55 protein-coding genes are annotated in these 48,268 nt (G+C 29.6%); 3 read left to right on the top strand and 52 right to left on the bottom strand.

Features of this window, described 5'->3' with window-relative positions; all coding sequences use genetic code 11:
• A partial coding sequence (locus BUA77_RS13750; protein WP_330390017.1) for a hypothetical protein occupies nt 1–199 on the top strand: 199 nt, incomplete at its 5' end.
• 379 nt (nt 200–578) lie between these two features.
• On the opposite strand, the gene BUA77_RS05060 is transcribed toward BUA77_RS13750, so the two are convergent.
• The 18 genes from BUA77_RS05060 to BUA77_RS04975 all read right to left on the bottom strand — a co-directional run bounded on the left by BUA77_RS05060 (nt 579) and on the right by BUA77_RS04975 (nt 17,089).
• Complete coding sequence (locus BUA77_RS05060) at nt 579–1,469, bottom strand: ABC transporter permease (protein ID WP_143151302.1); 891 nt, start codon at nt 1,467–1,469, stop codon at nt 579–581.
• A 1-nt stretch (nt 1,470) separates the two neighbouring features.
• Complete coding sequence (locus BUA77_RS05055) at nt 1,471–2,439, bottom strand: ABC transporter permease (protein WP_072887956.1); 969 nt, start codon at nt 2,437–2,439, stop codon at nt 1,471–1,473.
• Nucleotides 2,439–4,004: an ABC transporter substrate-binding protein gene (locus tag BUA77_RS05050; RefSeq protein ID WP_072887954.1), complete on the bottom strand. Its 1,566-nt coding sequence runs from the start codon at nt 4,002–4,004 to the stop codon at nt 2,439–2,441. Before BUA77_RS05050 ends, BUA77_RS05055 begins: the two co-directional genes overlap by 1 nt.
• A gap of 221 nt (nt 4,005–4,225) precedes the next feature.
• Nucleotides 4,226–5,161 (bottom strand): transketolase family protein, encoded by a 936-nt coding sequence (locus tag BUA77_RS05045; protein ID WP_072887952.1) that lies wholly within the window; start codon nt 5,159–5,161, stop codon nt 4,226–4,228.
• The gene (locus BUA77_RS05040) at nt 5,161–5,982 is read right to left on the bottom strand and encodes a transketolase (RefSeq protein ID WP_072887950.1); all 822 of its coding nucleotides are present in this window, start codon (nt 5,980–5,982) and stop codon (nt 5,161–5,163) included. Before BUA77_RS05040 ends, BUA77_RS05045 begins: the two co-directional genes overlap by 1 nt.
• Before the next feature lie 55 nt (nt 5,983–6,037).
• Nucleotides 6,038–6,904, bottom strand: a complete 867-nt coding sequence (locus tag BUA77_RS05035; RefSeq protein ID WP_072887947.1) for a YitT family protein — start codon at nt 6,902–6,904, stop codon at nt 6,038–6,040.
• Nucleotides 6,905–6,920: 16 nt separating this feature from the next.
• Nucleotides 6,921–7,670, bottom strand: a complete 750-nt coding sequence (locus BUA77_RS05030; RefSeq protein WP_072887945.1) for a WecB/TagA/CpsF family glycosyltransferase — start codon at nt 7,668–7,670, stop codon at nt 6,921–6,923.
• Between the two features lie 10 nt (nt 7,671–7,680).
• A complete protein-coding gene (gene csaB / locus BUA77_RS05025; protein ID WP_072887966.1) occupies nt 7,681–8,781 on the bottom strand; it encodes a polysaccharide pyruvyl transferase CsaB in 1,101 nt (366 codons plus the stop codon).
• Nucleotides 8,774–10,834, bottom strand: coding sequence for a DUF5693 family protein (locus tag BUA77_RS05020; protein ID WP_072887943.1), 2,061 nt, complete (start codon nt 10,832–10,834; stop codon nt 8,774–8,776). Before BUA77_RS05020 ends, csaB begins: the two co-directional genes overlap by 8 nt.
• Nucleotides 10,835–10,907: 73 nt before the next feature.
• Nucleotides 10,908–11,414: a hypothetical protein gene (locus BUA77_RS05015; RefSeq protein WP_072887941.1), complete on the bottom strand. Its 507-nt coding sequence runs from the start codon at nt 11,412–11,414 to the stop codon at nt 10,908–10,910.
• 30 nt (nt 11,415–11,444) lie between these two features.
• Nucleotides 11,445–12,968 carry a glycoside hydrolase family 26 protein gene (locus BUA77_RS05010; protein WP_072887939.1) on the bottom strand — a complete coding sequence of 508 codons (1,524 nt, stop codon included), beginning with the start codon at nt 12,966–12,968 and terminating at the stop codon, nt 11,445–11,447.
• 95 nt (nt 12,969–13,063) lie between these two features.
• Nucleotides 13,064–13,426, bottom strand: a complete 363-nt coding sequence (locus tag BUA77_RS05005) for a type II toxin-antitoxin system PemK/MazF family toxin (RefSeq protein ID WP_072887937.1) — start codon at nt 13,424–13,426, stop codon at nt 13,064–13,066.
• Nucleotides 13,419–13,703, bottom strand: a complete 285-nt coding sequence (locus BUA77_RS05000) for a CopG family ribbon-helix-helix protein (RefSeq protein ID WP_242939082.1) — start codon at nt 13,701–13,703, stop codon at nt 13,419–13,421. The genes BUA77_RS05005 and BUA77_RS05000 overlap by 8 nt, the downstream gene beginning before the upstream one ends.
• Before the next feature lie 29 nt (nt 13,704–13,732).
• Nucleotides 13,733–14,893 (bottom strand): alanine racemase, encoded by a 1,161-nt coding sequence (gene alr / locus BUA77_RS04995; protein ID WP_072887935.1) that lies wholly within the window; start codon nt 14,891–14,893, stop codon nt 13,733–13,735.
• A 16-nt stretch (nt 14,894–14,909) separates the two neighbouring features.
• Nucleotides 14,910–15,494 (bottom strand): germination lipoprotein GerS, encoded by a 585-nt coding sequence (gene gerS / locus BUA77_RS04990; RefSeq protein WP_072887932.1) that lies wholly within the window; start codon nt 15,492–15,494, stop codon nt 14,910–14,912.
• A 37-nt stretch (nt 15,495–15,531) separates the two neighbouring features.
• Nucleotides 15,532–15,984, bottom strand: coding sequence for a CBS domain-containing protein (locus tag BUA77_RS04985; RefSeq protein WP_330390016.1), 453 nt, complete (start codon nt 15,982–15,984; stop codon nt 15,532–15,534).
• Nucleotides 15,974–16,369 (bottom strand): holo-ACP synthase, encoded by a 396-nt coding sequence (gene acpS / locus BUA77_RS04980; RefSeq protein ID WP_072887928.1) that lies wholly within the window; start codon nt 16,367–16,369, stop codon nt 15,974–15,976. Before acpS ends, BUA77_RS04985 begins: the two co-directional genes overlap by 11 nt.
• 105 nt (nt 16,370–16,474) lie before the next feature.
• Nucleotides 16,475–17,089, bottom strand: a complete 615-nt coding sequence (locus BUA77_RS04975) for a coiled-coil domain-containing protein (RefSeq protein ID WP_072887926.1) — start codon at nt 17,087–17,089, stop codon at nt 16,475–16,477.
• A 173-nt stretch (nt 17,090–17,262) separates the two neighbouring features.
• Between BUA77_RS04975 and BUA77_RS04970 the strand changes: the two genes are divergently transcribed.
• Nucleotides 17,263–18,192: a hypothetical protein gene (locus tag BUA77_RS04970; protein ID WP_072887924.1), complete on the top strand. Its 930-nt coding sequence runs from the start codon at nt 17,263–17,265 to the stop codon at nt 18,190–18,192.
• 23 nt (nt 18,193–18,215) lie between these two features.
• On the opposite strand, the gene BUA77_RS04965 is transcribed toward BUA77_RS04970, so the two are convergent.
• The 28 genes from BUA77_RS04965 to pdxS form a co-directional block, all read right to left on the bottom strand.
• A complete protein-coding gene (locus BUA77_RS04965; protein ID WP_072887922.1) occupies nt 18,216–18,620 on the bottom strand; it encodes a F0F1 ATP synthase subunit epsilon in 405 nt (134 codons plus the stop codon).
• Between the two features lie 6 nt (nt 18,621–18,626).
• Nucleotides 18,627–20,024: a F0F1 ATP synthase subunit beta gene (gene atpD, locus BUA77_RS04960; protein WP_072887920.1), complete on the bottom strand. Its 1,398-nt coding sequence runs from the start codon at nt 20,022–20,024 to the stop codon at nt 18,627–18,629.
• 12 nt (nt 20,025–20,036) lie between these two features.
• Nucleotides 20,037–20,888, bottom strand: coding sequence for an ATP synthase F1 subunit gamma (gene atpG / locus BUA77_RS04955; protein WP_072887918.1), 852 nt, complete (start codon nt 20,886–20,888; stop codon nt 20,037–20,039).
• A 24-nt stretch (nt 20,889–20,912) separates the two neighbouring features.
• Nucleotides 20,913–22,415, bottom strand: a complete 1,503-nt coding sequence (gene atpA, locus BUA77_RS04950; protein WP_072887916.1) for a F0F1 ATP synthase subunit alpha — start codon at nt 22,413–22,415, stop codon at nt 20,913–20,915.
• 17 nt (nt 22,416–22,432) lie between these two features.
• On the bottom strand, nt 22,433–22,975 hold the full coding sequence (locus BUA77_RS04945) for a F0F1 ATP synthase subunit delta (RefSeq protein WP_072887915.1): 543 nt from the start codon (nt 22,973–22,975) through the stop codon (nt 22,433–22,435).
• The gene (gene atpF / locus BUA77_RS04940) at nt 22,963–23,472 is read right to left on the bottom strand and encodes a F0F1 ATP synthase subunit B (protein WP_072887914.1); all 510 of its coding nucleotides are present in this window, start codon (nt 23,470–23,472) and stop codon (nt 22,963–22,965) included. Before atpF ends, BUA77_RS04945 begins: the two co-directional genes overlap by 13 nt.
• Before the next feature lie 57 nt (nt 23,473–23,529).
• The gene (gene atpE / locus BUA77_RS04935) at nt 23,530–23,787 is read right to left on the bottom strand and encodes an ATP synthase F0 subunit C (RefSeq protein ID WP_072887913.1); all 258 of its coding nucleotides are present in this window, start codon (nt 23,785–23,787) and stop codon (nt 23,530–23,532) included.
• Between the two features lie 44 nt (nt 23,788–23,831).
• Entirely contained in the window at nt 23,832–24,527 is a 696-nt protein-coding gene (atpB, locus tag BUA77_RS04930) for a F0F1 ATP synthase subunit A (RefSeq protein ID WP_072887912.1), read from the bottom strand.
• 1 nt (nt 24,528) lies between these two features.
• Nucleotides 24,529–24,921: an ATP synthase subunit I gene (locus tag BUA77_RS04925; protein WP_072887911.1), complete on the bottom strand. Its 393-nt coding sequence runs from the start codon at nt 24,919–24,921 to the stop codon at nt 24,529–24,531.
• Nucleotides 24,922–24,925: 4 nt separating this feature from the next.
• Nucleotides 24,926–25,156, bottom strand: coding sequence for an AtpZ/AtpI family protein (locus tag BUA77_RS04920; protein WP_072887910.1), 231 nt, complete (start codon nt 25,154–25,156; stop codon nt 24,926–24,928).
• Between the two features lie 310 nt (nt 25,157–25,466).
• Nucleotides 25,467–26,606, bottom strand: coding sequence for a non-hydrolyzing UDP-N-acetylglucosamine 2-epimerase (gene wecB, locus BUA77_RS04915; RefSeq protein WP_072887909.1), 1,140 nt, complete (start codon nt 26,604–26,606; stop codon nt 25,467–25,469).
• Nucleotides 26,607–26,617: 11 nt separating this feature from the next.
• Complete coding sequence (locus tag BUA77_RS04910) at nt 26,618–27,649, bottom strand: glycosyltransferase family 4 protein (RefSeq protein ID WP_072887908.1); 1,032 nt, start codon at nt 27,647–27,649, stop codon at nt 26,618–26,620.
• A gap of 77 nt (nt 27,650–27,726) precedes the next feature.
• Entirely contained in the window at nt 27,727–28,215 is a 489-nt protein-coding gene (locus tag BUA77_RS04905) for a deoxycytidylate deaminase (protein WP_072887907.1), read from the bottom strand.
• Nucleotides 28,216–28,341: 126 nt separating this feature from the next.
• The gene (upp, locus tag BUA77_RS04900) at nt 28,342–28,971 is read right to left on the bottom strand and encodes a uracil phosphoribosyltransferase (protein ID WP_072887906.1); all 630 of its coding nucleotides are present in this window, start codon (nt 28,969–28,971) and stop codon (nt 28,342–28,344) included.
• Between the two features lie 16 nt (nt 28,972–28,987).
• A complete protein-coding gene (gene rpiB, locus BUA77_RS04895) occupies nt 28,988–29,437 on the bottom strand; it encodes a ribose 5-phosphate isomerase B (protein WP_072887905.1) in 450 nt (149 codons plus the stop codon).
• Nucleotides 29,438–29,630: 193 nt separating this feature from the next.
• The gene (locus BUA77_RS04890) at nt 29,631–30,107 is read right to left on the bottom strand and encodes a low molecular weight protein arginine phosphatase (RefSeq protein WP_072887903.1); all 477 of its coding nucleotides are present in this window, start codon (nt 30,105–30,107) and stop codon (nt 29,631–29,633) included.
• A gap of 11 nt (nt 30,108–30,118) precedes the next feature.
• A complete protein-coding gene (locus BUA77_RS04885) occupies nt 30,119–31,162 on the bottom strand; it encodes an L-threonylcarbamoyladenylate synthase (RefSeq protein ID WP_072887901.1) in 1,044 nt (347 codons plus the stop codon).
• Nucleotides 31,163–31,191: 29 nt separating this feature from the next.
• Nucleotides 31,192–31,869, bottom strand: coding sequence for a ZIP family metal transporter (locus BUA77_RS04880; RefSeq protein ID WP_072887899.1), 678 nt, complete (start codon nt 31,867–31,869; stop codon nt 31,192–31,194).
• Nucleotides 31,870–32,000: 131 nt separating this feature from the next.
• Nucleotides 32,001–33,068 carry a peptide chain release factor 1 gene (gene prfA, locus BUA77_RS04875; RefSeq protein ID WP_072887897.1) on the bottom strand — a complete coding sequence of 356 codons (1,068 nt, stop codon included), beginning with the start codon at nt 33,066–33,068 and terminating at the stop codon, nt 32,001–32,003.
• A gap of 45 nt (nt 33,069–33,113) precedes the next feature.
• Nucleotides 33,114–33,953: a peptide chain release factor N(5)-glutamine methyltransferase gene (gene prmC, locus BUA77_RS04870; RefSeq protein WP_072887895.1), complete on the bottom strand. Its 840-nt coding sequence runs from the start codon at nt 33,951–33,953 to the stop codon at nt 33,114–33,116.
• A complete protein-coding gene (locus BUA77_RS04865) occupies nt 33,907–34,863 on the bottom strand; it encodes a DUF1385 domain-containing protein (protein ID WP_072887893.1) in 957 nt (318 codons plus the stop codon). The genes prmC and BUA77_RS04865 overlap by 47 nt, the downstream gene beginning before the upstream one ends.
• An 81-nt stretch (nt 34,864–34,944) precedes the next feature.
• A complete protein-coding gene (locus tag BUA77_RS04860; RefSeq protein ID WP_072887891.1) occupies nt 34,945–35,529 on the bottom strand; it encodes a thymidine kinase in 585 nt (194 codons plus the stop codon).
• A gap of 53 nt (nt 35,530–35,582) precedes the next feature.
• Entirely contained in the window at nt 35,583–35,783 is a 201-nt protein-coding gene (gene rpmE / locus BUA77_RS04855) for a 50S ribosomal protein L31 (protein ID WP_072887889.1), read from the bottom strand.
• A gap of 97 nt (nt 35,784–35,880) precedes the next feature.
• Nucleotides 35,881–37,227, bottom strand: a complete 1,347-nt coding sequence (gene rho, locus BUA77_RS04850; RefSeq protein ID WP_330390009.1) for a transcription termination factor Rho — start codon at nt 37,225–37,227, stop codon at nt 35,881–35,883.
• A 173-nt stretch (nt 37,228–37,400) separates the two neighbouring features.
• Nucleotides 37,401–38,369 carry a class II fructose-bisphosphatase gene (gene glpX / locus BUA77_RS04845; RefSeq protein ID WP_072887887.1) on the bottom strand — a complete coding sequence of 323 codons (969 nt, stop codon included), beginning with the start codon at nt 38,367–38,369 and terminating at the stop codon, nt 37,401–37,403.
• A gap of 242 nt (nt 38,370–38,611) precedes the next feature.
• Nucleotides 38,612–39,613 (bottom strand): class II fructose-bisphosphatase, encoded by a 1,002-nt coding sequence (gene glpX, locus BUA77_RS04840; protein WP_072887884.1) that lies wholly within the window; start codon nt 39,611–39,613, stop codon nt 38,612–38,614.
• 285 nt (nt 39,614–39,898) lie between these two features.
• The gene (gene pdxT / locus BUA77_RS04835) at nt 39,899–40,474 is read right to left on the bottom strand and encodes a pyridoxal 5'-phosphate synthase glutaminase subunit PdxT (protein WP_072887881.1); all 576 of its coding nucleotides are present in this window, start codon (nt 40,472–40,474) and stop codon (nt 39,899–39,901) included.
• A gap of 1 nt (nt 40,475) precedes the next feature.
• Nucleotides 40,476–41,351 carry a pyridoxal 5'-phosphate synthase lyase subunit PdxS gene (pdxS, locus tag BUA77_RS04830; protein ID WP_072887879.1) on the bottom strand — a complete coding sequence of 292 codons (876 nt, stop codon included), beginning with the start codon at nt 41,349–41,351 and terminating at the stop codon, nt 40,476–40,478.
• A 207-nt stretch (nt 41,352–41,558) separates the two neighbouring features.
• Here pdxS and BUA77_RS04825 point away from each other — a divergent pair, with 207 nt between their 5' ends.
• A complete protein-coding gene (locus BUA77_RS04825; protein ID WP_072887877.1) occupies nt 41,559–41,912 on the top strand; it encodes a LysM peptidoglycan-binding domain-containing protein in 354 nt (117 codons plus the stop codon).
• 13 nt (nt 41,913–41,925) lie between these two features.
• Here the strand turns inward: BUA77_RS04825 and fsa are convergent, their stop codons facing one another.
• The 6 genes from fsa to BUA77_RS04795 form a co-directional block, all read right to left on the bottom strand.
• Entirely contained in the window at nt 41,926–42,573 is a 648-nt protein-coding gene (gene fsa, locus BUA77_RS04820; protein WP_072887875.1) for a fructose-6-phosphate aldolase, read from the bottom strand.
• Nucleotides 42,574–42,676: 103 nt separating this feature from the next.
• Nucleotides 42,677–44,203, bottom strand: coding sequence for a TolC family protein (locus BUA77_RS04815; RefSeq protein ID WP_072887873.1), 1,527 nt, complete (start codon nt 44,201–44,203; stop codon nt 42,677–42,679).
• 2 nt (nt 44,204–44,205) lie between these two features.
• Nucleotides 44,206–44,697 carry a MarR family winged helix-turn-helix transcriptional regulator gene (locus BUA77_RS04810; RefSeq protein ID WP_159428951.1) on the bottom strand — a complete coding sequence of 164 codons (492 nt, stop codon included), beginning with the start codon at nt 44,695–44,697 and terminating at the stop codon, nt 44,206–44,208.
• Nucleotides 44,690–45,799, bottom strand: a complete 1,110-nt coding sequence (locus BUA77_RS04805) for an ABC transporter permease (RefSeq protein ID WP_072887870.1) — start codon at nt 45,797–45,799, stop codon at nt 44,690–44,692. The genes BUA77_RS04810 and BUA77_RS04805 overlap by 8 nt, the downstream gene beginning before the upstream one ends.
• On the bottom strand, nt 45,786–46,913 hold the full coding sequence (locus tag BUA77_RS04800; RefSeq protein WP_072887868.1) for an ABC transporter permease: 1,128 nt from the start codon (nt 46,911–46,913) through the stop codon (nt 45,786–45,788). Before BUA77_RS04800 ends, BUA77_RS04805 begins: the two co-directional genes overlap by 14 nt.
• Nucleotides 46,914–46,922: 9 nt before the next feature.
• Nucleotides 46,923–47,942 (bottom strand): HlyD family secretion protein, encoded by a 1,020-nt coding sequence (locus BUA77_RS04795; RefSeq protein WP_072887866.1) that lies wholly within the window; start codon nt 47,940–47,942, stop codon nt 46,923–46,925.
• Between the last annotated feature and the right edge of the window lie 326 nt (nt 47,943–48,268).

The raw sequence follows: 48,268 nt of genomic DNA, 5'->3' as shown, positions 1-48,268 counted from the left end.
AACGGAGATATATAGCTCAAAAAAAACTCAAAAAGATATGCAATATAGATTAGCCGAACTTAATAAACAGTTTCAAAGTCTATCTCAAATCCAAGAAGTCGATATATTTTTTAAATCATCAAAAGAATTTAATGATATGATGTTTAAAGTATTTAAAGAAATAAATGATTCAGTAGACTCAAAATTAAATTCTAAATAACTAAAAAAATTCGCTTCATGCTATCGCATGGCTCATGTCGCCAACGAGTCCTAACGGACTCCGTTGCTCAAAATAGTTGATACTTTTATTCAGTTACCAAAGTTACAGTTTAAAAAATTTATAATTTCCTATAGAGTAAAAAAAATAAGCCCTTATACAGGGCAATTGAGAATTTTGAGTTTATTTAAACCTACATTTTAAGAGGTATCATAAATTGCTGATAAGGGGTTGTCAGCAAAAAAATAAGCCATAAGGTTTGAGAATTCAGTTCTCTAAAAACCTTCATGGCCTTATTTTCTTAATTTTGTTTTCTAGCTTTGTTAATATAATATCATATCTATTTGGGACAATCAAGTTCTTTTGGAAAAATTTTTATTTTTTATATATTATTAAATTTTTTATTATTTTTATATCTTATATATTCTCCTATATTAGTTATACAAAATATTGTAGATATCATAAACACTCCAGGAAATAACGCTACCCACCATTTATTTAATAAAATACTCTTTTGTGCATCCATTAACATACTTCCCCAAGAAGGTATTTCTATAGGAAGCCCTAGTCCTAAAAAGCTCAAAGTAGTTTCTGCCATAATAGCATTTGCAGAGTTTACAACTGACATATAAATAATAGCAGGCATAAAATTAGGTATAAGATGTTTTTTTATTATATGTACAAAATTTCCTCCCATAATTTTAGATGCAAGTACAAATTCTCTTTGTTTTAGTTCAAGAACTTCACTCCTTACAATTTTTGCTATATTCATCCAACTGGTTATTGCAATTACAAATACAATGCTGCTTACTTTATTACTTTGAAGTATAGATTGAATTAAAGTCATAATAAGTAAAGATGGTATGCTAATCATTATATCTATAAATCTCATCATATAATTGTCTATTATTCCTCCAAAATATCCACTTATACTTCCATAAGTTGCTCCAATAAATGTAGATATAAGCATAGACAATATCCCTATAGTAATAGATATTCTTCCTCCATATAAAACTCTTGCAAATACATCTCTTCCTAAATGATCTGTTCCAAATATATTGGATCTACAAGGATATGCAAATATATTTGATAACTCCATATACGTTGGATCAATGCTTGTGATTAAAGGTGCTAATATGCATAAAAGTGTTATTATAAATAAAATAAGTGGAGAGAGAAATATATTTTGTTTTAAATTTAGATTTTTAAAAGACCATCTTTTTTTATCTTCTTTTTTATTTTCTCTTAAAACACCTACAGGAGTAAAATCCATTTTAATCCATACCTTCCTCTCTTAACCTTGGATCTATTAAACTACTAAGTATATCTGATATTAAACTTCCAAGAACTACTATAACTCCAGTTAAAATTACTCCACCCATAAGAAGTGGATAATCATGATATTTTGCAGATTCAAATACTAGTTTCCCAACTCCAGGATATGAAAATATATACTCTACTACAAACCCTCCTGCAATCAAATGGCTAAGTGATAGTGACATTAATATAATAATTGAGGGCATTATTTTTTTTAATGGGTGTTTTGATATTATTTCAAATTTAGAAAGTCCTTTAGCTCTAGCAAGTATTATATAGTCTTCTTTTAATTCCTCTAGAATTTTATTTCTTACAAAATTTGAATAATATCCTAAATGTCCTATTATCATAACTGTTAAAGGAAGTATTAAATGATATATCCTGTTTAAAATATCATTTTCTCTTCCTATATCGTATACTCCTGAAGATGGAAGTATCTTCAAATTAGTACAAAATACTAATATTAAAATTAAACTAATCCAAAAACCAGGTATACAGTAAAGTAGAGTGCTAAATCTAGTTATAATTCTATCTAACAGCTTTCCTTCATTTAATGCACTAATTAACCCCAAGCTTATAGATAATATTAATGTTAAAAAAATTGAAAGTCCCATTAAATAAAATGTATTTGGAAAATGAATTTGTATCACGTCTTTAACAGGCATTTTATATTTATATGAATATCCTAAATCTCCTTTTACTGCATTTTTTATCCAAATAGCATATTGATATATTAATGGTTTATCAAGACGCAAATCTTTAACAGCTTTTATTCTGGCCTCATTAGAAAGCCTTTCAGCTGCATCTCCATATACAGAAACAAGAGGATCCCCTGGAGCTAAATGGGAAACCATAAATGCTCCAAGGGATAGTATAAATATTGTTATTACAGTTTGTTTAATTCTTTTTATAATAAATTTAAGCATTACTTAATATCCCATTCTTCTATATTCCATAAAAATCCTACGCCATGGTGTCCAAGTACAGTATCTTTAATTCCTACTATATTTTCTTTAGCTCCATATACAGCATCTATATATGCTAAGAATGTAAATGTAGGGTCAAGTGCAAGCTCTTTTTGGAACTCCATATAATAGGATTTCCTATCTTCAGATTTAAGTGTAGTTCTTGCTTTGTATAAAAGTTCATCTACTTTTGGATTTGAATATGCATTTAAGTTCATTCCAGTTTCTATTTGAGAACTGTGGAATACTTTATATGTATGATCATCTGGATCAAATGGACTTCCCCATCCTATTAAAAATGCTTCTAAATTCGACCAATCAATTTCAGCTTGTATATCTACTTTAGCATCTACTCCTATTTGCTTAAGCTGCTGACTTACTACATTAGCCATATTAATTCTTACTGGATCTCCTTCAAAGCATGTTAATTTGAAAGATAATTTTTTACCATTTTTTTCAAATATATTATCTGACCCTAGCTTCCAACCATCCTCAATTAATATTTCTTTTGCTTTTTCTGGATTAAATTTATATTTTTCAACGTTTTCATTATTATAAGTTCCCATTTGTAACGGTCCATAAGCAATTTTACCCATTCCATCAAGTACACTATCAACTATTTCTTGTCTATTAACTCCATAACTTAAAGCTTTTATAAGAGCTTTATCTTTGAATAAATCATTTCTAAAATTATACATTATCCCTCTATAATCTGCTGTTTTTTCTTTATATAATTTTATTCCCTCTACATCATCAAATGCTTCTACATCTTTTGGCTCAAGTTGAGCTAAATCTATTTCTCCAGATTTTAACTGCATAGCTCTTACTTTTTCATCTAATAATATTTTAAATACTACATTATCTATTTTTGGTTTTCCATTATAATAATCTTCATTTGCTTTAAGTGAAATATATTGTCCCATTTCCCATTTATCTAATTTATAAGGTCCTGTTCCTATTGGATTTTGATTAAAAGAATTATTATTTAAATCTTTTCCTTCTAATAAATGCTTTGGAAGCATTCCAACACTTAAGTAATCAAGTATAGGTACACATGGTTCAGTTAAATGAAGTTTTACAGTGTAGTTGTCTACTACTTCTACATCTTTTATTTCTTCATAGTTTGTAGCAATTTCTGATCTATTTTTAGGATTTTTTATAGCTTCTATAGTAAATTTTACATCTTCTGCTGTAAATTCTTTTCCATCATGCCATTTTACGCCTTTTTTTAGTTTAAAAGTATATGTATTACTACTTTCATTATAATTCCAACTTTCAGCTAAGTCTGGCACTACTTCACTTTTTTCATTATGCTTAGTAAGACCTGTAAATATTAATTTGTGTATCTCTGCATGTTCATCAAGAGCTGGATTTATCCTTGTATAATCCGCTGAGCTTCCGTAAGTTAATGTTTTTTCTTTAGTTTCTTCTTTTTCTTCAGCTTTATCATTAGTGCTGCTGCACCCTACAGTTAATCCAAGAATCATTACAATCGAAAGAACTAAAGCTAAAAATCTTTTTTTCATAAGTATTTCTCCCTTCCCCTTAATATAATATAAAAAGCCATGAAAACAAAATCCTATACTGGATATGCCTTCATGGCTAATACTCAATAAGATATAAACCTTCATGGTTAATATCTTGTTATTTTTTTCTCAACTAAATATTACCATATATTATTATACATGTAAACCTTTTTTGTCATAATCAATTTAATGTTATATTTTTTCAAATTGTTTATATTAATTTATTTTTTATTTATTACTTCTTTAACAGCTTTTACTATCTCATCTGCTGTTAATCCGTATTTTTCTAAAAGTTCGTTTGGTGTTCCTGATTCTCCAAATGTATCTTTTACACCTACTCTTTTTACTGGTACTGGGTAGTTTTCTGCTAATACTTCAGAAACAGCAGATCCAAGTCCACCTATTACATTGTGCTCTTCTGCTGTAATTATAGCACCAGTTTCTTTAGCAGCTTTTACAATTATATCAGTATCTATAGGCTTAATTGTAGGCATATTTATAACTCTTAAAGATATACCTTCTTCTTTTAATATTTCATAAGCTTTTATTGCTTCATTTACCATAATTCCACAAGCAATTACAGTAGCATCATTTCCTTCTTTTATTTCTATTCCTTTTCCTATTTCAAATTCATAGCTTTCATCAAATATAGTAGGAACTGCTGATCTTCCAAGTCTTACATATACAGGTCCATTATACTCAGCTACTTTAAATATTACTTTTTCAGCTTCAACTCCATCAGCTGGAACTATTACTGTCATATTAGGAATAGATCTCATAGCTGCTACATCTTCTACAGATTGATGAGATGCTCCATCTTCTCCAACAGTAATTCCTGCATGAGTTGCACATATTTTTACATTTAATTTTGGATAACATACAGAATTTCTTATTATTTCAAATGCTCTTCCTGCTGCAAACATTGCAAATGTACTTGCAAAAGGTATTTTCCCTGCAGTAGAAAGTCCAGCAGCAGCTCCAATTAAGTTTTGCTCTGCTATACCCATATTAAAGAATCTATTTGGGAATTCTTTTTTAAATCCTGCTGTTTTAGTAGATTTTGAAAGGTCTGCATCAAGCACTACTACATTTTCATTTTCTTTTCCAAGTTTTACAAGGGCGTTACCATATGCTTCTCTTGTTGCTATTTTTTTCATTACATTTCACCTCCTAATTCTTTTAAAGCATTAGCTAAATCTTCATCACTAGGAGCTGTTCCATGCCATCCAGCTTCATTTTCCATGAAAGATACCCCTTTACCTTTAACAGTTTTAGCTATTACCATTGTAGGTTGTCCTACAGTTTCTTTTGCAGAATCAAGAGCTGCAAATATTTGATCAAAGTCATGTCCATCTATTTCTATTACATTCCATCCAAAAGCTTTAAATTTATCAACTATAGGATTTATATTCATTACATCTTCATTTTTTCCATCTATTTGAAGTCCATTATAATCTAAAAATGCTACTAAATTATCAAGCTTATAATGAGCAGCACTCATTGCAGCTTCCCAAATTAATCCTTCTTGAACTTCTCCATCTCCAAGTAGTGCATATACTCTCCATGGCGCATTGTCCATTTTAGATGCCATTGCCATTCCACAAGCTGCAGAGAATCCTTGTCCTAGAGATCCTGTTGACATTTCAACTCCAGGAGTTCCTTTCATATCAGGATGTCCTTGAAGCATAGCACCTGTTTTTCTTAATTTAAATAACTCTTCTTTTGAGAAGTATCCTTTTTCAGCTAGTGCTGCATAAAGAACAGGAGCTGCATGTCCTTTTGATAGAACAAATCTATCTCTATCTTCTTTCTTAGGATTTTGAGGATCTACATTCATTTCATCAAAATATAGCGCTGTAAGTATTTCAACAGCAGATAAAGATCCTCCTGGATGTCCAGATTTTGAATCATGAATCATTTGAACTATATTTTTTCTCATGCTGTTAGCAATTTTTTTTAATTCATTATGATCTCTCATTTGTTACCCTCCTTCTTATATTTTAACTCGTTGAATTCAAATTCAACAAAGTAATTTACGATTTAATGGGTTTAAACCCTTCTCCTAAAACTTCATGAACATTTGCAACCATAATAAATGCATTTTCATCTACATCTTCAACTATATTTTTAAGTTTTACTTCTTGTGATCTATCTATAACTATAAATAAAACTTCTTTATCTTTACCAGTATACATCCCTTTTCCTTTTAGGGCAGTAACTCCTCTTCCTAGATTTTGTATTATTTCACTACTTATTTTATTAGATTTATTTGAAATAATAAAGAATGCTTTTGAATATCCCATTCCTTCAATTATAAAATCTGCTACTTTTACTATTATGTACAAAGCAATTAAAGAATATAAAGTTATTTCTACATTTCTATTTATAATACCAGCAGATGTTGCAATTGTAAGATCAAGAAACATCATAAGCTTTGGTATGCTAAGTGTTGGAAAGTACTTATTAAGTATTGCACCAACTAAATCAGTACCTCCTGTTGTACCTCCTGTCCTAAATACAAACCCTATACCTACACCTAGTAAAACTCCACCATAAATAGCTGATAAAAGTAAATCATTTGTTGGAATAAAATGATTAAATAATTTGTTAAAAATTCCTATAAAAAAAGATAATACTCCTACAGCATAAGCTGTTTTAGCTCCAAATGCTTTTCCAAGAATTACAACACCAGCTATAAATAATGGTATATTTATAGCAAGTATTGTAACAGATACTGATATACCTGTTAATTTTTTTATAACTACAGCAAGTCCAGAAACCCCTCCTGGCGCTATTGTATGAGGCGCTAAAAACAAATCTATAGATACCGCCATAAGAGCACATCCTATTGTTATCATAATATACTCTAGCAGATAATTATACCAATGTTTTTTTCTCATCTTTATTATCCCCTTATCACTTCTTTACACTTTTTAAAACTTCTATAACAAACTTAGGAAGTGCCATCATTCTTTTATATCTCCATGGCTCTTTTATAAGTCTATATAACCACTCAAGTCCTAGCTTTTGATAAACTACAGGAGCTCTCTTTACTTCACCTGCATATACATCAACACTTCCACCTACACCCATAAAAATATTTGAATTTATTTCATTCTTATATCTTTGAATCCAAAGCTCCTGCTTTGGAGCACCAAATGCAACAAACAATACATCAGGCTTTAAATTATTAATAAGATTAATTACACTTTTTTCTTCATCGTGTCCTTCTTGACCTATATGATGCCCTTTAAAATATCCATGATAGCTTCCTAAAGCTTTTATGTTTGGATATTTTTTACTTATATTTTTTAAAGCCTTATCAGCAACTCCAGGTTTTCCACCTAATATAAATATAGACTTTTTAGATTTATTACAGTAATCTAGAATATTTTCCATAAGATCTATTCCAGTAACTCTTTCTTCAAGAGGCTTTTTTAAAATCTTAGAAGCAAGTACTAACCCTATTCCATCTGGAATAATTAAATCAGCTTCTTTAATAGCATTTAAAAGATTTTTATCATCTTTAGCCATCATTATAATTTCACTATTTGGAGTGAATATTACCCTTTTTTCATTACTTTTTAAAAACTCTATAGATTTATGTAAAGCTTCACTCATATTTATTTTATGTATAGGAACTCCTAAAACATTAATTTTTTCCAATATATCACCCCTAGTTTTTCAAAATATCTATTAATACTTTATTATGAATATTAGCAATACTAGAAAATTCTTTTCTTTTTTCATTTACTATTTGTATTTCTTTGTCGATATTTTTAACTAAATATTTTACCTCATTTATTATATCATTAAAATTTATATTTAAAATAGGCAAAATTTTATTTTTTCCTAATATATTTAAAAAATTATCTATTTTAGGGTCATAAGAAAGACCTATAACTGGCACTTTCATTAAAACAGAAAAAATAAGAGCATGAAGTCTCATACCTATTAAAAACTCTAAATTTCCAATTAAAGATAAATATTCATCAACATATAAATATTTCTCTAAAACATATACATTATGTTTTAAATTTTCATCTATATTCTTTAAAACTTCTTTCATTATCTTTAAATCAGAATAAAAATGACAAGGAATAAATAATACTTGATAGTCATATTCTTTTACTAAAATTTCACATACTTTTCTTATCTCATCTATTATTTCTTTATTATTCTGCCATGGCCTTATAGATATACCTACTATTTTCCTGTCAATATCTATATCTAACTCCTTAAGAATTTGTTTTCCTATATCAACTTTTGGCTCTTTAATTCCAAACACTGTATCAATAGTTACAAGTATATCCTTATTAACTCCCATATCAATAAGTTCTTTTTTAGATTTTTCATCTCTAACATTTATAAAATCCACTTTATTTAAAACTCTTTTTAGTAAATTTCTATTAAAGCTTTTATTAACAGGTCCTATTCCTTGAGAATAAACCATAACTTTTTTATTAAAAAGCTTAGCTAGGTATATAACTCCTAAATAATACATTATAGACCTTTTAGAGGTAACATCTTGAAGAAGTGAACCTCCTCCACTTACTAGTAAATCACAATCTTTAAGCTCTTTTATTATACTAAAAACATTCATCCTCTTTATAGACCTTACATTATGTTTTTTTTCTGTGAAATCAGGATACTGAGATAAAACAACTATCTCAGTATCCTGACTTAAACTTTTTATTCCATCTATTACTCCTTTAAGTATTGCTTCATCTCCTATGTTATTAAATCCATAGTATCCTGATATAAGCACTTTAGGCATTTCTTTTTCTCCCTTCAAGTTTTCGCCATATAAAGTCAATTATAGTAATAGCTATACCTCCTAAAACCACTCCAAATATTATCTCATAATTTGTTCTAGCATAAGATAAATAAAGAGGAGCTCTTAAATGTGAAAAAGTATTTACCATATTACTTTGTCCTATTACAACAGCTAAAGATAAAGGAAATACCATCCACTTTTGATCTTTAAAAGCTAAATAAACCATTAAAATAAGAGCTGGATGAGCCATTAAAAAGGCCTTATTTCTAGGTCTAGCAGTAAGTATCATTTCTAACATATTTCTAAATAAAAGCTCCATAGTAGAAGGCTTAATATTTGTCTCATGTCCAGTTCTTGCTATAAATATTATTCCACCAACTACAAATATTCCTAAAACTATAACATGTCCAACTTTTATATCTTCTTTAAATAGTTTTACTATATCGTCTATGTAAATTCCCTTTTTATCTTCACTTCTTTTATACCCAAATATGGATATATATATTAAAACTGTAAATAATATAGGCATTATTTGAGACATTTTAACTCCTCTAAATATATCCATTTCAAGTAAGAATTTACTATCAAATAGTAATGATGTTTCAAACAACACTCCTATAAATGATATAATACATGCAAATACTAAAGTTAAAATACCTTTAAATATTATATTAGAAACTTTTAAATCAGTTTTTAATTTTAATATTTCCTTGACTACATATAATATAAATACCATAGAAAGAGATGGCATAGTTATTGATCCTAAAAGAGCAAAAGCTTTATCAAGTAAATCAACTTTTATGCCTAGAATATAAACCAACGAAGTTCCAATTATTCCTAATAAAAATAGTATTTTCATTACTTTATCATTTATATTAAATATATTATCAATTAATATAAATAAAGATGCTATAACCCCTATAACAATAGAAATATTCATAAATTTATTTGTATGAACTTCCTTCATTGGATTTACTTTTCCTAATTTTAAATTATGTCCCTTTTCTATTCTTTTTTCAAATTCACTAAATCTTTGCTTATATATATCCATATCTGTAACATATTTTCCCTGTTTATCTATAAAAGGTTTAAAATATATTATTCTTACATTTCTTTCTGTTACTGCTCTATACATAGAATTTATTATTTCCTCACCATGTTTGTGAAGAGGTATCTCATAATCGTATCTTATTTGAATCCAATTCCAAATATTAAATACTCTTGTTGCATAATAGCCACTATCTTCAACTAAAGCCTTAAGTCCTTTTTGATCTATATGTTCTCTTTGAACACTAGTTTCTATCATTCCAATAACTATATTTCTATTTTTAAGCTCATCTTTTAGATAATTTAAATCCTTATCATATCCTAAAACTTCTCCACCTGAAAATATAATAAAATTCGGTTTTATATTTTCTTTATCTAAAAAGTCAAAATAGTTTTTTATGCTTTTTTCATCTTCATATTGAGATAAGTAAATAGGTCTTGCTATTACATTAAGACCTGATTTTCTTATTATATCTAAGTCATCTTTTAAAAATCCAATTCCTAAATATTCAAGCTTAGAACCTTCTGATATTTTGTCTTTTCCTACATACTTACCATTCATATCATATAATTTAGTAGTATCATATATATAGTCTTTTCTGGTTCCATCTATTTTTAAAGTATTATCATCTATAATATGTACTTTATCTTGTCCAAGTTTTTTAGTAAAACCATCAACTATAAAGTCAAATATATTTTCATTTGAACTTACTACTAGATTATAACCTTCAAGACTAGTTTTTATATTAAATTCTTTTCTATCCTTTAATGAATTTAATGTTGCTTCATTTACTGATACTGAATTTACCCCCATACTTTTAAATTCTTTAAGAAAATACTCTAAATTTTTGTCACTTTCCTCTTTCATTTTTAAAAGCTGGTCATAATCTAAAGTTATTTCAACGTTTTTATATCCATTTTCTATATTCCCCCTATGAAATACAAAAATACTAGAAAAAATTATTCCTATAACTAAAAATAAAGAAAATAATCTATTCACCTTCATCAATCTCACTCCTTAAAATAACAATCATTTTTAAATTATACAACAAAATAGGGGGATTTACACCCCCTTTAAATTAATTTATCTCATATTTCCCTTTCACCATAAGAATACAGTTAGTCAAAGCTTTTACTCCTCTTCCATCTGATCTTGGAATTAAAAGAAGGTGATTAGCAGGAACTTCATAATCCATTCTTAAGTCTAATCCTTGAGTTAAATCTGCTATTCCCCCTTGTTCACTATCTATAATAGTAGCTTTTCCACCTCTTAATATAATTTCACTTCCAGATTCTAAGATTATACTTTGCCCTTCTTGAAGCTTAACTATTTCTATCTCATTATTACTGATATTTGCATTATCATTGTTTTCCTCTTTATTATTTACAGTTAATTTTTCAATTGCATCATTTACATTTTCAGCAAGCTGATCTATTTTCATATCTACATAAGACTTTGTCACTACTGGATCAGAACTTGAACCTGGTTCATAATCCGAAGCTTTTACTATATATGAAGTAGTAATTATAATAGAACACACCAAAATCAATATATACATCTTATTTTTCAATACATTTTTAACCATTTTTCGAATCTCCCCCTATAATTTCCTGTCTTAATAATTTATTTCCTGGGAAATTGATACTGAATCTGTAGAAAAATGTGGATTTCTCAAAGATTCTTTAAAAGCATCCATTGCTTCTGGTGACGAATCTATGTTATATTCCCAAAGCATATCTACTTGATCAAACCAAACTGCCATTTTTATATTAGGCATATTCACAAACTTTTTAAATCCTTCTCTTATCCAATTAGCTTTGTCTCCTCCAACTTCATTGCACGAAAATTCCGTTATCATAAATGGCTTGTTAGAATAGTATTTCATATATTCATTATAATTATTATAGTAAATTTCATCAAATTCTCTCCAAACATCTCCTTTAAAAGAAGTTCCATTATTATATCCTGTAAGACCTACCCAATCAACATATTCATCTCCTGGATAATAAAGATGAGCATTATTCCACTTAAAGTTTGGATAAGATCTATCATGAGGATTGAAAACAAATAATGCATTATTTGCTCCTTCTTCTTTAAATATGTTATAAACTCTCTTCCAAGCTTCTATGTAAAGATCTGTATCTTTTGCAAAAAACCATGCACACCAAGGGTCCCAATCTCCATTCATTTCATTAGCAAACCTTATAAATATTGGCTCCTTTATGTCTTTTACATCTCTTGCCCATTTTTTTATGTATTCATCATATTCTCCATTTATTATCTGAGGTATTATTATATTACTATCTCTATCACCATAGAACCACGGCTGCATAGTAAGCATCATAACTCTTCCATCATTATAAGCATTTTTTACTCCCTCTACAGGAATATTATTTCTAAAGTCAGAATACGTCATTAAAAACTCAAATTTCCAATCAAGTTTTTGTTCAATATCAGATACCTCATCAACATAATTTCCTTTATCTAATTTATGTGGATGAAATATTCCCCAAAGCATTTTATCTTTTGGTATATCTATAGTAGTTTTATCTCCTTTTATATTTATACTTCTTGTTTTATAAGGAGGATGATAAGGGTCATTATGCTCTTCCATTTGCCAAGTAGTTTTTGCTATATGATTTAAAACACCCTTATAGTATTCAAAGTTTGCTTCATCAGTCTTTAACCAAAATGTTATAACTCTTTTATCTTTAGGATATACTTCATTTATCTCATAATAGTAATTTTTATCGTTGCTTATATTTTTTTGAATAGGTCTTTTATATTCATATATATACGCTGTAGCACCATTTTCAAATTTAACTTTTTCTTTATTTATTAAGCTAACTCCCCCTTTTCCAAGATTTATTTGCTTATTACTGTACTTTATGTAAGTTTGAACCCCAACATTGTCTACAGGCTGATTGTATATATGTATTTTTGTACCATCTTGTGTATATAGCTTTGTAACTATATTATCAAGACTCTCATCAACAACAAAATTATATGGTATCTCACTACTAAATCCATTGCTATATACATATATCCTTTTATAATTTTCCTGTGCTTTTACTTCATATCCAAATATAATTGAAAAAAATAATATAGCTATAACCAAAACCGAAAATAATTTCTTCATAAATTTGCCCCCCAAATTTTATAATCTATAACTACTCTTATTATTGCAAAAGTAAGCTAAAAAATCAATAAAAAAAGAGAGCCTTTACAGGCTCACTATACTTCAAATAATCCTAGGCTTATTTGGAGGCCTTCGTCTACTTTTTCCATTAACTCATCATCAAAATGTCCTATTTTCTCTCTTAATCTTTTTTTATCTATTGTTCTAATTTGCTCAAGCAATACTACGGAATCTCTATTTAAACCATAATCATTTGCCTTTATTTCTATGTGAGTAGGTAATTTGGCTTTATTGATTTGAGACGTTATAGCTGCAATTATAACAGTAGGACTATATTTATTTCCTATATCATTTTGGATTATAAGAACTGGTCTTACTCCTCCTTGCTCAGATCCTACTACTGGGCTCAAATCAGCATAAATTATATCGCCTCTTTTGATTTCTAAATTATTATTCACCTTGTGCTATCTTCCCTTCATACCCCTCCAAAGAAGATACATCGATACTAAGTCCCATTTCTGCTAAAGCTAAATTTATGGCTCCCATTTCTCTATACCCTTTTATCATCGACTCTCTTGTTTCTATTTTGCGTTTTTCTCTTAAATATAAATTCATAGCTTCTCTTATAAATTCAGATCTATTTTTATTTTCTACTTTTATTATTTTATCAACTTCTACAAGTAAGCTGTTAGGCAGACTCACTACTATTTTCTTTTTACCTATGCAACTAGACACAAAATCGCCTCCCAAAGTTAATTACCTTTCTATTTTACCAAATAATCTAAAGTGTGTAAAACTGTATTTCCTTCCAAATATATACGAGGTACTCTTCTTGAGATCATACACAAAACTTCATAATTTATAGTATTAAGTGCATCTGCAAATCTCTCTATTTTTATATCGGAATCTTCTCCAAATATCTTAACCTCATCACCTATATTTACATCTAAATCATCTACTTTTATCATACATTGATCCATGCAGATTCTACCAACCACTGGAACCAATTCATTTTTTATTTTTACATTTGCATTTTCTCCTAACATTCTTGTAAACCCATCTGCATATCCTATAGGAATTGTAGCTATCTTTGTATAATTTTCAGTTTTATATTTTTGACCATAGCTTATTCCTCTTTCTGGTTCTAAAATCTTTACATGAGATACTTTAGTTTTTAGTGTCATTATAGGTTTTAAAGGAAGAAGTTCCTTTTTCACTTCATCAGAAGGATAGTGCCCATATAGTATTATCCCACTTCTTACCATATCAAGATGATAATCAGGATAATCTATTATACCTGCACTATTACATATATGCTTTATTGGTATTTTTATGCCTCTATCTTCTAATTTTTTTGTTATGTATTCAAATTTTTCAAACTGCATATGTGTAAATGTTTTATCTTTTTCATCAGCCATCGCAAAATGACTATATATTCCAACCATATTTATATTTGAGAGGTTATATATTTTTTCTATGTAATCCACAGTTTTATCTTCTATTTGAAAACCTAGTCTTGACATTCCTGTGTCTAGTTTTATATGTATATTAACTATATTATCATTTTCCTTTGCTAAATTATTCAGTTTTTCTGCTGATTCATATGAGTATATAGTAACATCTATATCATTGTTCAGCACTAATTTAAAATCACCTTCTTGTATATACCCAAGACATAGTATGGGTTTTTTTATATTATCACTTCTAAGCTCTAAGGCTTCTTCAAGAGTTGCAACTGCTAAATAATCAACTCCTTCCTCAATTAATGCCTTTGCTACTTGTATGGAGCCATGGCCATAACCATTTGCTTTAACAACACCACATATTTTTGTATCTTCTTTGAGCAGTTTTTTTATATTTCTATAATTTTCTTTTAAATTATCTATATTTATTTCTGCCCAAGTAGGTCTAATTTTATAACTCATTTTTCATCCCCCTAACTTAATCTATGTTGTACCTAAACTCTTTATAGGTAACAGTAAATCTTTTTTTCCCATTTGAATCCATTATTTCTAATTTGTTAGGTTTTAATGTTTTTTTATCTATATAGACTTTTTCTTTATTAAAATAAAAGGAAGAACCTGGTATGTCAGTTTCTAAAATTAAAAAATATCTATCTCCAGATATATTTAAATTCTCATTTTCAAATATATTTTGTATAAAATCTCCTACAAATAAATATCTATTTTCTATTCCTTTATAAGTAATTTTAAATTCATCTTTATATTTTGGTTTTTTTATTATAATTTTATCTTTATCATAAATAGTAGTTTTTCCTTTTAAATTACTTGGGCTTAAAGTTTCTAACTTGTAGTAATCTGGAGTTTTATAATAATGCTTTACAATATATTCTTTAGCAGATTTGTTTCCAGATACATTAATATATGCTATACAAGAATAGGACTTTAAGTTTGCTATTTTCTTATGGAACTTGTAATATACTTCTTCATTTGTGGATTCCCTACACCCTGTAAGTGAAAAAACTAAAACAAAACTCAAAAGGGCATATAAAATCCACTTTTTCACAAAATCTCCCCCCTATATTGAAATGTATATTAGAGTTTTATACTTTATACATTGCTTTTATTATGTCATATCTACATATAATTCCTTTTATCTTGTTTTCTTCATCAACTACAGGAACTCTATTTATAGATTTTTCTATCATGAGATTTGCAACGTATTCAAGACTATCTTCTTCATAAACTTTTAAAACATCCTTAGACATTATATCTACAGCTTTATAAGCTGCTATCTTTTTTATATCTTCTTCCATATTTTTTAAACTCTCAAGAAATACAACTCCTTGAAGTATTGTTATGAATGAAGGTATATTTATATTTTTTTCTTTTTTCATAATATCAGTTTCTGAAATTATTCCAATTACTCGATTTTCATCATCTACTACAGGAACACCTCCTATTCTTTTTTCTAAAAGTATTTTTACAATTTTTTCAATGGTAGTGTTCTCATTTACTGCTATAACATCACAAGTCATAATGTCTTTAGCTTTCAAAATCATTCCCCCCTTTCAATATTATTGCATTTGCAACTGCATATTCTTTACAATGAGATATAGAAATCATAATTTCAGTAATTTTTAATTTTTCAGATAATTCATATAAATTATTATATAATTTTACATACGGTTTTCCAAGGTCATTTCTCAATATTTCTATATCAGTTAATCTAAAATTTCTAATACCAGTTCCAAAAGCTTTACTAACAGCTTCTTTTGCTGCAAAATTTCCTGCTATAGTCTCTATTTTAAAATTTTTACTTTCAAAATAATCTATCTCCTCTTTTGTAAATACTCTACCTAAAAATTTATTATTTCTATTTACAGCATTTTTTATTCTATATATTTCTATTATATCTACTCCAATGCCTAAAATATTCATAAAACACCTCCAAAATATAGTATCTAATATATTTTATTTATTATATCATTAAAAAAAACAACCACTACATCATAAGTTTAATGATTTAGTGGTATATATTTTGTATTATTTTAAAAGCTTATTGTCTAGTTTTTCCATATCTTTATATCCAAGTAGCGAATGTAAAAAATTATAAATATAATTTACCTTCTCTTCTATATACTCTTTTTCTTCTCTTAATAAATCTAATTCTTTTCTTAAATTTCCTATAAGCTGTTGAATTTCATCTAATCTATCTTCCCCTTTATTCATATCATCATAAGCATATTTAACTGTAGCTTTTAAAAGATTTAAATTTTTTTCTTCTATCAATTTAGGAAGTACTTCAAGCTCTTCAAATATAATATTTATATTATTATTTATATCTTCCATTTCATTTTTTAAATTGTCTAGCTCTATTTCTGCAGCCTTATTTTTATTTTCATTTAGTTCATTTGATATATATATTATTTTAGCCATTTTCTTAGGCTTTTGCCCCTGTAATCTAAAAAGCTCTTTTTCAAGTTCTTTTTTCTTATTTAAAGCTTCTTCAAGCTCTTTTGCAAAAGCTTTTATTTCTTTATTGACTTCACCATTAAAAAGCTTTTTCCATGGCTCATATTGAGTTAGTACTGGGATTTTATTTTTTTTTATTATTTTTTCAGCTAAATCAATATCTATCTGCTTTCTACCAAAAATCATACTTCCCAACCTTTCCTTAATATATTTACAATATATATCGTCATGTATAAAATTTTATAAAGTTATTCTTAAATTTTATATTTTAAAATTTACTAAATAAACTATTTTAAGTCAATAAAACTATTGAATTATTTTTTTAACCTTTGGAAAAAATATTTATACGAGGTGATTTTATGAGAAAAATTATAGTTATATCCTTATTTTTATTGTTAATTTTGAACGGCTGTGCTAAACCTGAAGAAAAAAAATCAGAAAGTAACATTCCTAAGCAACCAGAAATATTAACAACACTACAAGAAGATATAATAACTCTAATGGCAAAAATTGATTTAATGCCAAGTATAAATAAAGCCTTAGAGGAAAAGAAAAAATTAGATCAAATATCTTATCAAAAAGAAAAGGAATTATCAGATATAAGTAATGATAGACTTTCAGAAAAAGATAGAAAAAAAACAGAAGAAGAATTAGAAAAAGAAAAAGTTAAAATATCATCATTTATAGAAGATACAAATATTTATACCTCTCTAAAAGCTGAAGATATTAAATCTGTAAATGAATTAGAAAAAGAAGATTTAAAATATAAGCTTGAAGATTACTGGATGGACGTAAAAAAAGACCTTTTTAATATTCATAAAGGATGGAATGAACTTCAAGCAAAAATGAATACAGTCCCAATAGAAAAGGACTATATAGACAACTTTGAAAATAACTTAAACCTTTTAACAACATCAATTTCTAATTACGATATATTTAACTCATTAGTATATTGTAACAACTTAACTAAATATATATCAGACTTTAAAAATTATTTTAAAACACCTACAGATAATGATGTTGATAAAATGAAATATTCCGTTAGGAAAGCTGTTCTATTAGCTAATATGAATAGCTTTGATGAATCAATAAAAACTTTAACAACTACCTCAGAATCTATTAATGCTAAAGCAGATATGTATTCAAAAGATAAAGAAAAATTCTTAAAACTCAAATTATCAATAGAAGCTTTAAAAAAATCAATAGAAAGTAAAGATTTAAAGCTAATGAAAATAAAAGCACCTATTGCAATAGAGAATCTTAATCAGATGATGCAAAAAAAGGAATAAAGTAAAGAAGGACTAGATTATATCTAGTCCTTCTTTTGAGCTACTTTAATTCTGTTTAATGCCTTTTTAAGTTTAAATTCTACAAGTCTTAAATCTTTTTCATTAGTAGTTTTTAATTTACTTTTAGCTCTTTCTTTTGCTCTTTGAGCTCTTTGTAAGTCTATTTCATGAGACCACTCAGCAGTTTCTGTTAATATAGTAGTTTTCTCTTTATCAACTTGAATAAAACCGCCTGCAATAGCTGCCTCTTTAAAAACACCTTCTTTTTTTATTTTTAATACACCTACATCAAGTGGTGCTACATAACTTGCATGATTTTTAAGTATACCAACATCACCTTCTGTAGTTCTAACAACTACCATTTCGGCAGTTCCTTCAAAAAACTTTTTATCGGGAGTAACTATTTCTAGAGCAAATTCACCTGCCACTGTTATCTACGCTCCCTTCTTAGCTTTTTCAACTGCCTCATCTATAGTACCTACATAAAGGAACGCTGATTCTGGTAAATCATCATGTTTACCCTCAAGTATTTCTCTAAATCCTCTTATAGTTTCTTTTATTGGTACATATTTACCTTCCATACCTGTAAATTGTTCTGCAACACTAAATGGTTGTGATAAGAAGTTTTGTATTTTTCTTGCACGAGCAACAGTTAATTTATCTTCATCAGATAATTCGTCCATACCAAGTATTGCTATTATATCTTGAAGCTCTTTATATCTTTGAAGTACTGATTGCACTCCACGAGCTACTTCATAATGATCTTTTCCAACTATATTTGGATCTAGTATTCTAGATGTAGAATCTAGAGGATCCACTGCTGGATATATACCAAGTGATGCTATTTGTCTTGAAAGAACTGTTTTTGCATCAAGATGGGCGAATGTTGTAGCCGGTGCTGGGTCAGTTAAGTCGTCCGCTGGAACGTAAACTGCTTGTACGGATGTAATAGACCCCTTCTTAGTAGATGTAATTCTCTCTTGAAGAGCACCCATCTCAGTAGCAAGTGTTGGTTGATAACCAACGGCAGATGGCATACGTCCTAAAAGTGCAGAAACCTCTGAACCTGCTTGTGTGAAACGGAATATATTATCTACGAATAATAAAACGTCTTGCCCTTCTTGATCTCTGAAGTATTCAGCCATTGTAAGACCTGTTAATGCAACCCTCATTCTTGCTCCTGGTGGCTCATTCATCTGTCCATAAACAAGTGCTGTTTTATCAATAACTCCAGACTCAATCATTTCATTATAAAGGTCATTACCTTCTCTAGTTCTTTCTCCAACTCCAGCAAATACAGAAAGTCCTCCATGCTGCTTAGCTATATTATTTATAAGTTCCATGATTAGAACTGTTTTACCAACTCCAGCTCCTCCAAATAGACCTATTTTACCACCTTTTGCATAAGGTGCTATAAGGTCAACTACCTTAATTCCTGTTTCTAGAATTTCAGTAGATGTTTCTTGTTCTTCAAAAGAAGGAGCCTCTCTATGTATTGGTAATTTTGGTGCGTTTTCAGGAGCTGGCTTATTATCAACAACTTCTCCTAAAACGTTAAATATTCTTCCTAATGTATCTTTTCCTACAGGAACTGATATAGCAGCTCCTGTATCTATAGCATCAATACCTCTAACAAGTCCATCAGTTGAACTCATTGCGATACATCTTACAGTATCATCTCCTATATGTTGAGCTACTTCTGCTATTATTTTATTTCCTTCATGATTTATTTCAATTGCATTTAAAAGATTTGGTAAATTTTCACTGCTGAATTTAATATCTAGCACGGGTCCAATTATTTGAACCACTTTACCTACATTTTTTTCTGGCATTTTCATACCTCCTTATTTTAACGCCTCTGCTCCTGCAACAATTTCTGATATTTCTTGAGTTATAGAAGCCTGTCTTGCTCTATTGTAACTTAACTCTAGCTTAGCTAGCATATCATCAGCATTATCTGTAGCTGATTCCATTGCAGTTCTTCTAGCTCCTTGCTCTGAAGCTGAAGATTCAACGATTCCTCCATATATAGATCCTGCTATAAACTTAGGAACTATTAAGTCAAGTACCGTCTCTTCACAAGGATCAAACTCTATAACTTCTCCCTTTTTACTTTCTTTATTTTCTTCAAAAGAAAGTGGAAGTAATTTTAAAACTTTAGGTTCTTGAGTTAAAGTAGATACGAATTTAGTATACACAAGATATACTTCATCTATCTCATTGTTTTCATATGCATCTATTACAATATCTGCAATTTTACGAGCATTTGAATAATTTAAATCTTCAACCCCAGTAACTTCTCCTATTAATTCATATCCTTTTTTACTAAAGAAATCTACTGATTTTTTGCCTACAGATATGATTTTTTCTTTTTTACCGTTCATATGATTTACTGCTGTTTTTAAGACGTTTGAGTTGTAACCACCAGCAAGTCCTCTATCTCCTGCTATAACAATATAGCATTTATTTTTAGACTCTCTTTCTTCTAAATATATACTTTGAATTCCCTTTGTATTTTGAGCTATTTTTTCTATAGTAGCATAAAGAGTTTCAAAATAAGGTCTAGAAACTTCAGCTTTTTCTTTAGCTCTTTTAAGCTTTGCAGAAGCTACAAGTTCCATAGCTTTAGTGATTTGCTTAGTGTTAGTAACACTCTTCATACGTCTTTTTATATCTTTCATTCCAACGCCTGCCATGCAATTCACCTCCTACAAAGAGGATTACTCTTCAATTTTAAATCTGCTTTTAAATTCCTCTATGGCATTTTTTAATCCTTCTTCATAGTCTTTACCTTCAAGGATTGCCTTACCAACTTCTGGATGAACTTCATCCATAAATTTATAGAATTCTCTTTCAAATCTTCCTATTTCACTTACAGGAATATCAGTTAAGTATTTATTAGTTACAGCATATATAATCATAACTTGCTTTTCAACAGGTATAGGATCATTTTCTCCTTGTTTTAGGATTTCAACTATTCTTTCCCCTTGAGCAAGTCTTGCTTTTGTATCTTCATCAAGATCAGAACCAAATTGAGCAAACGCTTGAAGCTCTCTATATTGAGCATAAGCAAGTTTTAATGTACCTGCAACTTTTTTCATTGGCTTAATTTGAGCACTACCTCCAACCCTTGATACTGAAATACCAGGGTTAACAGCAGGTCTTACCCCTGAGTAGAAAAGTTCTGACTCTAGGAATATCTGTCCATCTGTTATAGATATAACATTAGTTGGTATATATGCAGAAACATCTCCTGCTTGAGTTTCGATTATTGGTAAAGCTGTTATAGATCCTCCACCTAATTCATCAGATAATTTAGCTGCTCTTTCAAGTAATCTTGAATGTAAGTAGAATACATCACCTGGGTACGCTTCACGTCCTGGTGGTCTTCTAAGAAGTAATGACATAGCACGATAAGCAACTGCGTGCTTAGATAAATCATCATATATAATAAGTACATGTTTTCCATTGTACATAAATTCTTCACCCATAGCACATCCTGAATATGGAGCCATGTATTGAAGTGGTGCAAGTTCTGATGCTGTAGCTGATACTATTATAGTATAATCCATTGCACCATTCGCTTCTAATCTATCTACTATTTGAGCAACTGTTGAACGTTTTTGTCCTATAGCTACATATATACATATAACATCTTTACCTTTTTGATTTATTATTGTGTCAAGAGCTATAGAAGTTTTACCTGTTTGTCTGTCTCCTATTATAAGCTCTCTTTGCCCTCTACCTATAGGTATCATAGAGTCAATTGCCTTAATACCTGTTTGTAGTGGCTCGTGAACTGATTTTCTTGCTATTATACCAGAAGCTACAGCTTCTATTGGTCTAAATTTATCAGTATTTATAGGTCCTTTACCATCTATAGGTTGTCCAAGAGCATTTACAACTCTTCCAAGAAGTTGTTCTCCAACAGGTACCTCAACTATTCTACCTGTTCTTTTTACAGTGTCACCTTCTTTTATATTTTCATCAGAACCAAGTAAAACGGCTCCTACTGAATCTTCTTCAAGGTTTAATGCCATTCCATAAACTTGACCTGGAAACTCTAGAAGCTCTCCTGACATACATTTTTCAAGTCCATGAACTCTAGCTATACCGTCTCCAACTTGAGTAACTGTACCAACATCTGTAAGTTCTAATTTATTTTCATATTTTTTTATTTGTTCTTTTATAATTGAACTAATTTCTTCCGGTCTTAAATTCATGGGTTTCACCGCCCTTCTTAAGCTATTATTTGAGATAATTGATCTTTTAATTTTTCTAAACGAGTTTTTAGTGTACCGTCTATTTCTTCATTGCCCATCTTTACAAGTACTCCACCTAAAACACTTTCATCAACTTCATTTTTAAGTACTATATTTTTACCTGTAGTTTTAGTAAGCTTTTCTTGTAACTCCTTTAATGCTTTTTCCTTCATAGGAACAGCAGTAACGGCAACAGCTTCCTTAATATTATTTTTATTATTCATTAATGTTTTAAACTCATCAAATATCTCATTTATTATTCCTATTCTATCTTTATCTATCAATACTTTTAAAAAGTTTACCATCTCTAAAGAGGCTCTGTTATTATAAATATTTTCAACTAACACCTTTTTTTCTTGTTTAGAAACTAAAGGAGCTTTAAGTACATTTAAAAAATCTTCATTCTCTTTAAAAACATCTACTAAAGTTTTTAATTCTTCATTTAAAAGTTCTAGTTTTTCTCCTTCAATTCCAACTTCAAATAGGGCATTAGCATATCTGCTAGCAACTAATTTTGCCATTTAGCTTCCCCTACCTCTTTTATAAAGTCACCAATTAATTTTTCATGCTTAGCTTCATCAATATCACTTTCTATAATCTTAGAAGCTGCAAGCACTGCTAAAGATGATATGTCATCTTTTATTTCATTCATGACTTTTTGTTTTTCTCTTTCTATATCTTTGTGAGCTCTTTCTTTTAATCTTGTCACTTCTTCTTGAGCAGCTTTAATTATTTCTTCTGCTCTTTCTTCGGCTCTCTTAGAGGCTTTTCTTACAATTTCTTGCGCTTCTTCTTTAGCTGAATTTATTTTAGCTTCATACTCAGCTTTAAATTCCTCACCTTTTTTAACTGCTTCTTCAGCTTCTTCATAAGATTTTGACACATCAGCAGTTCTTTGTGCCATAAACTCTGTTACTGGTTTAAATAAAAGTTTCTTTAAAATTAAGTACATTATAAATGTATTTACAAGTTGAAAAACTATGTCCCAGTCTATACTTACAAAGCTTTTGAACTCCATTATAATCCTCCCTTCTGCTAATCACTGTAATTAGGAGATGGATTCCATCTCCTAATATTATCCTAAAAGTTTTATTAATGGATTAGCAAATAAAAGAAGCATTGCAATAACTAGACCATAAATACCTGTTGACTCTGCAACAGCCGCTCCAAGAAGCATAGTTTTAATTATATCTCCTTGTGCTTCTGGTTGTTTTCCAACAGCTTCTGCACCTTTACCAGCTGCAAAACCTTGTCCAACCCCTGCTCCTATACCTGCTATCATTGCTAAACCTGCTCCTATAGCTGAACCTGCTAATACTATCGCTTTTTCCATTTTAAATTCCTCCTTAAATATTATTTTTATGTATTTCCTAATTTTTACTCATCAATTGCACCTGAAATAAAAACCATTGTAAGCATTATAAATATAAACGCTTGAAGTACTCCAGAAAATAAATCAAAATAAATATGAAGTACTGCTGGAATACCCACTTCGAGTATTGGTATACCTATTCCTATCAATCCACTTAAATATGCAAGTAATTGATATAATAGCATCATTATAACCATACCACCTGTAATGTTACCAAATGGACGGAAACTTAATGAAACTGGATTTGCTAGCTCTCCAACTATATTAAGAGGTAACATCGCTGGTATTGGCTCTAAAAATCCTTTTAAATATCCACCCAACCCTTTACTTTTAATTCCATTGTATTGAACCATGAAAAAAGTTATAAGGGCCCATGCTAAAGTCGTATTAAGGTCTGTAGTAGGTGATCTGAGTCCTAATAGACCTATTAAGTTTGAACATACAAAAAATAAAAATAAACTTCCTATATATGGGGCAAATCTCATTTTATCTTCCCCCATAGTTTGTTTTACTACTGAATATAATCCATCTACAATTAATTCCACAAAATTTTGAAATCCCTTTGGAACTTTTTCAAGCTTTCTTGTCCCAAAATAAGCAAAAAGTGTAAGTCCAATCATAATAATCCAGGTTGTCGTTACAGTCTCACTTACAGGGATTCCAAGGCCTGGAATAGTAAACATAATTTTAGGACCGGTCATATTACGCCTCCTTTCCTTTAAATATTTTATCTATACCAAATAGATTTGTAGTAATTATACTGATTTTAGGCATCAACAAACCTATTATGGTTCCTAATAAATTTATATATGGTGCTTTTAAAGATATAATTATAACTAAAGCTGTTATAATCATTCTTATAATATATCTTGAAAATACATATCCTTGAGCGCTTCCCGGACTCATAGTAATAGCTTTTTCTAAAGTAAGTGATAAAAGCCTTAAATTTAAAATTGAAAAAATACTACCAAACATAAGTCCGTATAAAAGCTCAATTGAAAAGATATGTGTTAAAAAAGCAAAAATAATAATTAATATATCTAATATTATAACAACTTTACTTATATTCAAAACTGTATATAAATTTGAGTTCAAAGGATCACTTCCTTTTTTTTGTTGCTGTAGCAGATATTTTGAATAAATTTAAAAACGCAGCTCCTATTCCTAAAAGTATAAATATTATGAAAAAAAGTGGCTCTTTATTAAACTTTTCATCTAGTTTGCTTCCTATCCACCCACAAAGCAGTATAGGTGTGACCATTGAAAATCCTATTTGTGATACTAGGCTTAAATAACTTAAAGCATCAAACCACTTATTTTTTTTATTCATAAAACATCCCCATTTGCCTTTTATTTGTATTATATTATAATTATATATATTTCGTTAATTTTATAATAAACTATTTGTCATAAAAATGAAGGCTCTTGTTAGAGCCTATCTACTTTAAAATTATATACTAATTCATGCTTTTTTTTCAATAATAATTAATTTAATTCATAATTATAACATTTTATAATTAAAATATTTACTCTATAAAATTTCCTACATATCTATTATATATTTCAATTTTCTAAAAATCAAATGAAAAAAAAACATTTTCATATTTCAATTTTGCTTATATTATGCTATTATCTTAAATTTACTTAATATTATCCAATTTTTCATCAAAATTCTTCAGTAAATAATCAACTATCTTATCACAAGCTTTCCCATCTCCATAAGGATTTACAGCATGTGCCATTGCAAAATATTCTTCCTCATTGTTTAGTAAAATATTCGTAGCTTCATATATATCTTTTTCATTTATCCCAATAACTTTTACAGTTCCAGCACTAACTGCTTCGGGTCTTTCTGTCTCAGTTCTAAGAACTAATACTGGTTTACCAAGAGATGGAGCTTCCTCTTGTATCCCACCTGAATCTGTTAATACTAAATCTACTTTATTCATCAAATTTGCAAAAGGCTCATAATCAAGAGGCTCTATTAAGTGTATCCTATTCATATCACCCATTATAGTTTTTGCACAATCTCTTACCTTTGGATTTAGATGCATCGGGAATATCACTTCTACATTTTCATTGTCAATTACAACTCTTTTAATTGCTCTAAATATATTTTCCATAGGTTTTCCCCAGTTTTCTCTTCTATGGCAGGTTAAAAGTATTACTTTTTTATTTTTAAAATCTACATTATTTATTTTTTCATCATTAAATTTATAATCTTCATTTACTACAGATAAAAGTGCATCTATTACTGTATTTCCTGTAATGAAAATATTATCTTCGCTAATATTTTCATTTAATAGATTTTCTTTATTTCCATTGGTTGGCGCAAAATGAATACTAGCTATTGTACCTGTAAGTCTTCTGTTCATTTCTTCTGGATAAGGAGAATATATATTTCCACTTCTTAGTCCTGCTTCTACATGACCTACTGGCACTTTATTATAAAATGCAGCTAAAGATGCTGCAAAAGTTGTTGTTGTATCTCCATGAACAAGTAAAACATCTGGTTTTTCTTTTCCTATTACCTCTTCTAATTCCTTTAATACTCTATTTGTTATATCTGTTATAGTTTGTCCATGTCTCATTATGTTAAGATCATACTTAGGCGATATATTAAATAAATCAAGTACCATATCAAGCATTTCTCTGTGTTGAGCAGTAACACATACTATAGATTCAAATTTATTATTGCTTTCTAATTTTTTTACAAGAGGAGCCATCTTTATTGCTTCAGGTCTTGTACCAAACACTGTCATAACCTTTATTTTATTCATTTTTTATCCCCCTATTCTACTTCAGTCTCATCTACAGATAAAAGTTTTAGCCTAATTATTCCATAATATATAAATACTACATCTAATGTTAATATAAGTACTGCTTCAAATAAGCTACTTTCAGATATTAAAACTGCACTTAAGCCTAAAAATAAACTTATTGCATATAATATTAATACTGTTTGTTTTTGGGACAATCCTTTATTTAAGAGTCTATGATGAAGATGCCCTTTATCAGCCTGCATTATAGGTTTTCCATTTAGTTTACGCCTTACTATGGCAAATGTTGTGTCAAATATAGGAAGTCCTAATGCTAGTATTGGTATAGCAATAGCAAGAGCTGCTGCCGATTTTATAGCTCCCTCAATTGCTATAACAGAAAGAATATATCCTAGAAATAAAGAGCCTGTATCTCCCATGAATATCTTTGCAGGATTAAAATTATAAGGTAAAAACCCTAAAGCCCCACCAGCCAGTGCTAAAAGTAGAATACCAGATATTTCTTGACCACTTATGTATGCAACAAAACTAATAGTAATAGCAGATATTGCAGATACTCCTGCTGCTAGTCCATCTAACCCATCTATTAGATTAACTGTATTAGTAATTCCAACTATCCAAAATATTGTTATAGGTATTCCTAAAATCCCTAAATATGAAATCCCTCTAATAAAAGGATTCGTTATAAACTCTATTTTCACTCCACAAATAACCACTATAACTGCCGCTACTATTTGCCCTAAAAGCTTTGTTTTTGGTTTTATATCCCTTGTATCATCTATTATACCCATACCTACAATTAATGCTGCTCCAAGAAGTATACCAATCATTTTAATATCTATTTTCACAAGAAAAATAGAAGTGATAAAGAACCCTAAAAATATAGCAATTCCACCGAGTCTTGGAATTGGATTTTTATGTACTCTTCTACTATCCTTTGGTATATCTATAGCTCCTATTTTATGTGCTAATTTAATAGCTAAAGGAGTTGAAAAATAAGAAATACCAAAAGACAACACTAATGCTATAATCATCTTATCCATTTTTTTCACCTCAAATTTAGTTTATCAACGTAATTTTATATCAATGAATATTTACTGTCAATGCAGAATACTTTTCATTAATACCCCATATTATCCGTTAAGGAATCATCATTTTCTATCCAATCTTCTACATTTATAATTCTAAATTTATCATTAGTGTCTCTTATTATAACTTTTTCTATACCAGCATTTATTATTAGCCTTTTACACATTGTACAGGAATTTGCATTTTCAACTAAGCTATTAGTTTTCATATCTTTTCCTACTAAATAAATTGTAGAACCTATCATATCACGCCTACTTGCAGAAATTATACAATTTGCTTCAGCATGAACACTACGACATTTTTCATAATTTTGACCTCTTGGTATATTCATCTTTTCTCTTATACAAAATCCTAAATCTGTACAATTTTTTCTACCCCTTGGAGCACCCGTATAGCCAGTAGATATTATTTCATCATTTTTTACAATAATTGCTCCATAATTTCTTCTAAAGCATGTACCTCTTTCTAAAACAGTTTGAGCTATATCTAAATAATAGTTGTACTTATCTCTTCTTTTCATACAAAAATCCCCCTTATAGTTTTAAATCACTATACTTTTTATTATATTATCTTTAATCTTTATATACAAGTTGATTTCAATATTCCCAAAAAAATAAACGTGTCAAAAGACACGCTTATTTTTTAACTACTTAGTACCAAATATTCTATCTCCAGCATCTCCAAGGCCTGGAACAATATATCCATGATCATTTAATTTTTCATCTATAGAAGCAACATATATATCAACATCTGGATGGTATTTTTCAACTTCTTGAATACCTTCTGGGCAAGCTACTAAGTTTACAAGCTTAATATTTTTAGCTCCTCTTTTCTTTAAAACATCTATAGCTGCAACGGCTGATCCTCCAGTTGCAAGCATAGGGTCTACAATAATAATTTCTCTTTCATCTATATCAGCAGGAAGTTTACTGTAATATTCAACCGGTTTTAAAGTTTCTGGATCTCTATATAAACCCACATGTCCAACTTTTGCAGCAGGAACTAATTGAACTATTCCATCTACCATTCCTAATCCTGCTCTAAGTATTGGTATTATAGCTAATTTTTTACCAGATAATACTTTTGATTTTGTTTTTACAACTGGAGTTTCTATTTCAACTTCCTCTAAAGTTAAATCTCTAGTTATTTCATATCCCATAAGCATTGCAACTTCTTTTAATAATTCTCTAAAATCCTTAGAACCAGTATTTTTATCTCTTAAAAGAGTTAATTTATGCTGAATTAACGGATGATTCATAATAACAACTTTTGACATAAATGCAGCCTCCTTTTTATTTTGAATATTTATTTTCAATTTCAGTTAATTTATTAACTCTTCTTAAATGTCTATCTCCTTCAAATTCAGTGTTCATCCAAGCGTCCACTATTTCAAGAGCAAGACCTCTACCAACTACCCTTTCTCCTAGAGATAGCATATTTGCATTATTATGAGCTCTAGACATTCTAGCTGAGAATGTATCCGAAACTACAGCACATCTTATTCCAGGAACTTTATTTGCAGCCAATGATATTCCTATTCCCGTTCCACAACAAACTATTCCTTTTTCAACTTCCTTATTAATTACAGCTTCAGCTACTGCTAAACCATAATCTGGATAGTCTACAGACTCAATTGATTTAGTACCAAAATCAACAACTTCATATCCTTTTTCTTGTAGATATTTTTTTATTTCTTCTTTTAAGTTATATCCACCATGATCACTACCAATTCCTATTTTCAAAAAACTCACCTCCAGAATTTATCTAAAAAATTCGCTTCATGCTACCGCATGGCTCATGTCGCCAACGAGTCCTAACGGACTTTGTTGCTCAAAATAGTTGATACTGTACTACTTTCAACAATGTTATTCAAAAGTTGAAAAAATTAGAATTACCTTATAACTAAAAAAATATAAACCTAGTAATAATTCGACATTATTTATTGTTTTCCTTCTTTTTTTCTGATATTTTTTCAAAAAGTTTTTGAATATAATAATTTATTTCCTTAGCTGTATTTTTGTATATATCTAAATTCCCACCATAAGGGTCAGCTATATCTAAACTTTTCTCACCTACAAATTCTTTTAAAGTAAATACTTTATCTTTATAATGAGGTAAAGATCTTAATATTATTTCTTTATGAGATTTACCCATAGTAAGTATTATATCTGCATCTTCTATCAAATCAAGGGTCAAAGCTCTACTTCTATGTTCTTTTATATCAACATCATATTCATCAAGTGCAATTATTGAATTTTTAGAAGCTTCAAGTCCATCAAGAGTTGAAATTCCAGCAGAAATAATAACGTAATCCTCTATATTTTCTCCTTTTTTCTTTATAATATCCTTTAAAAAAGCTTCTGCCATAGGGCTTCTACATGTATTTCCAGTACATACAAATACTATCTTCATATTTCCCCCTCCTAAGCTTGTATAATTTTATATCCGGCAGCTTTTGTTAATCTATTCATTACAGCTTGTCCTATTCCATTGTTTTCAAAGGTTTCAGAGTATATAACATCAACATTTCTTTTGTCCATTTCTCTTAAAACTTTAAATAAATTAAATGCTACTTCATTCAAATCCTCCCCAAGCCCTATAACCTCACCTTTATATTTAGATATATTTTCATTTATACACATAACTCCTATTTTTTGCCCTCTTTCTTTTCCATCATTAACTAAAGAGTTTATTTTATTTATTACATTATCTTTTTCTCCTGAAACTATGTATACAGATGCTTTTGGGGAATAATGGGTATATTTCATTCCTGGAGCTTTAGCTACTATATTTTTATTTTTTTTAAGTATAGCTGGATCAATTATTACATTCCCCAAAACCTCATTTAAATCTTCAAGAGTTACTCCACCAGGTCTAAGTATCATAGGAATATCTCCTGTAAGGTCTAATACTGTAGATTCAAGACCTACATTACAGTCTCCTCCAAGTATAATACCATCAACTCTTCCATTCATTTCCTCAAGAACATTTTCTTCATCTGTTGGAGAAGGCCTCCCCGATATATTAGCAGAAGGAGCAGCTACAACAACACCACTCTCCTTTATTAATCTTAAAGCTATAGGATGAGAAGGCATTCTTACAGCAACCGTATCAAGCCCTCCACTAGTTGTACTTGGCACTATATCTTTTTTCTTTAAAACAATAGTAATAGGTCCGGGCCAAAATCTATCAATGACTTTTTTTGCTCTTTCATTTATATTAGTAGCAAGCTTATTTATATCTTCTTTGTCAGCAATATGTACTATCAAAGGATTATCACTAGGTCTTCCCTTAGCCTCATATATTTTCTTAGAAGCTTCTTCATCTAAAGCATTAGCTCCAAGACCATATACAGTCTCAGTTGGAAATATAACAGTTCCACCATTTCTTAAAATATGAGCAAATTCCTTTATCTTCTTAATATCTATATTATCTTTATCAATCTTGCAAACCAGAGTTTTTTTCATTTTTCCACCTCAGTATTTTTAATTTTTATCTAAAATACCTTCACTATTACTATCCCCAATAAAAAACCAATTATAGAATAAATAGTTTTTGAATTTGGAAATATTTCTTCTAAAGTGACATAAAGCATAGTTCCACCCGCTATGGCTAAAAAAATGCCAATAACACTACTAAAACTTTCTGCAAAATAAGCTCCAAAATAACTTCCTACTCCCATAGGAACTCCTGCAAGTATTGTAAATAGCATTACCTTTGATATTTTCATTTTTCCTTTAATAAGACTAAGAGCCATGGCAATTCCCTCAGGAACATTATGTATTCCAATAACAATAGCTAAAGTAAATCCTAAAGACTCCCTTAATAAAAAAGAAGAACCAATAGCCAAGCCTTCAGGAAAATTATGAAGAAGTATACTTAAAAATATTAAATACCCAGTCTTTAACATACCATCAAAATGAATAATTTTCTTAAGCATAACACTAATTAAAACACCTAAAAACGTATATAGTACAGTTAAATTAACTCCTATTTGTTCCATAGCTTCGGAAAGTAAATCAAAGGTAACAACACTCAACATAATACCACCAGCTATACCCATAAAAAATCCTAAATATTTATCAGCTTTATTTCTAAATACAAAAGATATAACTCCTCCTAAAAAAGTTCCTACTATACCAGACAAAAAACCAATCAAAGCAATTTTAAGCATAATTTCATCACCTCATAAAGTTTATCTATATTTTTTATGAGAAGACAAAAAAAATTATACCTTATTAAATAAGCATTTTGAAAAAGTCCCAATATTGTTTTAACACAATATGGGACTTTAAAGTTTATTTACTATTCAACAGCTTTTAACTTTTCTGCTTGATCTATAGTTATAAGAGAGTCTATCATTTCATCTAAATCTCCATCTATAAAGCTGTCTAACTTATATAACGTTAAATTTATTCTATGATCTGTAATTCTTCCTTGAGGGAAGTTGTAAGTTCTAATTCTTTCAGATCTATCTCCAGTTCCTACTTGACTCTTTCTTTCAGCAGCTATTTCTTTATTTTGTTCAGCTAATGCTTTATCATACAGTCTAGCCTTTAATATTTTAAGTGCTTTTTCTTTATTCTTAAGCTGAGATTTTTCATCTTGACAAGATACAACCTCTCCAGTTGGAAGGTGAGTTATTCTAACAGCAGAATCTGTAGTATTAACACTTTGACCACCATTTCCAGAAGAACGGAAAACATCTATTCTTAAGTCATTTGGGTTAACTTCAATTTCAACATCATCAGCCTCTGGAAGAACAGCAACAGTAGCAGTTGATGTATGTATTCTTCCACCAGATTCTGTACTTGGTATTCTTTGAACCCTATGAACACCAGATTCATACTTAAGTCTTGAATAAGCTCCTTTTCCTTTTATCATGAAAGAAACTTCCTTATATCCACCTACTCCGGTTTCATTAGAACTCATAATTTCTACTTTCCATCTTTTTCTTTCTGCATATCTACTATACATCCTAAATAAATCTCCAGCAAATAGAGCAGCTTCATCTCCACCTGCTCCACCTCTTATTTCAACTATAACATTCTTTTCATCATTAGGATCCTTTGGAACAAGTAAAAGCTTTAACTCTTCCTCTATAGTAGGTAGTTTATCTTCAAGTTCAGAAAGCTCCATTTTAGCAATCTCTCTTAATTCTTCATCAGATGATTCTTGAAGAATTTGTTTAGACTCACTAATTCCATCTCTAACTTCCTTATATTCTCTGTACTTACCAACAATAGGCTCAAGTTCTGCATGCTCTTTTATATATTTTTGCCATTCACTTTGATTATTTATAATCTCAGGATCTGCTATCTTTTGACTTAAATCTTTATACTTTTCTTCTATAACCTGTAATTTATCTAACATTAATTTTCACCTCTTTCAACGTATCAATTTTTCATTATATCAAATTTAAAAGCCTATAACAACCCTTTGTATACCAGCTAAGTCTCTTACTATTTTTATATTTTTAAAATTGTTTTCAATCATAATCTCTTTAACATCCTCAGCTTGATCATGTCCAACTTCATATGCTAAAACTCCATTTTCCTTTAAAAACATTAAAGAATCTTTAGTTATTCTTCTATAAAAGTTAAGCCCGTCTTCTCCTCCATCAAGAGCTAATATAGGCTCATAATCCTTTACATCTTTATCTAAATTATATATATCATCTTTTTTTATATACGGAGGATTTGAAACAACGATATCAAACTTTGAATTTAGATTTTCAACAGAAGAAAATAAATCAGATTTAAGAAATGTAATCCTATCTTCAACATTATTATTTTTAGCATTTATTTTACCAACCTCAAGAGCAGTATCTGAAATATCTAACGAATACACCTTTGCATCTTTTATATATTTAGCTAAAGATACACTTATAGCTCCAGATCCTGTTCCAATATCTACAATTAAAGGACTTTTAATGCTTTTAGATAAGTTTATAACCTCTTCTATTAATATTTCTGTATCTGGTCTTGGTATTAAAACCCCTTCTTTAACAAAAAAATCAAGTCCCATAAATTCTCTATGACCTAATATATACGCTATAGGCCTTCCTTCTTTTCTTTGATTTAATAAACAATAAAATTCAGTTTCCTGTTCTTTTGTAATGTCTTCATCTAAATTAATATGAAGATAAAGTCTATCTACATCTAAAACTTTACATAAAATAAGCTCAACATCAAGTTTAGGAGTAGCACTACTACTCAACTCTTTTATCGAGTTCATCATTATCTGTCTTATATTCATTACCTTCCACCTCTTCATCAACTACCGCTTTTAAAGCACACAGAGCAACTTCTAACTGTTTATCATCCGGTTCTCTTGTTGTAACCTTTTGAAGCATCATTCCAGGAAAAGTAATCATTTTCATAAGTTTATTATCAAACTTTCCTGCAAGCTTTATAATTTCATAGGATATTCCAGCAACAATAGGTAAGCATAACAGCCTATATACAACTCTCATTATTGGATTTGGCCATCCAAATAAAGAATATATAAGAAGTGACATTATCATAACTATAAACATAAAGTTAGTTCCGCATCTTGGATGAAGAGTTGAAAATTTCCTTGCATTTTCAACAGTTAAAGGAAGACCCTTCTCATAACAGTAAATAGATTTATGCTCTGCACCGTGATACTGAAAAACCCTTTTAATATCTTCATTTAAAGATATCAAATAAACATATGCTAAAAATATTCCTATTCTTATTAATCCCTCAAATAAATTTAAAACAACAACACTTTCAGTAATATGCTTTAGCATACCACCTAAAAAAGTAGGTAGCAATATAAATAAAAGTATCGAAAAAATTAAAGCTATAAAAAGTGAAAAATATATTAATACATCGTTTGTTTTTTCATTAAATATCTTATTTAAAAAATTTTCAAATTGAGACGGTTCCGCTTCTTCCTCTTCAAAAAACTGAGCTGAAAAATTAAGTGATTTAATCCCTTCAGCCATTGTTTCAAAAAGTATAAATCCACCTCTTAAAAAAGGTATTTTATTAAATCCCTTTTCTACAACCCAGCTTTTTATATTTTTCTTATCTACTTCAATATCTCCTGTTTGTTTTCTAACTGCTACAGCTATTTTATTTTGATTTTTCATCATAACGCCTTCAATTACAGCTTGTCCTCCAACACTGTGCTTTTTCATCTTCTCAACTCCTTCCTTTCTATATTACCACAAAACTAAAATGAAGACTAATGAAAAAGCTGCTAAAAAGCAGCTTTTTTATTAATCTTCATCCTTTATTATCACATGGCATTTTCTACATCTAGCTTCATAGCTTTCCGTTGCACCAACTAGTATAATTGGATCATTATATTTAGCAGGTTTTCCATTTATAAGCCTTTGTGTTCTATGAGCAGGATTTCCACACACCATACATACAGCTTGAAGCTTATCTACAAATTCAGCTACAGCCAAAAGCTTAGGCGTCGGCCCGAAAGGCTCTCCTTTAAAGTCCATATCAAGCCCTGCAGCTATAACTTTTATACCTTTATCAGCAAGATCCATGGCTATATCTACAACTTCTTCTTCAAAAAACTGAACTTCATCAATACCTACAACCTGAGTATCTTCATCTATATAATTATATATATCTTTTGCACTTTTTATTGGCACAGCATCTATACTTATTCCACTGTGAGATACAACATCCTTATTACTATATCTATTATCTATATAAGGCTTAAACGCTACTACAGTTTGTTTTGCAATTTTCGCTCTTTTAAGCCTTCTTATAAGCTCCTCACTTTTACCACTGTACATAGGTCCTATAATGACTTCTATGTATCCATAATGAATTGGTCTATACACATCAAATCCTCCCTTAAAAGAAAATAGAGGTTGGAACTTCCAACCCCTTATTACTAATCAAGGTTAAATCTTTTCTTAAATTTATCGATTCTTCCACCTTTTTCGATATTTTTTTGTTTTCCAGTGAAGAATGGATGACAAGCTGAACAAATTTCCACTCTTATTTCTTCTTGAGTTGAACCAGCCTTAAATGTATTACCACATGCACAGTGTACAGTTACTTCTTCATATTTTGGTTGTATATCTTTTCTCATTACTTTCACCTCTTTCCATACATTTTGATATATTAATTATTTTTTCTATCAATATTCAACTCTTACATTATATCACAACAAATTCCCCTCTTCAAGGCTAAATATTTTTATTTGCTAAGTCAATAAATTGCTTATTATCCTTAGTTTGGACTAAAAATTCCATCATTTTTTCAGTAACTTCTTGCACACTATTGCTGCTAATTGCTTTTCTAATTCTCCAAAGTCCTGAAATTTCCTCTTTTGAAAGAAGTAAATCTTCTCTTCTAGTTCCTGATTTGTATATATCTATTGCAGGGAATACTCTCTTTTCTGCAAGTTTCCTATCAAGATGAAGCTCCATGTTTCCAGTTCCCTTAAATTCTTCAAATATAACATCATCCATTCTAGAACCTGTTTCTACAAGAGCTGTAGCAAGTATAGTTAAAGATCCTCCTTGCCTTATATTTCTAGCAGCTCCAAAAAATCTCTTAGGCCCATGTAAAGCTCCTGGATCAAGTCCTCCTGATAACGTTCTTCCAGTTGGAGGAATTGTTAAATTATAGGCTCTAGCAAGTCTTGTTATACTATCAAGAAGTATTACAACATCCCTTCCATGCTCTACAAGTCTTTGAGCTCTATTTAAAACCATTTCAGCTACTTTTATATGATGGCTTGGAAGTTCATCAAAAGTAGAATATATAACTTCTCCATTTATAGACTCCTGCATATCTGTAACTTCTTCTGGTCTTTCGTCTATTAAAAGTACAATGAGTTCAACATCTGGATGATTTCTAGATATACTGTTTGCAACATTCTTAAGAAGAACAGTTTTTCCAGCCTTCGGAGGAGCAACAATAAGACCTCTTTGTCCCATACCTATAGGAGCAATTAAATCTATAAGTCTTGTAGATATTTCCTTACTATCTTTTTCTAAGTTCAATCTAACATCAGGATAAATTGGAGTTAAATTTTCAAAGGAAGGCCTTCTAACAGCATTTTCAGGATTTTCATTGTTTATCTTTTGGACATACAGAAGAGCTCTAAACTTTTCTCCACTCTTTGGAGGTCTTGTAATTCCCGTTACTTTATCTCCAGTTTTCATATTAAATCTTCTTATCTGAGATGGAGATATATAAACATCCTCATCTGTGGAAAGATAATTAGATCCTCTTAAAAAACCGTATCCATCAGGTAATATTTCTAAAACTCCATTAGCTATATCTTGCTTTTCTTCATTTTTTATCTCATCCTTTATTTTTTGAGGAATATTGTTAATTAATTTATCTGCTTGTTCTTCCTTGTCATCTACTATTTTTTCATTTTCTTCAATATTTAATATTTTATTTATAAGTTCATCTTTTTTATATTTAGTAGGAGATTTTATCCCTTTCTCCTTTGCAATTTCTCTAAGCTGAACTATTGTTTTACCTTTCAAATCTTCATAATTCAAAAATATCCCCTCCACATTTTACTTTAATTTAATATTGGGAAAAAGTAAGATAAGAAAAAGAAGTGAAAATCTAATACAGTAATATTATCATTGATATTAAATACGGTCAAGAAAAAAGAGAGATAAAATATCTCTCTTATTATAACCAATTCTATCTAAATTATTCCTTGTTCTCTTTTTCTTCTTGCTTACTTTGCATAACTCGGCTTTTTATCTAGCTTATGTATTGCATCTATAAATCTTATAGTTCCTGTTTCCGACCTCATTACAACAGAGTGTGTTTGTACTATTTTGTTTCCTTTATAAACAACCCCTTTTAAAAAATCTCCTTCAGTTATTCCTGTAGCTGCAAAGTACACTTCATTCCCTTTTACTAAATCTTCCATTGTAAGGAGTTTATTTGGATTAATCCCCATATCTATACACCTTTTTTTCTCTTCATCTTCATAAGGGACAAGTCTTCCTTGAAAATCTCCTCCCATACATTTAAGAGCCGCTGCTGCTAATACCCCTTCAGGCGCTCCCCCTATTCCAACCATCATATCTATCCCTGTATGATCAAAACAAGTTGCCATGGCAGCTCCTATATCTCCTTCATTGAAAAGCTTTAATCTAACTCCAGCATCTCTGCACTCTTTTATTAACTTTTCATGTCTTTCTCTATCAAGCATAGTAACAGTTAAATCATCCATACTCTTATCAAGTACATTTGAAAGTATTTTTAAATTTTCAGTTATAGGATTATCCAGACTTACAAGCCCTTTAGCCTTTGGTCCCACCGCAATTTTGTCCATGTACATATCGGGTGCATTAAGAAGATGTCCTTTCGGAGCAAGAGCCACTACAGCAATAGCATTTGGAAGTCCTTTCGCTACACAGTTCGTTCCATCTAATGGATCCACCGCAATATCTACCTTAATAGCTCCATCACAACACCTTCCAATACTTTCTCCAATATAAAGCATTGGAGCCTCATCCATTTCCCCTTCTCCTATAACTACAGTCCCATCAATATCTATTGTGTCAAACATTTTCCTCATTCCATCTACAGCAGCCTGGTCTGCAATATTTTTATCTCCTCTACCTAAATGCTTCGAAGCCCCAAGAGCAGCAGCCTCTGTTACTCTAACTAAATTTATAGCTAAATTTCTATCCATAAAAAAACTCCCCCTTTAAGTATGTCACATTTATATAGTATGATATACTATTTTTAAAGTCAATATATTACTGTATTTTTTTATAATGAATAGGAAATTTCAAAAAAGCCTACATTTAAAATCTTTAAAATAAAGACTTTTTTATAATTTTAAACTACAATATAAACTATACTATCAATATTTAAATATATTCCTTGCATATAAAAAAGTCCCAATTCTATTTGGGACTTTTTTTATATTTTTTATACATTCCTATATTTTTTCATAAGCTCTATTAACACTTGACTCTTATCAAATCTATGTATCGCTTCAACAAATCTTATAGTTCCTGTTTTTGCTCTCATTACAACCGAGTGAGTCTTAGCCCTATTTTTATCATAAGAAACTACACCTTTTAATAAATCTCCATCCGTAATTCCTGTCGCTGCAAAGAATACTTCATCACCTTTCGCCAAATCATCTAAATATAATACTTTTTTTATATCTTCATCAGTAAATCCTAAATCATAGCATCTTTTTCTTTCTTCTTCACTCATAGGATAAATAATCCCCTGCATATCTCCACCCATACACTTTACAGCAGCAGCAGTTATAACACCTTCTGGCGCTCCTCCAATACCCATTAGTATATCTACTCCTGTATCTTCAAAACAAGTTGCAATACCCGCTGCAACATCTCCTTCTCCAAACATTTTTATTCTTGCTCCAACTCTTCTTATTTCACTTACCATTTCTTCATGTCTTTCTCTATCCTGTATTATAACAGTTAAATCAGATATATCTTTATTTAAAGCATCTGCAACTTTTTTTAAATTTTCTTCAACAGATGCATTTATATCTATACATCCTTTAGCCTTTGGTCCTACTATCATTTTTTTCATATATGTATCCGGTGCATGAAGTAAGCATCCTTTTTTAGCCATGGCAATTACAGCAATAGCATTTGGAAGTCCCTTTGCTATAAGAGAAGTTCCATCTAAAGGATCTACTGCAATATCCACTTCCATGTCGTCTATTTTTCCACATCCTACTTTTTCTCCTATATAAAGCATTGGAGCTTCATCAAGCTCTCCCTCTCCTATAACTACTTCTCCGTTAACCTTTACACTTGAAAAAGCTTTTCTCATTCCTTCCACAGCTGCTCCATCAGCTCCATTCTTATCTCCTCTTCCCATAAATCTAACAGAAGCAAGGGCTGCTGTTTCAGTTACTCTAACAAGCTCTAATGCTAAATTTCTATCCATAATCAATTTCCTCCCCATAAAAATTCCGTATAAAAATTTCAATATAATTATACGTCATATTTTAATAGTTTGTAAAGATATATGTCATATTTTTTTGTATTTATGTTATATAATTGTTTTATTTATTATTATATAGAACAAATATACATTCTAATTCATGCCTATTAGTTATCATTTTTCAATGAAAATTCAATTTCTAAACACAATACAAAACCAATTATCCTTCCATATTAAAAAAGACTATGAATCATAAAATAATTCATAGTCTTTTTAAGTAAATTTTTATTACTCAAGTTCATTTATCATATTTATAAAATATTCATGAAAAGTCGTATCATCTGTTAGTTCAGGATGAAAGGAAGTTACCAGCATATTATCTTGACGTGCAGCTACTATATTTCCATCAACCTTATGAAGAACTTCAACATTTTCATCAATATCAACAATATAGGGAGCTCTAATAAACACCATAGGAATTTCCTTTTTAGATACCCCTTCAACAACTTCCTTAACAATAAAGCTATCCAGTTGAGAACCATATGCATTTCGTCTCACCTTAATATTCATAACTTTTAGATGAGCCTCATCACCATCTAGTTCATTTGCAAGGAGAATCATTCCAGCACAGGTTCCCCATACTGCTAATCCATTTTTTATTTTATTTACTAAAACTTCTTTAATTCCAAAATCATTAAGAAGTTTTCCCATTGCTGTACTTTCTCCACCAGGTAAAATAATGCCATCAAGATTATCCAACTCTTCTAATTTTCTTATCTCAATAGCCTCATGACCTAATGATTTAATTACATTTATATGCTCTTTAAATGCACCTTGAAGTGCTAAAATACCAATTCTTTTCATTTTAGTACCCTCTATTAGCCATTCTTTCTTCTTTATCTATTGAATAAACATTGATTCCAACCATTGCTTCCCCAAGGTTCTCTGAAACTTTAGCTAATATTTTAGGGTCATTAAAGTGTGTAACAGCTTTAACTATAGCACTAGCTCTTTTTCTAGGATCTCCAGATTTAAATATTCCTGAACCAACGAATACTCCATCACAACCAAGCTGCATCATCATCGCAGCATCAGCAGGAGTAGCAACACCACCAGCTGCAAAATTTACAACAGGAAGTTTTCCATGTTCATGAACATATTCAACAAGATGAATAGGAGCCTGTAACTCTTTAGCAGCATTCATCAATTCTTCTTTTGATAAGCCTTGAATTCTTCTAATTTCAAAGTTCATCATTCTCATATGCTTAACAGCTTCAATAACATCACCCGTTCCAGGTTCCCCCTTAGTTCTAATCATTGAAGCACCTTCTCCAATTCTTCTTAGAGCTTCACCTAAATTTTTTGCTCCACAAACAAAAGGAACTTTAAAAGCTTTTTTATCAATATGAAGAGTTGGATCAGCGGGTGTTAAAACCTCACTTTCATCTATATAATCTATTTCTAAAGCTTCAAGTATCTGAGCTTCTACAAAATGTCCTATTCTTACCTTTGCCATAACAGGAATAGAAACTGCTTCTTTAATACCTTTTATCATTTGTGGATCTGAAGCTCTTGCAACTCCACCATGCTTTCTAATATCAGCAGGTACTCTCTCTAGTGCCATAACAGCACAAGCACCAGCTTCTTCAGCAATTCTTGCTTCTTCAGGATTTGTAACATCCATTATAACTCCACCCTTTAACATTTGAGCTAAGTTTTTATTTAATTCATATCTACTCATATTAACTCCCCCTTTATTATACCAATACAATTATTGAATTTTTTTCCTTTTCCAAGAATATTATCTCATACCCAAGTGTGTTTTATCAATACAATTAGTGGATTATATGCAAAAACACAAATTGTATCAGTACATTTTATGAGATGGAACACAAATTACAACTTCTAAATATAATATATGAAAAATATTATTTTAGGAGGAAAGACTATGTTTATTAATCCATACTTTATAGCTCCTTTTGGTTTTCATATATACCGAGTACAAAAAGGAGATACTTTAGCTAAAATTGCAGAGAAATTCAATACAACTGTAGAGATTATTTTAAAATTCAACTTTATACCAAATCCTGATTTAATACCTATAGGATTAGCTTTAAGAATTCCAGTTTCACCTCCAGATTCTATAATTCATACAGTAGAAAAAGGTGAAACAATAGCTTCTATTTCAGAAAAATATGACGTACCAATGATGTATATAATACGTTTTAATTATTTAAGAAACCCCAACTTGATTTATGAAGGTCAACAGCTATTAATTCCATTTTATAAGCAAAAAAAATAGAGCCAAATTGGCTCTATTTTTTAGGTACACCTTCCCAATCCTTTAAAAATCTTTCTATACCAAGATCAGTCATAGGATGCTTTACCATTTGCTTAAATACCTTATACGGAATTGTAGCAATATGAGCACCAGCAAGAGCAGATAATTTTACATGCTCAGGATGTCTAATACTTGCTGATATAATCTCTGTATCTATTCCATGAATATCAAATATTTCAGCAATTTCTCTTATAAGATTCATCCCTTCATGTCCTATATCATCAAGTCTTCCTACAAAAGGACTAACATATGTAGCTCCTGCTTTTGCAGCAAGAAGTGCTTGATTAGCAGAAAAAACTAATGTTACGTTAGTCTTTATCCCTTTTTTAGAAAGTTCTTTTATAGCTTTTAAGCCTTCAGCAATCATAGGAATTTTTATAACTATGTTAGGATGAATTTTAGAAAGTTCCAAAGCTTCCTCTATCATTCCTTTTGCTTCTAAAGATATAACTTCAGCAGATATTGGCCCATCTACTATATCAGTTATTTCTTTTACTACTTCTTTAAAATCTCTTCCTTCCTTTGCAATTAATGAAGGATTAGTTGTAACTCCTTCTATTACTCCCCAATCATTTATTTCTCTTATTTCATCTACATTAGCTGTGTCTATAAATAATTTCATTATTACACTTCCTTTCTGGTATCGTTTTCATAATATATTTTATCATATTAATCACTATGTTATTATATTTTTTTATATCCTAATATATTCATTATAAAATTATTTAATACGTTCCTATATCATTTAAGTACTTATCCTTTGCTAAGTTATAGTTAAATATAACCTCTACTACCTTTTCTTCTATATCACTAAGTCTTTCTTGTGCAGATATTACTTCTACAATAGTACCTGCTATATCTTCAAGATTAGCAGATTTTAAAACGCTAGTTTCAAACCCATATCCTTCTTCATATCTACACTCAGCTATTTCTAAAGACTCCTTTGCATTTTCTACTACATTTTCTATATATGATATCATATCTTGTGTAGCAATCAATGCTTCATAAGACTGTCTTATGCTTGCTTCTACTTCTTTATATGATTTTTCTAACTCAACTTTTGATTTATCCATCTTAACTTTAGCTTCTTTGTATTGATATGTGTTATCTGGATATTGTTTTGATGTAAGTTCAAAATTTAATTTATCCACCAAATACTGAGCCTGTGCTTTTCTTATTTCTATCCTTTTTTCAAGACCTTGTTTTATTCCTTCTTCTAAATTAAAACTTTCTTTCTCGGTAGTAAAGTCTTCAACTAAATTAATATCAACTCCAAGATCTACATTTATTACTTTTTTAAACTCTATTTCTGCTTTTTTTCTGTTTAATACAGCATTTCTATAATCCACATTCATAAGCTTTACCTGAGCCTGAGAAAGAAGCACATCATCCTTTGCCTTCATACCTTCTTCATAAGCATTTTTTGACATTTCATACTGCTTATTAGCTCTATCAAGTGCTACTTTTTTAAGTTCTTCTATTTTCTTAGTTTTTATTACCTCATAATATTTTTGACGAGTAAGAAGCTCTATTTGCTTTTGAGCTATTTTATATCCATCTTTTGTTACTTCATTTTGAAGCTCTGCCATAGTTGTCATAAGTTCTGTTGTAGAATCAAGAGCAAGAACTCTATCTACATCTATATTTAATTTTTCAGCTATAGCTGAATTTGCTTCTTCTATTCCTAAATCTAATTTATCTTCTCCAGCTTTTATACCTCCTTCAATATCTTTTTTGCTATAATTTCCATATCCTTCACTTATAGCATAGCTTAAGCTATTAGATGCTTCTTGTAACATAGATTTTTGAACTTTTTGTTCAGGCGAAAGCATTTCATCTGGAATTTGATTCAATGTATTAAGTACTCCGTCTACATTTTGCTTAATATCATTAACACTACTTGCTTCTGTTCCTAATCCATTTGATATAAGTTTATCAATCCCATTAATCAAAGGAGCAGATTTCTCTTTTGCATCATCCAACTTATCTTGCCCTTTTTTAATCTTTTTTTCATTATACTTCGCTCTATCAAGAGATAAATCAGTTGACTCAAGATCAACTTCAAGAGATTTTAATATATAGTTATTCTCCATGGCAATTTCTATAGCTTTATCAAGAGTTAAATTCAACTCTTTATTTTCCTCTACTACATTTTGAACTATTTCATCTGCATATATATTAAAAGGTACTGCCATATTAGATGAAAAAATAAGTGATGCACATAAAGCCATGGAAATAAATTTCTTATTCATTTTTATTCCTCCTCACTAAAACAGTTTACTATATCACACTGAAGCTTTTCTAATAAATTATTTAAGTTTTCTTTTTCTTTAATATCTAAAACTCTAGTCATTTGCTTACTAAAATCTATGTGTATCGCTTTTATATCTTCAAACAATTCTCTTCCCTTATCTGTAAGATATGCTTTTGTAGATCTTCTATCCTTTGGATTTACTCTTTTTTCTACTAATCCTTCCTTTTCCATTCTATCCATAAGACCTGTCATATTAGCTCTTGTAACAAGCATCTTTTCTCCAATTTCAGAAAGAACCATTCCATCTTCTGAATAAGAAAGCAAAAGTAAAACATAAAACTTAGGTTCTGAAATACCATGCTTTGCAAATAAATTATTATATACAAACCTCATTATTTCAACACTTTTCATTAAATTTATAATAGTTTTTCCAGACATATCCTCAATAAAATTATAGCTTTCTAAAAAATCATACAGCTCCTTTTTATTCACTAACATTACCTCCATTTTTTTTATCAAAAATATACATAAATAAATTATAACCTATTATAAACCATATAATCCCAAACAATATAAGAGAAATTATCTCTTTTTTAAATATTAAAACAGGAGTATTTTTAATAATAATATCTCTAATAGGACTTATTGCATATATAAGAGGCCATATAATCTTTATAACATAAAGAAGAGGATTCGGTATTTGGTCTATCGGCCAAGCATATCCAGCTGTTAAAAAAGTTGGCATAGATAAAAGCATTGTAAATTGAGTAACCTTTAATCTATCCTTAAATAAAGCTGCTATAACCAAAGCAATTCCTAATAAAGATAATATGAATATATATACATAAACAAAAGCAGTTAACAAAGATCCTTTAATGCTTATATTAAGAAAATATTTTAAAATCAAAGCACAAAATACATAAGAAATTGCTGCACCAGTTGCATATATACCTGACTTTATAATAATATTTTCTCTATCCTCTAATATTTTCGGAATAAACGCTGATAAAAATAACTGCTGAACAAATACAAGTATTATTCCTGGCATCAAATACCCTTTATAAGTGAACTTTGGATCATATAAAACTCTAGCTTCAAAATTAAATATTTTAGCTAAATTATAAGAAGTAGTAGGGTCTATCCCCTTAGCCTCAAGTATTTTTATATTAATCCCTGCATTTAATGTTGCAAGTATTTCAGTTGCTGAAGCAAGTGCTGTATTTCCTATAGTTATATTACTCTCATCTATAATAAGAGCTATATTAGATGATTTTTGCTTTTTTATATCCTTATTAAATCCTTTTGGTATATAAATTCCAAGATATGCCTTTTTAGCATCTATAATATTTTTAAGCTCATCTAAAGAATTAGCTCTATATGAAATATAGTACCTTTCATTATTTTCAAATTCATTTATTATCATTCTAGAAGTAGATGTATTATCCATATCTAAAACCACAATAGGTATGTCATTTATATAATCTTTTAAATAAACCCCTCCAATAAGAAAAGTGAACAATATTGGCCCTATAATTAATATTACTATATTTTTAGGATCTTTAAAAAATTTCGTTATTTCTTTAAATATTTTCAACAATTTCACCTTCTCTCTTATCTTTCTTTTTAAAGGATTTACTCTCTCTTATAATTTCAATACCTACTGCTAAAACAATAAAAATAAGACAAACTATAAGTAAGTATTTTACATCTCCTAAAAAATCAACAATATACCCTTTAATCATAATATCTCTTAAATTATCAGCATAATGATAAAGAGGTATATATTTTCCAAAAATTTGATATCCATTTAGCATCCCTATTAAAGGATATGTATATCCAATCATTATAGTATTTGGTAAAAATAATACTGCTGCTACCTGAGCTGCTTTTACCTTATCCCAAACTACTGTTGATACGCACATTCCTATTGATGATACACAAGTTGTAAAAGCAAATGTTAAAACTAAAAGTTCTTTTAAATCTCCCCTAAAGGGAACATTAAATATTTTAACTTGAATATATATATTAGCAATCAAAGATATGAATCCAAGTACTGAATATACAAATATCTTAGAAGTCAAATAAGTAATCATATTTCTTCTCTTTTCTCTATTTACAGCTACCGCTGCTGCAATGACAAGCCCTACCTGAACAATAGCTGTCATAAATCCAGGCATTAAATAATTTGTATAATTTCTAGTAGGATTAAACAGTAATCTAGTTTGAATTCCAATAGATGATACTATTTTTTTTGCCTTATCATATGGAATATTAAGCTTTCCTTGCAATACCTTAATTAAAGCCCCACCTTTTAATGTCAAAAGAGTTTCTCCTGCTTGTATTTTTGCAAATGAAGTAATTGAAAGCTGACTTCCATCATATACAGTTAAAATTGTAGGTGATTTATATTTCTTTAAATCCTTATAAAAGTCATTCGGTATTAAAAGTCCAAATCTAGCTTTATTTTCTATTATTAGCTTTTCTATTTCATAAGGACTATCAGTATAATACTTTACATCAAACGTATCACTATCATCAAAATATTTAACTATACTTCTTGAAAACTGAGTATTATCTCCAAGGTATACCGCTGTAGGTATTTCCTTTATCTGATTATCCGAAAACATATAGCAAAGCATAGTATTTACTATGATAGGAATTACAAATATCAAAATAAATGGCATTATATATTTTTTAATTTTTTCCACCAATATCACCTACTTTATAAAATCAACAAATGCAGTCATTCCTGGTCTTAATAAACCTTCCTCATTTTCTATTTTTATTTTTACTCCATATGATACAATATCATAATTCCCGTTATCATTAGTCGCCTTTTTAACTGCAAAATCAGGCTTTCTATTTATCCTTACAACTTTACCTTTAAATACCTTGTCTTTAAATGCTGGAACTGTTATTTTTGCTTCCTGACCTTCATAAACTTCATTTAATTTTCTTTCATCAACATTTATCTCTATCCAAATATTACTTAAATCAGAAACCGTAGCTATACTCATTCCAGTAGACACTAATTCTCCCTTATCAGAATTTATAAGTGTTATTGTTCCATCTATAGGAGACTTAATAAAAGTATCTTGTATATAAGCATTAACTTCATCAAGACCTGCTTTTGCCTGTTCATATTTACCCCTTGCAGCCTCAGCCATATTTATAGCAGAAGCTACCATTGCTTGTGCTCCAGATACATCCTCGCTTCTTGCTCCTTCTTTTGCCATATTAAGCTTTTGCTCAGCTATATCAAGTTGTGCCTTTACTTCATCTTTTTTTTGAGCTGAAACTGCTCCTTTTTCATAAAGCTTTTCTACTCTGTCATAAGTTTTTACCATAAGATCATAATAAGCCTGAGCTTGAGCTATTTCTTGAGTTCTTGCTCCATTTTGAGCTTTTGTAAGTTGAGAAGATGCTGCATTTACTTGAGATTGAGCAGCTTCATATTGTGATTTTGCTGCATTTACTAAAGCCTCCATTTGAGATTTTTTAGCAATAAGCTCTTTTGAGTCTATAACAGCAATTACATCTCCCTCTTTAACTTCCTGTCCTTCTTCAAATTTTATATCCCCTATTTTTCCTGGTATCTTAGAATTTAAATCTACTTCTTGAGCTTCTATAATTCCTTGAAATTTAATATCTTTTTTAGCTTCTTCAGTTGAAGAGCATCCAAATAGCAAAGAACTCATTAGTAATAAAGAAATCAATATAATACCTTTTTTTTTCATGTCGTAATACCTCCCTCTATATACTTTTATTTTCTCTTAAATACTCTCTATTTCTTACAATTTCATAAATTGATAGATATAATTTTGGATATAACTTCAATATATTCAATTTTATGGATATAAAAATGTATAACTCCAGAAAATCAGTGTTTTTACCAAAATATTACTGGAATTAATCCACTAATTTCATGGCGACGTACCCTCCCATGTCTCACAGGATCAATGTCCCTAAATTCCTTCGTTCAGTCTATCCATGATGTGGTATCAGCTATGCTCCTTTGCGGGGTCAAATGCCCTAATGGTTAATATATCTGCTGAATTCCTAG

The sequence above is a fragment of the Tepidibacter formicigenes DSM 15518 genome (assembly GCF_900142235.1).
Lineage (GTDB): Bacteria > Bacillota > Clostridia > Peptostreptococcales > Peptostreptococcaceae > Tepidibacter > Tepidibacter formicigenes.
This window is presented reverse-complemented; position numbering and strand designations above follow the sequence as displayed.

What these genes read in the sequence shown, in the direction of transcription:
- BUA77_RS05060 (WP_143151302.1), bottom strand. Translation starts at nt 1,469, where the DNA reads ATGGATTTTACTCCTGTAGGTGTTTTAAGAGAAAATAAAAAAGAAGAT.
- BUA77_RS05055 (WP_072887956.1), bottom strand. Translation starts at nt 2,439, where the DNA reads ATGCTTAAATTTATTATAAAAAGAATTAAACAAACTGTAATAACAATA.
- BUA77_RS05050 (WP_072887954.1), bottom strand. Translation starts at nt 4,004, where the DNA reads ATGAAAAAAAGATTTTTAGCTTTAGTTCTTTCGATTGTAATGATTCTT.
- BUA77_RS05045 (WP_072887952.1), bottom strand. Translation starts at nt 5,161, where the DNA reads ATGAAAAAAATAGCAACAAGAGAAGCATATGGTAACGCCCTTGTAAAA.
- BUA77_RS05040 (WP_072887950.1), bottom strand. Translation starts at nt 5,982, where the DNA reads ATGAGAGATCATAATGAATTAAAAAAAATTGCTAACAGCATGAGAAAA.
- BUA77_RS05035 (WP_072887947.1), bottom strand. Translation starts at nt 6,904, where the DNA reads ATGAGAAAAAAACATTGGTATAATTATCTGCTAGAGTATATTATGATA.
- csaB (WP_072887966.1), bottom strand. Translation starts at nt 8,781, where the DNA reads ATGCCTAAAGTGCTTATATCAGGATACTATGGATTTAATAACATAGGA.
- BUA77_RS05020 (WP_072887943.1), bottom strand. Translation starts at nt 10,834, where the DNA reads ATGAAGGTGAATAGATTATTTTCTTTATTTTTAGTTATAGGAATAATT.
- BUA77_RS05015 (WP_072887941.1), bottom strand. Translation starts at nt 11,414, where the DNA reads ATGGTTAAAAATGTATTGAAAAATAAGATGTATATATTGATTTTGGTG.
- BUA77_RS05010 (WP_072887939.1), bottom strand. Translation starts at nt 12,968, where the DNA reads ATGAAGAAATTATTTTCGGTTTTGGTTATAGCTATATTATTTTTTTCA.
- alr (WP_072887935.1), bottom strand. Translation starts at nt 14,893, where the DNA reads ATGAGTTATAAAATTAGACCTACTTGGGCAGAAATAAATATAGATAAT.
- acpS (WP_072887928.1), bottom strand. Translation starts at nt 16,369, where the DNA reads ATGAATATTTTAGGCATTGGAGTAGATATAATAGAAATATATAGAATA.
- BUA77_RS04975 (WP_072887926.1), bottom strand. Translation starts at nt 17,089, where the DNA reads ATGATTTTTGGTAGAAAGCAGATAGATATTGATTTAGCTGAAAAAATA.
- BUA77_RS04970 (WP_072887924.1), top strand. Translation starts at nt 17,263, where the DNA reads ATGAGAAAAATTATAGTTATATCCTTATTTTTATTGTTAATTTTGAAC.
- atpD (WP_072887920.1), bottom strand. Translation starts at nt 20,024, where the DNA reads ATGCCAGAAAAAAATGTAGGTAAAGTGGTTCAAATAATTGGACCCGTG.
- atpG (WP_072887918.1), bottom strand. Translation starts at nt 20,888, where the DNA reads ATGGCAGGCGTTGGAATGAAAGATATAAAAAGACGTATGAAGAGTGTT.
- atpA (WP_072887916.1), bottom strand. Translation starts at nt 22,415, where the DNA reads ATGAATTTAAGACCGGAAGAAATTAGTTCAATTATAAAAGAACAAATA.
- BUA77_RS04945 (WP_072887915.1), bottom strand. Translation starts at nt 22,975, where the DNA reads ATGGCAAAATTAGTTGCTAGCAGATATGCTAATGCCCTATTTGAAGTT.
- atpF (WP_072887914.1), bottom strand. Translation starts at nt 23,472, where the DNA reads ATGGAGTTCAAAAGCTTTGTAAGTATAGACTGGGACATAGTTTTTCAA.
- atpE (WP_072887913.1), bottom strand. Translation starts at nt 23,787, where the DNA reads ATGGAAAAAGCGATAGTATTAGCAGGTTCAGCTATAGGAGCAGGTTTA.
- atpB (WP_072887912.1), bottom strand. Translation starts at nt 24,527, where the DNA reads ATGACCGGTCCTAAAATTATGTTTACTATTCCAGGCCTTGGAATCCCT.
- BUA77_RS04920 (WP_072887910.1), bottom strand. Translation starts at nt 25,156, where the DNA reads ATGAATAAAAAAAATAAGTGGTTTGATGCTTTAAGTTATTTAAGCCTA.
- wecB (WP_072887909.1), bottom strand. Translation starts at nt 26,606, where the DNA reads ATGAATAAAATAAAGGTTATGACAGTGTTTGGTACAAGACCTGAAGCA.
- BUA77_RS04910 (WP_072887908.1), bottom strand. Translation starts at nt 27,649, where the DNA reads ATGGATAAGATGATTATAGCATTAGTGTTGTCTTTTGGTATTTCTTAT.
- BUA77_RS04905 (WP_072887907.1), bottom strand. Translation starts at nt 28,215, where the DNA reads ATGAAAAGAAGAGATAAGTACAACTATTATTTAGATATAGCTCAAACT.
- upp (WP_072887906.1), bottom strand. Translation starts at nt 28,971, where the DNA reads ATGTCAAAAGTTGTTATTATGAATCATCCGTTAATTCAGCATAAATTA.
- BUA77_RS04890 (WP_072887903.1), bottom strand. Translation starts at nt 30,107, where the DNA reads ATGAAGATAGTATTTGTATGTACTGGAAATACATGTAGAAGCCCTATG.
- BUA77_RS04885 (WP_072887901.1), bottom strand. Translation starts at nt 31,162, where the DNA reads ATGAAAAAAACTCTGGTTTGCAAGATTGATAAAGATAATATAGATATT.
- BUA77_RS04880 (WP_072887899.1), bottom strand. Translation starts at nt 31,869, where the DNA reads ATGCTTAAAATTGCTTTGATTGGTTTTTTGTCTGGTATAGTAGGAACT.
- prfA (WP_072887897.1), bottom strand. Translation starts at nt 33,068, where the DNA reads ATGTTAGATAAATTACAGGTTATAGAAGAAAAGTATAAAGATTTAAGT.
- prmC (WP_072887895.1), bottom strand. Translation starts at nt 33,953, where the DNA reads ATGAATATAAGACAGATAATGATGAACTCGATAAAAGAGTTGAGTAGT.
- BUA77_RS04865 (WP_072887893.1), bottom strand. Translation starts at nt 34,863, where the DNA reads ATGAAAAAGCACAGTGTTGGAGGACAAGCTGTAATTGAAGGCGTTATG.
- rpmE (WP_072887889.1), bottom strand. Translation starts at nt 35,783, where the DNA reads ATGAGAAAAGATATACAACCAAAATATGAAGAAGTAACTGTACACTGT.
- glpX (WP_072887887.1), bottom strand. Translation starts at nt 38,369, where the DNA reads ATGGATAGAAATTTAGCTATAAATTTAGTTAGAGTAACAGAGGCTGCT.
- glpX (WP_072887884.1), bottom strand. Translation starts at nt 39,613, where the DNA reads ATGGATAGAAATTTAGCATTAGAGCTTGTTAGAGTAACTGAAACAGCA.
- pdxT (WP_072887881.1), bottom strand. Translation starts at nt 40,474, where the DNA reads ATGAAAAGAATTGGTATTTTAGCACTTCAAGGTGCATTTAAAGAGCAT.
- pdxS (WP_072887879.1), bottom strand. Translation starts at nt 41,351, where the DNA reads ATGAGTAGATATGAATTAAATAAAAACTTAGCTCAAATGTTAAAGGGT.
- BUA77_RS04825 (WP_072887877.1), top strand. Translation starts at nt 41,559, where the DNA reads ATGTTTATTAATCCATACTTTATAGCTCCTTTTGGTTTTCATATATAC.
- fsa (WP_072887875.1), bottom strand. Translation starts at nt 42,573, where the DNA reads ATGAAATTATTTATAGACACAGCTAATGTAGATGAAATAAGAGAAATA.
- BUA77_RS04815 (WP_072887873.1), bottom strand. Translation starts at nt 44,203, where the DNA reads ATGAATAAGAAATTTATTTCCATGGCTTTATGTGCATCACTTATTTTT.
- BUA77_RS04795 (WP_072887866.1), bottom strand. Translation starts at nt 47,942, where the DNA reads ATGAAAAAAAAAGGTATTATATTGATTTCTTTATTACTAATGAGTTCT.